This is a genomic window from Dactylosporangium thailandense (assembly GCF_059739745.1).
In genome coordinates this window covers 8,066,572-8,122,802 of record NZ_AP029195.1, presented here as the reverse complement: position 1 = coordinate 8,122,802, position 56,231 = coordinate 8,066,572, and the positions used below count along the sequence as shown (strand labels likewise).

Annotated in this window: 57 protein-coding genes (2 of these 57 only partly in view); 51 read left to right on the top strand and 6 right to left on the bottom strand. The window is 72.3% G+C overall.

Features of this window, described 5'->3' with window-relative positions:
* Together AC6JBM_RS36130 and AC6JBM_RS36125 are read left to right on the top strand one after the other, a co-directional pair.
* A protein-coding gene (locus tag AC6JBM_RS36130) for a GNAT family N-acetyltransferase (RefSeq protein WP_350621000.1) crosses the window boundary here: on the top strand, positions 1-42 show its final stretch. Its footprint begins 798 nt before the window's first position; only the last 42 of its 840 coding nucleotides appear in the window; its start codon lies beyond the left edge, outside the window; the stop codon is at positions 40-42.
* 40 nt (positions 43-82) lie between these two features.
* Complete coding sequence (locus AC6JBM_RS36125) at positions 83-721, top strand: hypothetical protein (RefSeq protein WP_497978429.1); 639 nt, start codon at positions 83-85, stop codon at positions 719-721.
* Here AC6JBM_RS36125 and AC6JBM_RS36120 read toward each other — a convergent pair.
* On the bottom strand, positions 605-1,489 hold the full coding sequence (locus tag AC6JBM_RS36120; RefSeq protein WP_497978428.1) for a helix-turn-helix transcriptional regulator: 885 nt from the start codon (positions 1,487-1,489) through the stop codon (positions 605-607). The genes AC6JBM_RS36125 and AC6JBM_RS36120 overlap by 117 nt on opposite strands.
* 252 nt (positions 1,490-1,741) lie before the next feature.
* Between AC6JBM_RS36120 and AC6JBM_RS36115 the strand changes: the two genes are divergently transcribed.
* Positions 1,742-2,440: an SDR family oxidoreductase gene (locus tag AC6JBM_RS36115; RefSeq protein ID WP_497978427.1), complete on the top strand. Its 699-nt coding sequence runs from the start codon at positions 1,742-1,744 to the stop codon at positions 2,438-2,440.
* Between the two features lie 794 nt (positions 2,441-3,234).
* Here the strand turns inward: AC6JBM_RS36115 and AC6JBM_RS36110 are convergent.
* Positions 3,235-4,104, bottom strand: coding sequence for a LysR family transcriptional regulator (locus AC6JBM_RS36110; RefSeq protein WP_497978426.1), 870 nt, complete (start codon positions 4,102-4,104; stop codon positions 3,235-3,237).
* Between the two features lie 69 nt (positions 4,105-4,173).
* Between AC6JBM_RS36110 and AC6JBM_RS36105 the strand changes: the two genes are divergently transcribed.
* From AC6JBM_RS36105 to AC6JBM_RS36055, 11 genes are all read left to right on the top strand, one after another.
* A complete protein-coding gene (locus AC6JBM_RS36105; RefSeq protein WP_497978425.1) occupies positions 4,174-4,512 on the top strand; it encodes a YybH family protein in 339 nt (112 codons plus the stop codon).
* Positions 4,513-5,032: 520 nt separating this feature from the next.
* The gene (locus tag AC6JBM_RS36100; RefSeq protein ID WP_497978424.1) at positions 5,033-6,040 is read left to right on the top strand and encodes a choline/ethanolamine kinase family protein; all 1,008 of its coding nucleotides are present in this window, start codon (positions 5,033-5,035) and stop codon (positions 6,038-6,040) included.
* Between the two features lie 12 nt (positions 6,041-6,052).
* A complete protein-coding gene (locus AC6JBM_RS36095; protein WP_497978423.1) occupies positions 6,053-7,615 on the top strand; it encodes an amino acid permease in 1,563 nt (520 codons plus the stop codon).
* A 91-nt stretch (positions 7,616-7,706) separates the two neighbouring features.
* The gene (locus tag AC6JBM_RS36090) at positions 7,707-8,444 is read left to right on the top strand and encodes a FadR/GntR family transcriptional regulator (protein WP_497978422.1); all 738 of its coding nucleotides are present in this window, start codon (positions 7,707-7,709) and stop codon (positions 8,442-8,444) included.
* 36 nt (positions 8,445-8,480) lie between these two features.
* Complete coding sequence (locus AC6JBM_RS36085) at positions 8,481-9,830, top strand: glutamine synthetase family protein (protein WP_497978421.1); 1,350 nt, start codon at positions 8,481-8,483, stop codon at positions 9,828-9,830.
* 225 nt (positions 9,831-10,055) lie between these two features.
* Positions 10,056-11,411 (top strand): aldehyde dehydrogenase family protein, encoded by a 1,356-nt coding sequence (locus AC6JBM_RS36080; RefSeq protein ID WP_497978420.1) that lies wholly within the window; start codon positions 10,056-10,058, stop codon positions 11,409-11,411.
* The gene (locus tag AC6JBM_RS36075; protein WP_497978419.1) at positions 11,412-12,179 is read left to right on the top strand and encodes a 3-oxoacyl-ACP reductase; all 768 of its coding nucleotides are present in this window, start codon (positions 11,412-11,414) and stop codon (positions 12,177-12,179) included.
* Between the two features lie 2 nt (positions 12,180-12,181).
* Positions 12,182-12,868 carry a gamma-glutamyl-gamma-aminobutyrate hydrolase family protein gene (locus tag AC6JBM_RS36070; protein WP_497978418.1) on the top strand — a complete coding sequence of 229 codons (687 nt, stop codon included), beginning with the start codon at positions 12,182-12,184 and terminating at the stop codon, positions 12,866-12,868.
* A gap of 71 nt (positions 12,869-12,939) precedes the next feature.
* Positions 12,940-13,842 (top strand): LLM class flavin-dependent oxidoreductase, encoded by a 903-nt coding sequence (locus tag AC6JBM_RS36065; RefSeq protein WP_497978417.1) that lies wholly within the window; start codon positions 12,940-12,942, stop codon positions 13,840-13,842.
* A 4-nt stretch (positions 13,843-13,846) separates the two neighbouring features.
* Positions 13,847-14,566: a gamma-glutamyl-gamma-aminobutyrate hydrolase family protein gene (locus AC6JBM_RS36060; protein WP_497978416.1), complete on the top strand. Its 720-nt coding sequence runs from the start codon at positions 13,847-13,849 to the stop codon at positions 14,564-14,566.
* 19 nt (positions 14,567-14,585) lie between these two features.
* Positions 14,586-15,113 (top strand): Uma2 family endonuclease, encoded by a 528-nt coding sequence (locus AC6JBM_RS36055; protein ID WP_497978415.1) that lies wholly within the window; start codon positions 14,586-14,588, stop codon positions 15,111-15,113.
* On the opposite strand, the gene AC6JBM_RS36050 is transcribed toward AC6JBM_RS36055, so the two are convergent.
* Positions 15,110-15,295 carry a hypothetical protein gene (locus AC6JBM_RS36050; protein ID WP_497978414.1) on the bottom strand — a complete coding sequence of 62 codons (186 nt, stop codon included), beginning with the start codon at positions 15,293-15,295 and terminating at the stop codon, positions 15,110-15,112. The genes AC6JBM_RS36055 and AC6JBM_RS36050 overlap by 4 nt on opposite strands.
* A gap of 53 nt (positions 15,296-15,348) precedes the next feature.
* On the opposite strand from AC6JBM_RS36050, the gene map reads away from it, so the two are divergent.
* Entirely contained in the window at positions 15,349-16,206 is an 858-nt protein-coding gene (gene map, locus AC6JBM_RS36045) for a type I methionyl aminopeptidase (protein WP_497978413.1), read from the top strand.
* 231 nt (positions 16,207-16,437) lie between these two features.
* On the opposite strand, the gene AC6JBM_RS36040 is transcribed toward map, so the two are convergent.
* Entirely contained in the window at positions 16,438-16,869 is a 432-nt protein-coding gene (locus tag AC6JBM_RS36040; RefSeq protein WP_497978412.1) for a ferritin-like domain-containing protein, read from the bottom strand.
* Positions 16,866-17,357 (bottom strand): hypothetical protein, encoded by a 492-nt coding sequence (locus AC6JBM_RS36035; RefSeq protein ID WP_497978411.1) that lies wholly within the window; start codon positions 17,355-17,357, stop codon positions 16,866-16,868. The genes AC6JBM_RS36040 and AC6JBM_RS36035 overlap by 4 nt, the downstream gene beginning before the upstream one ends.
* A 208-nt stretch (positions 17,358-17,565) precedes the next feature.
* Between AC6JBM_RS36035 and rimP the strand changes: the two genes are divergently transcribed.
* The 18 genes from rimP (at position 17,566) to dapB (ending at position 36,254) form a co-directional block, all read left to right on the top strand.
* Positions 17,566-18,111, top strand: a complete 546-nt coding sequence (gene rimP, locus AC6JBM_RS36030; RefSeq protein WP_497978410.1) for a ribosome maturation factor RimP — start codon at positions 17,566-17,568, stop codon at positions 18,109-18,111.
* Complete coding sequence (nusA, locus tag AC6JBM_RS36025) at positions 18,108-19,142, top strand: transcription termination factor NusA (RefSeq protein WP_497978409.1); 1,035 nt, start codon at positions 18,108-18,110, stop codon at positions 19,140-19,142. Before rimP ends, nusA begins: the two co-directional genes overlap by 4 nt.
* Positions 19,049-19,492, top strand: a complete 444-nt coding sequence (locus AC6JBM_RS36020) for a YlxR family protein (RefSeq protein ID WP_350620958.1) — start codon at positions 19,049-19,051, stop codon at positions 19,490-19,492. The genes nusA and AC6JBM_RS36020 overlap by 94 nt, the downstream gene beginning before the upstream one ends.
* A 157-nt stretch (positions 19,493-19,649) precedes the next feature.
* Positions 19,650-22,721, top strand: coding sequence for a translation initiation factor IF-2 (gene infB, locus AC6JBM_RS36015; RefSeq protein ID WP_497986587.1), 3,072 nt, complete (start codon positions 19,650-19,652; stop codon positions 22,719-22,721).
* An 83-nt stretch (positions 22,722-22,804) separates the two neighbouring features.
* Positions 22,805-23,227, top strand: coding sequence for a hypothetical protein (locus tag AC6JBM_RS36010; protein WP_497978408.1), 423 nt, complete (start codon positions 22,805-22,807; stop codon positions 23,225-23,227).
* Between the two features lie 562 nt (positions 23,228-23,789).
* Entirely contained in the window at positions 23,790-24,086 is a 297-nt protein-coding gene (locus AC6JBM_RS36005) for a DUF503 domain-containing protein (RefSeq protein ID WP_350620954.1), read from the top strand.
* A 127-nt stretch (positions 24,087-24,213) separates the two neighbouring features.
* Positions 24,214-24,693 (top strand): 30S ribosome-binding factor RbfA, encoded by a 480-nt coding sequence (gene rbfA, locus AC6JBM_RS36000; protein WP_497978407.1) that lies wholly within the window; start codon positions 24,214-24,216, stop codon positions 24,691-24,693.
* The gene (locus AC6JBM_RS35995) at positions 24,690-25,760 is read left to right on the top strand and encodes a DHH family phosphoesterase (RefSeq protein ID WP_497978406.1); all 1,071 of its coding nucleotides are present in this window, start codon (positions 24,690-24,692) and stop codon (positions 25,758-25,760) included. Before rbfA ends, AC6JBM_RS35995 begins: the two co-directional genes overlap by 4 nt.
* A 40-nt stretch (positions 25,761-25,800) precedes the next feature.
* Positions 25,801-26,202, top strand: coding sequence for a hypothetical protein (locus AC6JBM_RS35990; protein ID WP_350620948.1), 402 nt, complete (start codon positions 25,801-25,803; stop codon positions 26,200-26,202).
* Positions 26,203-26,213: 11 nt separating this feature from the next.
* Positions 26,214-26,417 (top strand): DUF6186 family protein, encoded by a 204-nt coding sequence (locus AC6JBM_RS35985; RefSeq protein WP_350621146.1) that lies wholly within the window; start codon positions 26,214-26,216, stop codon positions 26,415-26,417.
* A 586-nt stretch (positions 26,418-27,003) separates the two neighbouring features.
* On the top strand, positions 27,004-28,290 hold the full coding sequence (locus tag AC6JBM_RS35980; RefSeq protein ID WP_497986586.1) for an MATE family efflux transporter: 1,287 nt from the start codon (positions 27,004-27,006) through the stop codon (positions 28,288-28,290).
* Between the two features lie 4 nt (positions 28,291-28,294).
* Positions 28,295-29,200 carry a DUF3626 domain-containing protein gene (locus AC6JBM_RS35975; protein WP_497978405.1) on the top strand — a complete coding sequence of 302 codons (906 nt, stop codon included), beginning with the start codon at positions 28,295-28,297 and terminating at the stop codon, positions 29,198-29,200.
* Between the two features lie 17 nt (positions 29,201-29,217).
* Positions 29,218-30,108, top strand: coding sequence for a tRNA pseudouridine(55) synthase TruB (truB, locus tag AC6JBM_RS35970; RefSeq protein WP_497978404.1), 891 nt, complete (start codon positions 29,218-29,220; stop codon positions 30,106-30,108).
* A gap of 137 nt (positions 30,109-30,245) precedes the next feature.
* Positions 30,246-31,193 carry a bifunctional riboflavin kinase/FAD synthetase gene (locus tag AC6JBM_RS35965; protein ID WP_497978403.1) on the top strand — a complete coding sequence of 316 codons (948 nt, stop codon included), beginning with the start codon at positions 30,246-30,248 and terminating at the stop codon, positions 31,191-31,193.
* Positions 31,194-31,300: 107 nt separating this feature from the next.
* Positions 31,301-31,570: a 30S ribosomal protein S15 gene (gene rpsO / locus AC6JBM_RS35960; RefSeq protein WP_350620940.1), complete on the top strand. Its 270-nt coding sequence runs from the start codon at positions 31,301-31,303 to the stop codon at positions 31,568-31,570.
* Between the two features lie 212 nt (positions 31,571-31,782).
* Entirely contained in the window at positions 31,783-34,170 is a 2,388-nt protein-coding gene (locus AC6JBM_RS35955) for a polyribonucleotide nucleotidyltransferase (RefSeq protein ID WP_497978402.1), read from the top strand.
* Between the two features lie 3 nt (positions 34,171-34,173).
* Positions 34,174-35,493 (top strand): M16 family metallopeptidase, encoded by a 1,320-nt coding sequence (locus AC6JBM_RS35950; protein ID WP_497978401.1) that lies wholly within the window; start codon positions 34,174-34,176, stop codon positions 35,491-35,493.
* A gap of 26 nt (positions 35,494-35,519) precedes the next feature.
* Complete coding sequence (gene dapB, locus AC6JBM_RS35945) at positions 35,520-36,254, top strand: 4-hydroxy-tetrahydrodipicolinate reductase (RefSeq protein ID WP_350621142.1); 735 nt, start codon at positions 35,520-35,522, stop codon at positions 36,252-36,254.
* A gap of 47 nt (positions 36,255-36,301) precedes the next feature.
* On the opposite strand, the gene AC6JBM_RS35940 is transcribed toward dapB, so the two are convergent.
* Positions 36,302-36,913, bottom strand: coding sequence for a GNAT family N-acetyltransferase (locus AC6JBM_RS35940; RefSeq protein WP_497978400.1), 612 nt, complete (start codon positions 36,911-36,913; stop codon positions 36,302-36,304).
* Positions 36,914-37,082: 169 nt separating this feature from the next.
* On the opposite strand from AC6JBM_RS35940, the gene AC6JBM_RS35935 reads away from it, so the two are divergent.
* The 18 genes from AC6JBM_RS35935 to AC6JBM_RS35850 form a co-directional block, all read left to right on the top strand.
* Positions 37,083-38,438 (top strand): glycosyltransferase family 87 protein, encoded by a 1,356-nt coding sequence (locus AC6JBM_RS35935; protein WP_497978399.1) that lies wholly within the window; start codon positions 37,083-37,085, stop codon positions 38,436-38,438.
* A 496-nt stretch (positions 38,439-38,934) separates the two neighbouring features.
* Complete coding sequence (locus AC6JBM_RS35930) at positions 38,935-40,173, top strand: winged helix-turn-helix domain-containing protein (RefSeq protein ID WP_497978398.1); 1,239 nt, start codon at positions 38,935-38,937, stop codon at positions 40,171-40,173.
* A gap of 333 nt (positions 40,174-40,506) precedes the next feature.
* On the top strand, positions 40,507-41,079 hold the full coding sequence (locus AC6JBM_RS35925) for a DUF2752 domain-containing protein (RefSeq protein WP_497978397.1): 573 nt from the start codon (positions 40,507-40,509) through the stop codon (positions 41,077-41,079).
* A gap of 405 nt (positions 41,080-41,484) precedes the next feature.
* Positions 41,485-42,222 carry an FAD-dependent thymidylate synthase gene (gene thyX / locus AC6JBM_RS35920; protein ID WP_497978396.1) on the top strand — a complete coding sequence of 246 codons (738 nt, stop codon included), beginning with the start codon at positions 41,485-41,487 and terminating at the stop codon, positions 42,220-42,222.
* A 36-nt stretch (positions 42,223-42,258) separates the two neighbouring features.
* Positions 42,259-43,212 carry a 4-hydroxy-tetrahydrodipicolinate synthase gene (dapA, locus tag AC6JBM_RS35915; protein WP_497978395.1) on the top strand — a complete coding sequence of 318 codons (954 nt, stop codon included), beginning with the start codon at positions 42,259-42,261 and terminating at the stop codon, positions 43,210-43,212.
* The gene (locus tag AC6JBM_RS35910) at positions 43,209-44,897 is read left to right on the top strand and encodes a ribonuclease J (protein ID WP_497978394.1); all 1,689 of its coding nucleotides are present in this window, start codon (positions 43,209-43,211) and stop codon (positions 44,895-44,897) included. The genes dapA and AC6JBM_RS35910 overlap by 4 nt, the downstream gene beginning before the upstream one ends.
* Before the next feature lies 1 nt (position 44,898).
* Positions 44,899-45,270, top strand: a complete 372-nt coding sequence (locus AC6JBM_RS35905) for a DUF2784 domain-containing protein (RefSeq protein ID WP_497978393.1) — start codon at positions 44,899-44,901, stop codon at positions 45,268-45,270.
* A gap of 20 nt (positions 45,271-45,290) precedes the next feature.
* Positions 45,291-47,942 (top strand): FtsK/SpoIIIE family DNA translocase, encoded by a 2,652-nt coding sequence (locus AC6JBM_RS35900; protein ID WP_497978392.1) that lies wholly within the window; start codon positions 45,291-45,293, stop codon positions 47,940-47,942.
* Between the two features lie 263 nt (positions 47,943-48,205).
* Entirely contained in the window at positions 48,206-49,126 is a 921-nt protein-coding gene (locus tag AC6JBM_RS35895; protein ID WP_497978391.1) for an AEC family transporter, read from the top strand.
* A complete protein-coding gene (locus AC6JBM_RS35890) occupies positions 49,123-49,431 on the top strand; it encodes a hypothetical protein (RefSeq protein WP_497978390.1) in 309 nt (102 codons plus the stop codon). The genes AC6JBM_RS35895 and AC6JBM_RS35890 overlap by 4 nt, the downstream gene beginning before the upstream one ends.
* Positions 49,432-49,659: 228 nt before the next feature.
* Positions 49,660-50,523, top strand: a complete 864-nt coding sequence (locus AC6JBM_RS35885; protein WP_497978389.1) for a helix-turn-helix transcriptional regulator — start codon at positions 49,660-49,662, stop codon at positions 50,521-50,523.
* Positions 50,524-50,532: 9 nt separating this feature from the next.
* Complete coding sequence (locus tag AC6JBM_RS35880) at positions 50,533-50,976, top strand: DUF3291 domain-containing protein (RefSeq protein ID WP_497978388.1); 444 nt, start codon at positions 50,533-50,535, stop codon at positions 50,974-50,976.
* Between the two features lie 50 nt (positions 50,977-51,026).
* Positions 51,027-52,466: a 30S ribosomal protein S12 methylthiotransferase RimO gene (rimO, locus tag AC6JBM_RS35875; RefSeq protein WP_497978387.1), complete on the top strand. Its 1,440-nt coding sequence runs from the start codon at positions 51,027-51,029 to the stop codon at positions 52,464-52,466.
* Positions 52,463-53,107, top strand: a complete 645-nt coding sequence (gene pgsA, locus AC6JBM_RS35870) for a CDP-diacylglycerol--glycerol-3-phosphate 3-phosphatidyltransferase (RefSeq protein WP_497978386.1) — start codon at positions 52,463-52,465, stop codon at positions 53,105-53,107. The genes rimO and pgsA overlap by 4 nt, the downstream gene beginning before the upstream one ends.
* A gap of 37 nt (positions 53,108-53,144) precedes the next feature.
* Positions 53,145-53,642: a CinA family protein gene (locus AC6JBM_RS35865; RefSeq protein WP_497978385.1), complete on the top strand. Its 498-nt coding sequence runs from the start codon at positions 53,145-53,147 to the stop codon at positions 53,640-53,642.
* Between the two features lie 95 nt (positions 53,643-53,737).
* Positions 53,738-54,250 carry a helix-turn-helix domain-containing protein gene (locus tag AC6JBM_RS35860; RefSeq protein WP_497978384.1) on the top strand — a complete coding sequence of 171 codons (513 nt, stop codon included), beginning with the start codon at positions 53,738-53,740 and terminating at the stop codon, positions 54,248-54,250.
* Positions 54,251-54,377: 127 nt separating this feature from the next.
* A complete protein-coding gene (locus AC6JBM_RS35855) occupies positions 54,378-56,195 on the top strand; it encodes a vWA domain-containing protein (RefSeq protein ID WP_497978383.1) in 1,818 nt (605 codons plus the stop codon).
* Between the two features lie 30 nt (positions 56,196-56,225).
* On the top strand, positions 56,226-56,231 hold the 5' portion of the coding sequence (locus AC6JBM_RS35850) for a hypothetical protein (protein WP_497978382.1). It continues 819 nt past the right edge of the window; only the first 6 of its 825 coding nucleotides appear in the window; the start codon lies at positions 56,226-56,228; its stop codon lies beyond the right edge, outside the window.

Below are 56,231 nucleotides of genomic sequence, written 5' to 3'. Positions count from 1 at the left end.
GGTTTTCAGCAGGTCGGGACGTTTGCAACGGTACTGTTCTGACTATCGGGTTCGTCCGTTTCCCGGCTTTTGGAGCGCTCGCGTGGGTCAGATGATCCGGCAGGTCGGGCCGAACACGACCCGCTACTACTGGTACCCCGGCGACAAGAAGGAATGGCTGCGAGCCCTCGTCGCCGTGGGCTCGGGCGGGGCCGTGCTGGGGTTGTCGTACTTCCTGACCCACAGCTGGCTCACCTCCACCGTGCTCGGGCTCTCCGTCGCGTCCGGGGTCGCCGGCTTCAACTTCGGGCGGCGCGACCTGGCCGCGGCCGACGGGCTCGACGCCCGCACCCCGCGCCGCGAGGCCGCCTCCGCCGCGGGCCGGGCCGCCTGGCGGGGGATCGCGCAGGGCGGGGTCATCGCCTTCGCCGCGCTGATCATCGAGCACCTGCCGGCGACCGGGGTGTTCGCGGACTGGATCCTGCCCCTCGCACCCGGCATCGCGTTCGGGCTGGCCTGGCAGGCCGCCCTGATGGCCGGCCGGCTCAGTCACGAGTCGAGCAAGGCGACGGAGTTCGTGGGCGCCTCCGCCACGCGGCGCATCGACGTGACGGACGAGACGCTCTCACATCCCGGCCCGCTCGCGGAGGCCACCGAGGACGTCCGCGGGCCGCTCGCGGAGGCCACCGAGGACGTCCGCGGCCCGCTCGCGGAGGCCGCAGAGGACGTCCGCGGTTCGTGAGCCCGGGGCCGCGGTGTAGAAGACCACCCGCTGGCCGCTGTCGTCGGCGTGGAGCACCTGGCACTCGAGGTCGAGCTCGCCGTACACCGGATGGGTCAGCGTCTTGAGGGTGGTGCGGCGCACACAGACGCGGTGCTGGTTCCAGCGGCGGGTGAACTCGGCACTGCCCGCGTGCAGGCGCTCGATCAGCGCGCGGATGCCCTCGTCGTCCGGGTACCGCACGGACGCGGCCCGCAGGTCGGCCACCGACTCGTCGGCGAACGACTGGTACTCCGCGGACGAGTCCATCGCCACCGGCATCGGCCCGCAGAACGCGTTCCAGATCATGTTCCGCTCGGGCGGAGGATCGCCCATGAGCCGCACGGCCATGCGATTCCAGGCCAAGAGGTCGTACTTCGCGTCGATCACGAACGCCGGCGTGTCATCGAGCCGCTCGAGCAGGTGCAGGATGCCGGGCGGCACCGCCTGGGACGGCCCCGCCGGCCCGGGCTGCTCTCCGGCGAGCCGGAAGAGATGCCCCCGCTCGTCCTCGAACAGGCGCAACGCCCGCCCGAGCGCCGCGAGCACCTGGCGCGACGGGTTCGGCCCCCGCCCCTGCTCGAGCCGCGCGTAGTAGTCCACGGAGATCCCGGCGAGCCGCGCGACCTCCTCCCGCCGCAGCCCCGGCGTGCGCCGGCGCGTTCCCGCGGGCAGCCCCGCGTCGGCCGGGCTCACCCGCGCGCGACGGTCCTTGAGGAACTCGGCCAGCTGTACCCGGTTCACGCCCACGCGCTCATCCTGCGCGCCGGCCGGCCGCGTAACCAGGGATCGCCGATCCGATGTTGAGCGCTGTCGCTGCTCCGGGAGGTCCACCACGTCTCTCCCGCCGCGGTTCGCCGCATCTCTCTCCGCTGCCGTTTTCCGGGGACTGTCGGTCCGCGGTTCGCCGCGTCTCTCCTCGCCGCCGTTTTCCGGGGACTGTCGGTCCGCGGTTCACCGCGTCTCTCCCGCCGCCGCTCCCGGGCGTCCACGGTGGACCTCATGACGACGAAGACGGCCCTCGTGACCGGGGCCAACAAGGGCATCGGCCGGGAGATCGCCCGGGAACTGCGCGCCCTGGGGATGCACGTGCTGGTGGGCGCCCGCGACCCGGAACGCGGCAAGGAGGCGGCCGCGGCCCTGGGCGCCGACTTCCTGCCGCTGGACGTGACCGACCCGGCCTCGATCGAGGCGGCCGCCTCCCAGGTCGAGGTCCTGGACGTCCTGGTCAACAACGCCGGCGTGCTCCTGGAGCGCGGCGCCCCGCCGAGCGCGACCCCGCTGCAGATGCTGCGCGACACCTACGAGGTCAACGTCTTCGGCGTGATCGCCGTGACCAACGCCTTCCTCCCGGCCCTGCGCCGCGCGGAGGCGGCGCGGATCGTGAACCTGGGCAGCGGCCTGGGCTCGCTGCACTTCACCGCGGACCCGTCCCACGTGTACGCCCAGAACCCCCTGCTGTCCTACAACTCCTCGAAGTCGGCCCTGACGGCGATAACTGTGTCGTACGCCAACGAGCTGCGCGGCACCCCGATCAAGGTCAACGTCGCCGACCCCGGCTACTGCGCGACGGACCTGAACTTCCACTCGGGCCCGCGCACCCCGAGCCAGGGCGCAACGGCGGCGGTGCGGCTGGCGACACTGCCCGCGGACGGCCCGACGGGCGCCTTCTTCGACGAGGACGGCCCCGTGCCGTGGTGACGGCCGTGGCCGCCGCCCCGCGACGCGCTCGGCCTGCCGCGTGCCGTTGGCGACCTGTCATCGCCGCCGTTTCCCCGCGACGCGCTCGGCCGCGCCGGGTGCCGTTGGTGACCCCGTCACCGCTGCCGTTTCCCCGCGACGCGCTCGGCCGCGCCGGGTGCCGTTGGTGACCCCGTCACCGCTGCCGTTTCTCCGCGACGCGCTCGGCCGCGCCGGGTGCCGTTGGTGACCCCGTCACCGCTGCCGTTTCTCCGCGACGCGCTCGGCCGCGCCGGGTGCCGTTGGTGACCAGCCACCGCTGATGCCCACGCCCCGCGACGCGCTCGGCCGCGACCGGCCGGTCCGCACCCGCCCCGTGCCGCGCCCGCGCGCGGCACGGGCATGCGACGCATTTGCCCAGCTCGCACGCGTTTTGCAGCGCGCCGTCGCGTGGTGCTGCTCTCAGCGCAGATTGGTGCAGCTCGCGCGGGTTTGCGGCGCGTCCGTGCGGGGCGGGGCTCGCTGAGTAGCGCTGCACAGCGTTCCCGCGTTGCGCGGCGCGTCCGAGCGGGGCGGTGCTCAGCGCAGATTGGTGCAGCTCGCGCGCGTTTGCGGCGCGTCCGTGCGGGGCGGGGCTCGCTGGGCAGCGCTGCACAGCGTTCCCGCGTTGCGCGGCGCGTCCGTGCGGGGCGGTGCTCAGCGCAGATTGGTGCAGCTCGCGCGCGTTTGCGGCGCGTCCGTGCGGGCGGGGCTCGCTGCGCAGGGTTGTGCAGCTCGCGCGCGTTTCTCCGCGCGTCCGCGCGTTGGCGGGGCCGTCAGAGGTAGGACCGTGCGTGGCGCAGCCAGGCGGCCGCCGCCGGGCTGGTGGGGCCGCTTCGGCGCCAGGCGAGGCCCAGGCGGCCGCGCAGTTCGGGGTCCACGATGCGCAGCGGGTGGAGGTGGTCGCGGTGGCGGGCGATCGACTCCGGCAGGATCGCGATGCCCAGCCGGCGAGCCGCCAACTGCTCCACCACCTGCGGCGACCCCGCCTCGAACGCGATCCGCGGGGCGAAGCCCGCCTCCGCGCACGCGGCGTCGAGGATCGCGCGGATGCCGCCTCCGCGCGGGAGGCACACGAGCGGGCGGTCGCGGAGGTCCGCAAGCGGGATCGTCTCCCGGCCCGCCAGTTCGTGACCGTCCCACACGGCCGCGTTGATCGCCTCGTCGGTGACCGGGTGGACGTCGAGACCCTCGGGCATCCGGGAATAGGCGACGATCGCCGCGTCCAGGCGGGCCTCCCGCACGGCGTCGATCAGGCGTTCGTTCACGTCCTCGACGAGAGTGATCTCCACGTCCGGCCACCTCGTGTGGAAGTCGGCGAGGATGGTGGCCAGGTCGACGGTGTGCGAGGTGACGGTGCCGACCGCCACGCGCCCGCGCGTCAGGCCGGCGAGCTCGTCCACCGCCTGGCGCGCGCCGTCCACGGCCGCGAGGGCCGCCCGGGCGTAGGGCAGGACGGCCTCGCCCGCCGCGGTGACCCGCACCGAGCGCGTGGTCCGCTCGAACAGCGGCAGCCCGAGCTCGCGTTCGAGCTTGCGGATCTGCGCGCTGACGCCGGGCTGGGCGACCCGCAGCCGCGCGGCCGCGCGCGTGAAGCCGCCCTCGTCGACGACGGCCAGGAAGTACTCCAGCTGGTGCAGCTCCATAATCAATCATGCTAAATCCCGTCGAAGATGCGTCTTGGTCTTCTGGATCGAGCGCGTGACGGTGGAGGCATGAACGCGAAGACTCCGGAAGACCTGTCCCGCCTGTTCGTGGAGCGCGCCAACGCCGGCGACGCCGCGGGGATCGCCGCGCTGTACGAGCCCGACGCCGTCCTCGCCTACCCGCCCGGCAGCACCACCGTCGGCCGCGAGGCCATCCAGGCCGTGTGCGAGGCGATGCTCAAGCACGTGCCGCGCTTCGAGGTCGAGGAGGCGCTGCCCACGATCCGCCACGGCGATCTGGCCCTGACCTCCACGAAGCCGAAGGACGGCACGGGCGGCCGCGTCCAGGTCGTCCGCCGCCAGCCCGACGGCACCTGGCTTCGCGTGATCGACCGCCCCGAGCAGTAACACCGAGCCCGCGTCCGAGCCGCCCGCCGATGGAGGCACCGCCATCGGAGGCGCAAGCCCGGGCGCGGGCTTCACGCACAGCACCACCGAGCAAGGGCTCCGCGCAAAGCAAGGGCCGAGATCGGCGCGCGCGGATGCGTAGGCGCCGCCGAGGCGAGTGGCGGTGTGCGGCGAACCTGACGCGCGAACACCGAGACGAACGCCGCGTCCAGCCCCGGAACCAAGCACTCACCCGAACCCGAGGACGCCGGTGCTCCGGCAGCGAAGCGCAGCCGGTGGCCGCGAAGCGGCCATGGGGGCGCGGGGTGGGAACCCCCCGCCGCGGCGAAGCCGCAGAGAAAATGGTCTGAACGTGTGCCTACTGTTTCCGGGTTGTAAACGTGAGGAGTGCTCTTGACGAGCGGCTGAAGGGGGCGTTAACTCGCCTTACCATGACGTGGGTCACTACGGCGCGGCCGGGTTAAAGGCCTGGCTTCGCCCGAATTTGGCCGGCGGATCGCGGCGAAGGAGCCGGATGCCCATGAGTGCGGTGCCGTCGATCGCGGACCTGCTGGAGCGGGTCCCGTCGTGGATGGGCCGCGCGGTCGAGTGGCAGCGGCTCGCGGGCGGGCTCTCCCATCACGTGTACCGCATCGACGTGGACCGGGTGCCCTACGTCCTGCGGGTGCTGGAGCCGAGGGTCTCGGACGCGGGCCTGGGCATCGCCCCCGCGCGGGAGATCGCCAACACCGAGACGGCCGCCGCGTCGGTCGGTGCGCAGGTCTACGCCACGATGCCCGACGTCCCCGCGATCGTGCTCGAGTTCCTGCCCGGGCGCACGCTCGGGGCGGCCGAGGTGCGCCGGCCCGAGGTCATCCCGGCGCTGGCCCAGGCCTGCCGGAAGCTGCACGCCGGGCCGCGGTTCGGCAACGACTTCGACATCTTCGAGAAGCGGCAGGAGCTGCTCGAGATCTGCCGGCGCAACGATCTGCCGCTGCCCGAGGGATACCTGGACCGGGCATCCACAGTGGACTTGCTGCGGGAAGCGCTGCGGCAGCGGCCTTGCGCGACGGTACCGTGCCACAACGATCTGCTCGCGGAGAACTTCATCGCGACGTCCAGCGGCGTGCGGATCATCGACTATCAGCTCTCCGGCAACAACGACCCGGCGTTCGAGCTCGGCGACATCGCCGCCGAGGCGGACTACGACCCGGACCTGACCGGCCTGCTGGCCGAAGCCTACTTCGGTGCCGAGCTGAGCCCGGCGCTGCTGGCCCGGGTCCGGCTGTTCCACATCGCGTCCAACGTGACCTGGGCCCTGTGGTTCACCGTCCACCATGGACTCCTCGCGGCCTCCCCGGCCGACGATGACGCGGCCTCCTGGGCCGACGGAAACGCCGCCGCCCGCGGTGAGGAGACGGTGGGCTTCGACTACGCGGCGGAGGCGGCCGACAAGTGGGGGCAGGCGCTGCGCGCGCTCGACGACCCCGAGTTCGGCCGCCTGCTGGGCACGGTGACCGGAAGGAATCCCATCACCCCCAACCCCTAACAAGGAGGTGCCATGTCGGCATCGCCGACCCAGGCCGGCCTACCGATCGAAGACGACGACGAGAAGCGGCTCGCCGAACTGGGTTACAAGCAGGAGCTCAAGCGCAAGTGGAGCGGGTTCTCCAACTTTGCCATCTCGTTCTCCATCATCTCCATCCTCGCGGGCTGTTTCACCACGTTCGGCCAGGCCTGGATGAACGGCGGCCCGATCGCCATCTCGTGGGGCTGGCCGCTGATCTCGATCTTCATCCTCATCATCGGCTTCTGCATGTCGGAGCTGGTCTCGGCGTACCCGACGGCCGGCGGCATCTACTGGTGGGCGGCCCGGATGGGCAAGCCCGTGCACGGCTGGTTCACCGGCTGGCTCAACCTGGTCGGGCTCGTCGCGGTCACCGCGTCGGTCGACTACGGCTGCGCCACGTTCCTGAGCCTGGTGCTGGACGCGTACACCAGCTGGGACAGCGCCAACCTCAACCTGACGTTCCTGCTGTTCGTCGTGATCCTGGCCGCGCACGTGGCCATCAACATCTGGGGTCACAACATCATCGACGTGCTGCAGAACGTCTCGGTCTGGTGGCACGTCGCGGGCTCGGCCGTGATCGTGCTGATCCTCGTCTTCGTGCCCGAGAAGCACCAGAGCCTGTCGTTCGTGTTCACCGAGCGCTTCAACAACTCCGGGTACTCCGACGCCACCTACTGGTTCCTGGTGCTGCCGTTCGGGTTCCTGCTCACGCAGTACACGATCACGGGTTTTGATGCTTGTGCCCACGTGTCGGAGGAGACGAAGGGCGCGTCCAAGGCGGCCGCGCGCGGGCTGTGGCAGTCCATCTTCTACTCGGCGATCGGCGGCTGGATCCTGCTGCTGTCGTTCCTCTTCGCCGCGACCCACGTGGACGAGATCACGGCGGCGGCCGGGTTCTCCGGCGCCATCTTCGAGACCGCGCTGACCCCCGGCTTCTTCAAGGCCGTCATCCTCATCTCCACCATCGGGCAGTTCTTCTGCGGCATGAGCTGCGTGACGAGCATGTCCCGGATGACGTACGCGTTCAGCCGTGACCGCGCCGTGCCGGGCTGGCGGCTGTGGTCCAAAGTGGACCGCAACGGCACGCCGGTCAACGCCATCATTGGCGCGGCCGTCGCCGGCCTCGTGCTGACGCTGCCCGCGCTCTACAAGAGCCCGACCGGCGCGCCGACCGCGTTCTACGCCGTCGTCTCCGTCGCCGTCATCGGCCTCTACGTCGCGTTCCTCATCCCGATCTACCTGCGGCTGCGGATGGGCGACAAGTTCGTCCCCGGGCCGTGGACGCTGGGCAGCAAGTACAAGGTGCTCGGCTGGATCGCGGTGGTGGAGATCGTGATCGTGTCGATCTACTTCATCATGCCGTTCACGCCGACCGCGATCCCGGGCCACGAGGGCTTCACCTGGACCGCGGTCAACTATGCCCCGATCGCGATGATCATCGTGATCGGCGGGGCGGCACTGTGGTGGGTGCTCTCGGCTCGCACCTGGTTCCACGGCCCGATCCGGACCATCGATCAGGCCTTGGCCGAGGACACGGCCGCCGCGCAGGAGTAGGGGATGATGGTCTCCGGGCCGGTCGCCGCGATGGCCGGCCCGGAGACCTAGTCGGGGAGGTCGGATGCCGTCCCAAGGCGGACGCGGTGGCGTGGCGACGGAGCCGCTGTCGGGAGTGCCGATGTGGCGCCCGGTGCGGGGCGGCAACGCGTTCGAGATCACCGTCGCCCGGCTGGCCCAGGCGATCCGGCTCGGCCTCGTGCCGGTCGGCGAGCGGCTCCCGCCCGAGCGGGAGCTCGCCGAGCGGCTCCAGGTCAGCCGGGTCACGCTGCGGGAGGCGATCGCGGCGCTGCGCGAGGCGGGGTTCCTCGAGTCGCGCCGGGGCCGCTCCGGCGGCACGTTCGTGGTCCGGGCCACCGGCGATCCCGGCGACACCGGCCAGGTGCAGGACGCCGCGGCGCTGGCCCGGGAGATGGGCGACGCGCTGCACGACGCGCTGGACTTCCGCCGGGTGCTGGAGCCGGGCGCGGCCGCGCTGGCCGCCACCCGGGCGCTGTCCGCGCCCGACCGCGCGCACCTGGTGGCGTGTCTGGCCGCCGCGCGGACGCGGGACCCGCTCACCCGGCGGGTCAACGACTCGCGGCTGCACCTGGCGATCGCGGCGGCCAGCGGCTCGACCTCGGTGGCGGCGTCGATCGCGGACGTGCAGCTGCGCCTGGACCGGCTGCTGGCCGCGATCCCGGTGCTGCGGCGCAACCTCGACCACTCCGACGCCCAGCACGAGCGGGTGGTCGAGGCGATCCTGGCGGGCGACCCGGCGGTGGCCCGCGGCGAGATGGAAGAGCACTGCGACGCCACCGCGGCGTTGTTGCGCGGGCTGCTGGGTTGAGTTTATGGTTTATTTCTAGACCTTTAGGGGAAGCCGATGTTGACCGTCGAGCAGCTGCGCGTCGCCGTGACCGATGGCGAGATCGACACCGTCATCGTGGCCATCACGGACATGCAGGGGCGGCTGCAGGGCAAGCGCTTCCACGCCGGGCACTTCCTGGACGACGTCGTCGCGCACGGCACCGAGGGCTGCAACTACCTGCTCGCCGTCGACGTCGACATGAACACGGTCGACGGCTACGCGATGTCCTCGTGGGCCGGCGGCTACGGCGACTTCGCGATGATCCCGGACTTCACCACGATGCGGCGCATCCCGTGGCACCCCGGCACCGTGCTCGTGCTCGCCGACCTCAAGCTGCTGGACGGCGGCCCGGTCACCGCGTCGCCGCGCCAGGTGCTGCAGGCCCAGCTCGGCGCGCTGCGCGAGGCCGGATACTCCGCCTGGACCGGCACGGAGCTGGAGTTCATCGCGTTCCGGGAGTCCTATGAGGACGCATTCCGGCGGTCGTACCGCGAGCTGACGCCGGTGACCCTGTTCAACTCCGACTACTCGCTGCTGCAGACCGCGCGCGTGGAGCCGCTGCTGCGCCGCATCCGCAACGAGATGGCCGGCGCCGGGCTGACCCCGGAGAGCGCGAAGGGCGAATGCAACCTCGGCCAGCTCGAGATCGCGTTCCGCTACGACGCCGCGCTGCCCAATGCCGACGGGCACGTGCTGTACAAGAACGGCGCCAAGGAGATCGCCGCGCAGGAGGGCGTCTCCATCACGTTCATGGCCAAGCCGAACGCGCGGGAGGGCAACTCCTGCCACATCCACTTCTCGCTGCGCTCGGCCGACGGGCGCTCCGCGGTCGCGGGCGACGGCGAGCACGGGGTGTCGCCCATGTTCGCGAGCGCCATGGCGGGCATCCTCGCGACGCTGCGCGAGTTCACGCTCTTCTACGCGCCGAACATCAACTCGTACAAGCGCTTCCAGGCCGGCTCGTTCGCGCCGACCGCGGTGCGCTGGGGCCTGGACAACCGCACGTGCGCGCTGCGCCTCGTCGGGCACGGCGCGTCGATGCGCGTGGAGAACCGGGTGCCGGGCGCCGACGTGAACCCGTACCTCGCCATCGCCGCCCTGTGCGCGGGCGCGCTGCACGGGATCCGCAACTCCCTCGAGCTCGAGGACGTCTACACCGGCAACGCCTACGAGGACGCGGACGCGCCGCGCGTCCCGGCCACGCTGCGGGAGGCCCTGCACCTGTGGGAGGGCAGCGAGCTCGCGCGGGAGGCGTTCGGCGACGACGTCGTCGCGCATTACGCCAACATGGCGCGCATCGAGCTGGCAGCGTTTGACGCGGCGGTCACGGACTGGGAGCTCATGCGGGGCTTCGAGCGCCTGTAGGGCCACCGCGCGGGCGCCGGGCCCGTGCGGAGGCCTCCGAGGGGCCGCTGGGCCGCGCGGAAGGCTCTGAGGAGGCGCTGGGGCCGCTTGAGGAGGCGCGGGGCCGCGCGGAAGGCTCTGAGGAGGCGCGGGGCCGTGCGGACGACCTCCGGTCGCGGGTGCTTTCGCGGCCGGTCGGGGCACATGGGGTACAACTGCGGAATTTTGCTTTTCTGAGAGGTTGGCATGCACGACGTCATCTCGCCGGTCGACGAGCAGGTCGTGGCGACGGTCCCGTCGCTGAGCGAGGCGGAGACCGACGCCGCGATCGAGCGCGCCCACGCGGCCTTCGCCGGGTGGCGCGCGGTCTCGCCGGGCGACCGGGCGCGGCTGCTGCGCCGCTTCGCCGCCGTGGTCGACGCGCACAACGAGGAGCTCGCGCAGCTCGAGGTCCGCAACGCCGGGCACACCATCGGCAACGCCCGCTGGGAGGCCGGCAACGTCCGCGACGTCCTCGACTACTACGCGGGCGCGCCCGAGCGGCTCAGCGGCCGCCAGATCCCGGTCGCGGGCGGGCTGGACGTCACCTTCTACGAGCCGCTGGGCGTCGTCGGCGTCATCGTGCCCTGGAACTTCCCGATGCCGATCGCCGGCTGGGGCTTCGCGCCCGCGCTGGCCGCCGGCAACACCGTGGTGCTCAAGCCCGCCGAGCTCACCCCGCTCACCGCGATCCGCCTGGGCGAGCTGGCCCTGGAGGCGGGCCTGCCCGAGGGAGTCTTCACGGTACTGCCGGGCAAGGGCTCCATCGTGGGTCAGCGCTTCGTCACCCATCCGCTCGTGCGCAAGGTGTGCTTCACCGGGTCCACCGAGGTCGGCAAGCGCATCATGGCCGGCTGCGCCGAGCAGGTGAAGCGGGTGACGCTGGAGCTGGGCGGCAAGAGCGCCAACATCGTGTTCGCCGACGCCGACCTGGACAAGGCCGCCGCGTCCGCGCCCGGCTCCGTGTTCGACAACGCCGGCCAGGACTGCTGCGCGCGGTCGCGGCTGCTGGTGCAGGCGAGCGTGTACGACGAGTTCATGGCCCGGCTCGAGGAGTCCGTGCGGGCCTTCCGCTGCGAGGACCCGGCCCTGGAGTCGGCGCAGATGGGCCCGCTCATCTCCGCCGGGCAGCTGGCGAGCGTGCGCTCCTATGTGGACGACGCCGCCGTCGCCTTCCGTGGCAGCGCCCCGGACGGCCCCGGCTACTGGATGGCGCCGACCGTCCTCACCGCCGAGTCCAGCCAGGACCGGCACTGGCGCGAGGAGATCTTCGGCCCCGTGCTGTCCGTGCTGCGCTTCGAGGACGAGGACGAGGCGGTCCGGCTGGCCAACGACACCGAGTACGGCCTGTCCGGCTCGATCTGGACCCGCGACCTCGGCCGCGGCATCCGCGTCGCCCGTGGCGTGGAGACCGGCGCCCTCAGCGTCAACTCGCACTCGTCGGTGCGCTACTGGACCCCGTTCGGCGGGGTCAAGCAGAGCGGCCTCGGCCGCGAGCTCGGCCCGGACGCGGTCGCCGCGTTCTGTGAAGTCAAGAACGTCTTCTTCAGCACGGAGGTATAGGTGCAGCCACGTCTGCAGGACCGCGTCGCGGTCATCACCGGTGCCGGCAGCGGCATCGGCCTGGCGACCGCGCGCCGGTTCGCGTCCGAGGGCGCGAAGGTGATCGCGGTCGACCTGAACGCCGACGCCGGCCAGGCGGCCGCGGAGGAGGTCGGCGGCGAGTTCGTGGCCGTCGACGTCGCCGACGAGGCCGCGGTCAAGGCCCTCTTCGACGGTGTCGTCGAGCGCCACGGGCGGCTGGACATCGCCTTCAACAACGCCGGCATCTCGCCGCCCGACGACGACTCCATCCTCGACACCGGCATCGAGGCGTGGGAGCGCGTGCTGAAGGTGAACACCACCAGCGTGTACTTCTGCTGCAAGTACGCGATCCCGCACATGCTGGCCCAGGGCAAGGGCTCGATCATCAACACGGCCAGCTTCGTGGCCCTGCTCGGCGCGGCGACGTCGCAGATCGCCTACACCGCCTCGAAGGGCGCCGTGCTGTCGATGACCCGCGAGCTCGGCGTGCAGTTCGCGCGCCAGGGGATCCGCGTCAACGCGCTCTGCCCCGGCCCGATCGCGACGCCGCTGCTCATGGAGCTCTTCGCGAAGGACCCGGAGCGCGCGCAGCGGCGCCTCGTGCACGTGCCGATGGGCCGGTTCGGCACGCCCGAGGAGATCGCGGGCGCCGTGGCCTTCCTGGCCAGCGACGACGCCTCGTTCATCACCGCGTCGACGTTCCTGGTCGACGGCGGCATCACCGGCGCCTACGTCACGCCGCTGTAGCGATGTCACGACCGCTCATCGGCATCACCGCGTACGCCGAGGTCGCGCGGTGGGGTGTCTGGGACACCCGGGCCGTGCTGGTGCCCGAGGCGTACGTGCGGATGGTGCGGCAGGCGGGGGCGCGCGCGGTCGTGCTCCCGCCGGACGACGCCGACGACGCCAAGGAGCTCATCGGCCGCCTCGACGCCCTGGTGCTGGCCGGCGGCGCGGACATCGAGCCCGCGCACTACGGCGCCTCGCCGCACCCCACGACGCGCACGCGCCCGGACCGCGACGCGGGCGAGCTGGCCGTGCTGACGGCGGCGCTCGAGGCCGATCTGCCCGTGCTGGGTGTCTGCCGGGGGATGGAGCTGCTGGCCGTCGCCTACGGCGGGTCGCTGCACCAGCACCTGCCCGACCTGCTCGGCAACTCGCGGCATCAGCCGGCTCCCGGGGTCTACGGCGCGCACCCGGCCCGCTTCGCGCCGGGCTCGTGCGCGGCGCGGGTGTTCGGGGACGCCGGTGAGGTCAACTCGTACCACCACCAGGCCGTCGACTCCCCGGGCGCGCTCACGGTGACCGGGTGGGCCGACGACGGCGTGATCGAGGCGATCGAGGACCCGGCCGGGCGCTTCGTGCTCGGGGTGCAGTGGCATCCGGAGGAGGCCGGCGACATGCGGCCCTTCGCCGCGCTGGTCGCCGCGGTCTGACCCGCGCTTGGACGCGGCCCCGACCCGCTCCCGGGCGGGTCAGGGCCGCGTGTTCTGGGTAGGTGAGGGGTATGCGAATCGGGTTTGGGCTGCCGGTGTCGGGCACGTGGGCCACACCGGAGCGGTTGGCGCGCATCGCGGAGGCGGCGGAGCATCGGGAGTACGACTCCCTCTGGTCCTTCCAGCGGCTCTTCGTCGGCGCCGAGCAGGACGTCGACCCCGTCTATGAAAGCGTGCTGGACCCGCTGGTCGCGCTCGCGTTCGCCGCGGCGCGCACCGAGCGGATCAGGCTCGGGGTGGCGGTCGTCAATCTGCCGTTCGTCAGCCCGGTCCACCTCGCCAAGCAGGTCGGCACCCTCGACGTGCTCAGCGGCGGGCGGGTCGACCTGGGGCTCGGGACCGGGTGGTCGGAGGCCGAGTTCGTCGCCACCGGGGCGAGCGGGCAGCGGCGGGCCGCGCGGACGCGGGAGTTCGTGGCGGTCCTGCGCACGCTGTGGCGCGACGAGGTCAGCGCGTTCGACGGGGAGCTGTACACGCTCCCGGCCGGGCGTATGGCGCCCAAGCCGGCGCAGGAGGGCGGCGTGCCGATCCTGCTCGGCGGGTCCGTGCCGGCGGCGCTGCGCCGGGCCGGGGAGATCGCCGACGGGTGGGTGTCGCGCTCCGCGCACGACCTCACGCGGATCGGCCGGGACGTCGAACTGGTGCGCGCGGGCGCGGAGGCGGCCGGGCGCGATCCGGACGCGCTGCGCATCGTGTGCCGCGGCGTGCTGTTCCGGCCCGGGAGCGAGCTGCTCGACGGCTCGTGGGAGAAGATCCGCGAGGACGTCGCCTGGCTGGGCACGCAGGGGGTCACCGAGGTCTTCTACGACCTCAACTTCGACCCCGCGATCGCGGGGCCGGACGTCGACCCGGACGCGGCCGAGGAGCGGGCCCTGGACATCCTGCACAACCTCAACCCGCGGGGGCTAAGTTGAGGGCATGTCGCGACCGGTCATCGGCCTGACCACGTACGCCGAGGAAACCCGCTTCGGCCTCAACGACACCTTCTCCGCGGTCCTGCCGCTCTCGTACGTGCACGCGGTGCACGCCTCGGGCGGCCGGGCGGTCCTGGTCACCCCCGACGACCCGGACGCCGACGTGCTCGACGGGCTGCACGGCATCATGTTCACCGGCGGCTCGGACGTGAACCCGGACCTCTACGGCGAGGCCCCGCACGCCACCACCAAGGTCAAGCCCGAGCGGGACGCCGCCGAGCTGCTGCTGATGCGGGCCGCGCTCGAGGCCGACCTGCCGCTGTTCGGCATCTGCCGCGGCATGCAGCTCATGTGCGTCGCCTACGGCGGGCGGCTCCACCAGCACCTGCCCGACGTGCTCGGCCACCACAACCACCGGCCCGTGAGCGGCCCGAAGTTCGGCGAGCACCCGGTCCGGCTGGCGGGCGGCTCGCGGGCGGCGGCGATCCTCGGCGAGGCGGTCATCGTCAACTCGTTCCACCATCAGGGCTGCGCCGACCCGGGGCGGCTCGTGCCGACCGGCTGGTGCCCCGAGGACGACCTCATCGAGGTGGTCGAGGACCCGTCGAAGACGTTCGCGGTCGGGGTGCAGTGGCACCCGGAGGACACCACGGACTTCCGCCTGTTCGAGGCCTTCGTCGCAGCCGCCGGGGTCCGTCGAGACCAAGTGGCCACAAGGCCATAATCCCTGTTACCCTCGGCTCATGAGGAAGGTCGCCGTGCTCGACAAAGACGAGTCCCGTGTGGAAGGCATGACGGTCCACGAGGCCATCTGGGACATCGACCACATCGAGGGTTACCGCTACGAGCTGCACGAGGGAGCGCTTCGAGTGTCGCCGTCGCCGGGCTTCAACCATCAGAGACTCGCCCGGCGCCTGATGGAGCACTTCAAGGCGCAGGGTCGTGAGTCGGTGCAGGAGCTCAGCGTCATATTCGACAGTCACAACTACCGCAACCCCGATGTGCTGCGGCTTCGGCCGGAGACCGAGCCGCCCGGCGAAGGCCTGGTGCCGCCGCACTATTTCGACCTCTTCGTCGAGATCGTGTCGCGGACGACACGGGACGAGGACCGCATCATCAAGCCGAAGGTCTACGCGCAGGCGGGCGTCCCCGAGTACTGGCGCGTCGAGCCGGAGGCGGACGGCTACGTCGTCTACATGCACCGGCTCGAGGGCGGTCGCTACGTGCAGACCCGCGTCGTGCCGATCGAGGAGTTGCTCGCGGAGGGCTAGGAGGCGGCCTCGTCCGAGGTGCGGTGCTCGATGCGCAGGTCGGGAGCCGTCTCGCGGTAGGACTCGCGGTCGTCGGAGTCCTTGAGCACGGCCTCGGCCTGGGCCTTCGGGTCGTCGCTGCCCGCCGCCAATTCCTCCGGCAGCAGATCGGCCCGTTCGCGGATGCGTTCGTCATCGATCATGCCTGGGTGGTTACCCGGACAGGCCCGAGTTGATGCGCGTTAGGCTTCTGGCCATGAAGGTTCGCGCTCCGCTCGCCCCCGGCACGCAGACTCCGTGGCGTCAGGTCCCCGCCGGCATCGCGCGGCCCGAATACGTCGGCAAGCGGGCGCCCGCCAAGCACCGCGGCTCCGACGTGCAGACGCCCGAGATCATCGAGCGGATGCGGGTCGCGTCCAGGCTGGCCGCGCAGGCGACCGAGCTCGCCGGGAAGCACGCGCAGCCGGGCGTCACCACGGACGAGGTCGACCGGGTCGTGCACGAGTTCCTGTGCGACAACGGCGCCTACCCCTCGACGCTGGGGTACAAGAGCTTCCCGAAGTCGTGCTGCACCTCGCTGAACGAGGTCATCTGCCACGGCATCCCCGACTCGACGGTGATCGAGGACGGCGACATCCTCAACGTCGACGTGACCGCGTTCATCGGCGGCGTGCACGGCGACACCAACCAGACCTTCTGCGTCGGCGACGTCGACGAGGAGGCGCGGCTGCTGGTCGAGCGCACACGCGAGGCGATGATGCGCGGCATCCGCGCCGTGGCGCCCGGGCGCCCGCTCAACGCGATCGGCCGGGTGATCGAGGCGTACGCCAAGCGCTTCCACTACGGCGTCGTGCGCGACTTCACCGGGCACGGCATCAACGAGGTCTTCCACACCGGGCTCTACGTGCCCCACTACGACAACCCGCGGCTCACCACGATCATGGAGCCCGGCATGACGTTCACCATCGAGCCCATGATCACGCTGGGGACCCACGAGTACGACATCTGGAAGGACGGCTGGACGGTCGTCACGAAGGACCGTAAGTGGACGGCCCAGTTCGAGCACACGATCGTCGTCACCGAGGACGGCTACGAAATTCTGACGCTGCCGTAATGCGGCCTAGGCCGTCTCGGGGCCGGTGATGCCCCGAGACGACAGGCTCACGAGACGGCGTACTCGTTTAACGACGCGGCTGCATCGTCGGACCGGCCCACGCGGTGCGGCGCATGTCTGGCCCTCCTCTCGTCTAGACGCTCGTGGCGTGATGCATCAATCGTCGCGGAGCGGACAGCGCGGTGGAGGGACGCGGCCTTGCTGTGGCACAAGTTCGGGAGTATCGGCGACTCAGTCGGTTTTGCCCGGGAATGCGGCCACCAGCGGGGTCAGGCTGCCCGCCTTGCGGAACCCGACCGCGCGCGTCGTGCAGTCGATCAGCGCGTCGAGGACGATCTTGCGCACGTCGCCGTCGGTGGCCGGCAGGGCCAGGCGCCACTGGGCCGCGGTGCGCTCCTCCAGCTGGACGGCGAGCTTGAGCGCCGTCGCGCGGTCGGTCACCGCGAACGGCAGCTGATAGGAGGGTGCGGTCGGCGGCGGGGTCACCCCGCTGCTGGTGAGCCGCACCAGCAGCGCGTCGCGGCGCGTGCGGTGGGCGTTGTCGGCGGCGCGGGCGAGGGCGATCGTGTTCGCGTCGAGCTTGGGGCCCAGCACGCCGTACCCGTAGATGGCCGCGTGCTCGGCCTGCAGCACGGCGACGAGCCGCTCATCCGCCGCCGTCATGCCAGCACCTCCCCGTGGCCCGCCCGGCAGGCGGCGATCGAGCCCAGCAGGGCCGCCCGGTAGGAGGGCGCGGCCAGGCACGCCGCCTCCGCGTCCTGGCGGCCGTCCTTCTCCAGCTTCGCGAGGTCGGCCAGGACCGCCGCCTGGTCGCCCGGCAGCGGGCCGGCCGAGGGGGCCGCGGCCGCCGAACCGCTCGCCGCCGGGAACGGGCCCCGCTCCGGCAGGCCGATCTCCCGGGCGAGCGCGACGATGTGCTGCTCGTGGTCGTCCTTGAGCGGGCCGAGCCGGTCCTGCAACGCCGGGAAGGCGCTCAGCGCCTCGCCGTAGCGGTCGCGGAGCGCGACCGTGCGCGTCAGCAGCGGCATGAGCGCGTCGCCCGTCGGGTCGAACGGCGGGTCCTTCGGATCGCCGCCGAGATCGCAGCCCGTCAGCGACGCGGTCGTGGCCGCCGCGGCGGCGGCGAGCAGGGCGCGTCGGCGGAGATGCACGCGCATTAGTGAACACCATCAGCGCCCCTCGCCGTGTACCCGCCCTCTGAAGGTGCTGGTGGGTGCCGCTGGCGGGTGGCGTTCGGAGCGCCGCCGGGACGTCCCGAGTCACGTCGCGTTACGCTCTGCACGAGCCGCCCGCGCGTTTCGGCGCAGGCGGCGATGAGCCGTGCGCCCGTGCGGGCGCCGACAGGAGGGGTGTCGATCTATGGCGCAGCAGCATCGACAGCGTCTCCTGGACGTGGTCGAACCGGTCGTCACGGCCGGTGGTTTCGACCTCGAGGACCTCACCGTCACCCGGGTCGGGCGACGGCACCTGGTGCGCATCGCGGTCGACAGTGACAACGGCGTCGACCTCGACGCGGTCGCCGAGCTCTCCCGGGGCATCTCCACGGCGCTGGACAAGGCCGAGGCCGAGGGCGACGAGCTGATCGCGGGGGAGTACGAGCTGGAGGTCGGCTCGCCCGGTGTCGAGCGGCCGCTGAGCCTGCCCCGGCACTGGCGGCGCAACCGCAGCCGGCTGGTGAAGGTGAAGATCGCCGGGCGTGAGGTGACCGGCCGCGTATTGGCCGCCGACGACGACGGGGTGACCCTCGACGTCGACGGGGCGAAGAGCACGCATCCGTATTCGGACCTCGGCCCCGGCCGCGTCCAGGTGGAGCTCAAGCGGCTCGCGGAGCTGCCGGACCCCGAGGACGAAGAGATCGACGAAGACGAAGACGACGACGATGAGGAAGGGGAGGACGGGGCGTGAACATCGACCTTGCGGCCCTCCGCGCACTGGAGCGCGAGCGCGAGATCCCGTTCGAGACCATCCTCGCGGCGATCGAGACGGCGCTGCTGACCGCCTACCGGCACACCGACGGGGCCAACCCGCACGCCCGGGTCGAGATCGACCGGCGCAGCGGCGCGGCCTCCGTGCTCGCGCAGGACCTCGACGAGGACGGGACGATCGTGCGCGAGTACGACGACACCCCCCACGACTTCGGGCGCATCGCGGCGATGACCGCGAAGCAGGTGATCCTGCAGCGGCTGCGCGAGGCCACGGACGAGGCGCACTTCGGCGAGTACGTCGGGCGCGACGGCGACCTGATCACCGGCGTGATCCAGGCGCACGAGGCGCGGGCCGAGAAGGGCATCGTCACCATCGACCTCGGCAAGATCGAGGGGATGCTGCCGGCCGCCGAGCAGGTGCCGGGGGAGCGCTACGAGCACGGGCAGCGGATCAAGGCCATCGTGGTGCACGTGGCCAAGGGCTTCCGCGGTCCCCAGGTGACCCTGTCGCGATCTCACCCGAACCTCGTGAAGCGCCTGTTCGCGCTGGAGGTGCCGGAGATCGCCGACGGTACCGTCGAGATCGCCGCCATCGCCCGGGAGGCGGGTCACCGCACCAAGATCGCGGTCCGCTCGACGGTCGCGGGGGTGAACGCGAAGGGGGCCTGCATCGGCCCGATGGGCCAGCGGGTCCGCGCGGTCATGAGCGAGCTGCACGGTGAGAAGATCGACATTATCGACTGGTCCGAGGACCCTGCGCAGTTCGTCGGAAATGCCCTTTCTCCCGCGAAAGCGCTCAACGTGGAGGTCGTCGACGCGGCCAACCGGGCCGCCCGGGTGACCGTTCCCGACTTCCAGCTTTCCCTGGCCATCGGCAGAGAGGGCCAGAACGCACGGCTCGCCGCGCGGCTCACCGGATGGCGGATCGATATCAGACCGGACAACGCTGCGGACGGCAACGTCGATCACGTCACCGGACCGGGCGCGGCGCGCGCCGAAAGTGCAGGGTAGACTTCTTGACGGTACGTCGCACGCCCCCGGCTGGCATGCCCGCGAACCCCCTGCTCACTGGGCGGCCGGTTCGCACATGTATCGGATGCCGGAAGCGTGCGTCATCCTCCGAGTTGCTGCGATTTGTCGCGATCGAGATCGGCCCTGACCAGTTCAGGGCTGTCCCCGATCCGGCTCGCAGACGGCCGGGCCGGGGCGCGCACCTGCATCCCGATCCGGCTTGCCTCGCGCTAGCGGAGCGTCGGCGCGCCTTCGGGCGGGCTCTGCGCATCGCCGGTGTCCTGGACACCGGTCCGCTGGCCGAAGCCGTCGCCTCGGCGGCGGTGACGGAGCCGGAGCATACGCAGTGACCGGAACCGCCGGTGGTGGGAGCGCGACGCCCCACCCGGACACGCAAGGTAGGACGACGGACATGAGCACACGATGAAGTCCCTGAGATGACCAGGCTTCAAGTGCACGAGTGAGGTCGGAGCGGACTTGCCGCCCGGCCTCGAGGTGAGGAGTGTAGTGGCAGGCAAGGCCCGCGTACACGAGCTGGCGAAAGAGCTCGGGGTCGAAAGCAAGACCGTACTTGCGAAGCTGCAGGAGCTTGGCGAGTACGTGAAGTCCGCATCCAGCACGGTCGAGGCGCCCGTGGCGCGCCGGCTGCGAGCGAGCTTCGAGAATGGTGGAGGGTCCGCTCCGGCGCCCTCCGCGCCTCCTGCGCCGTCTGCGTCGGCCCCGTCGTCGACGCCAGTTCCGACGGCCCCCCGTCCGACGCCGTCCCCGGCGGCAAAGCCCTTTGCGCCCCCGAAGCGGCCGCAGCCGCCCGCGGGTGGCGGATCGAGCGGTTCGGGAGGCGGGGGCGGCCGTGGCCCCGTGCCCGGTCCGCCGCGTCCCGCCCCGCCGGCCGTCAAGCCGACGAGTGCGCACGACATCGAGGTTCAGGCCGCCGAGCAGCGTGCGGCCGCGCTGAAGGCCGAGCAGGAAGCGACCATGAAGGCCGCCCAGCAGGCCCGTCAGCGGGAGAACACCCGGCGGGACACCCCGGCGCCGCCCAGCGGTGGCTCCGGCGCGCCCACGCCCGGCCCGCGTCCCGGTCCCGCCCCCGGCTCGTCCGGCGGCGGTGCGCCGAGCCCGGGCGGCCCGCGTCCCGGTCAGGGTCCGCGTCCCGGTCAGGGCAACCGCCCGCCGGCCCGGTCCCCGGGCAACAACCCGTTCGGCGTGTCGGGTGGCGCCTCGCCGCGCCCGCCGACACCCGGCAACATCCCGCGGCCCAACCCCTCGTCCATGCCCCCGCGGCCCAACCCGGCCTCGATGGGCGGCCCCCGGCCGAACCCGTCGCAGATGCCGAGCCAGCGGCCCGGTCGCCCCGGCGGCCCCGGCGGTGACCGTCCCGGTCGCCCCGGCGGCGGTGGTGGCGGCTTCCGCGGCGGCCCCGGTGGCGGCGGCGGTGCCGGTCGTCCCGGTGGTCCGGGCGGCGGCGGTGGTGGCGGCTTCCGTGGCGGTCCCGGTGGGGGCGGCGGCGGTGGTGGCGGCTTCCGTGGCGGTCCCGGTGGGGGCGGCGGCGGTGGCGGTGGCTACCGCGGCGGTCCCGGCGGTGGCGGCGGCGCGCCCGCGGGTGCCGGCGGTGCCGGTCGCCCCGGTGGTGGCGCCGGCGGTCGTGGCCGTGGCGGCGGTGCGGCGGGTGCCTTCGGGCGTCCCGGCGGCCGTCCGACCCGTGGCCGGAAGTCGAAGAAGCAGCGCAGACAGGAGTTCGACAACCTCTCCGCGCCCACCATGGGCTCGGGTGCCCCGCGGGGTCAGGGTCAGGCGATCCGTCTCCCGCAGGGTGCGTCGCTGTCGGACTTCGCCGACCGGATCAACGCGAACCCGGGCTCGCTCGTGCAGGAGATGTTCAACCTGGGCGAGATGGTGACGGCGACCCAGTCGTGCACCAACGAGACGCTGCAGCTGCTCGGCGAGCACCTCGGCTTCGACGTGCAGATCGTCAGCCCCGAGGACGAGGACCGCGAGCTGCTGGCCCGCTTCGACATCGACCTCGACGCCGACGTCGACGAGGAGCGCCTGGTCGTCCGGCCGCCGGTCGTGACCGTCATGGGCCACGTCGACCACGGTAAGACGAAGCTGCTCGACGCGATCCGCCAGACGAACGTCGCGGCGGGCGAGGCGGGCGGCATCACCCAGCACATCGGTGCCTACCAGGTCCACGTCGAGCACGAGGACGAGGACCGCGCGATCACCTTCATCGACACCCCGGGTCACGAGGCGTTCACCGCCATGCGTGCCCGTGGTGCCCAGGCCACGGACATCGTGGTCCTGGTGGTCGCGGCCGACGACGGCGTGATGCCTCAGACCATCGAGGCGCTCAACCACGCCCAGGCGGCCGAGGTGCCGATCGTGGTCGCGGTGAACAAGATCGACAAGCCCGAGGCCAACCCGGCCAAGGTGCGGCAGGAGCTCACGCAGTACGGGCTGGTCGCCGAGGAGTACGGCGGCGAGACGATGTTCGTCGACATCTCGGCGAAGAGCCGGATCAACATCGACGGGCTCCTCGAGGCCGTCCTGCTGACCGCCGACGCCGCGCTCGACCTGCGCGCGCCCATCGACGGCCCGGCCCAGGGCATCGCGATCGAGTCGCACCTCGACCGCGGCCGTGGCCCGGTCGCCACCGTCCTGGTGGAGAAGGGCACGCTCAACGTCGGTGACTCGATCGTCGCCGGCCGCGCCTACGGACGCGTCCGCGCGATGCTCGACGAGAACGGCAAGCCCGTGCCGCACGCGGGTCCGGCCCGTCCGGTCCTCGTGCTCGGCCTGACCTCGGTGCCCGGCGCCGGCGACACGTTCCTCGCCGCCGACGACGACCGCACCGCGCGCCAGATCGCCGAGCAGCGGCAGGCTCGCCGCCGCGCGGCCGAGATGGCCGCACGCACCGGCCGGGTCACGCTCGAGACGCTGTTCGACCAGCTCAAGCAGGGCGAGAAGACCACGCTCAACCTCATCCTCAAGGGTGACGGCTCGGGCTCGGTCGAGGCGCTCGAGGACGCGCTGGTCAAGATCGTCGTCTCGGACGAGGTCCAGCTGCGGATCATCCACCGCGGTGTCGGTGCGGTCACGCAGGACGACGTCAACCTGGCCAGCGCCTCGGACGCGATCATCATCGGGTTCAACGTGCGGGCCGAGGGCCGCACGCGCGACCTGGCCGACCGCGAGGGCGTGGAGATCCGGTACTACACCGTCATCTACCAGGCGATCGAGGACATCGAGTCCTCCCTCAAGGGCCTGCTCAAGCCGGTCTACGAGGAGGTCGAGCTCGGCTCGGCGGAGATCCGCGAGGTCTTCCGCTCGTCGCGCTTCGGCAACATCGCGGGTTGCATCGTCCGCACCGGCCTGATCCGGCGCAACAGCAAGGCGCGCCTGCTCCGCGACGGTGCGGTGGTCAACGACAACCTCACGATCGCCGGCCTGCGCCGCTTCAAGGACGACGCGACCGAGGTCCGCGAGGGCTTCGAGTGCGGTATCACGCTCGGGACGTTCAACGACATCCAGGTCGGCGACGTCATCGAGACGTGGGAGCTTCGCGAGAAGCCCCGCACCTGATCGAGGGCACGACCTGAAGGGGGCCGCGGTTCGCCGCGGCCCCCTTTGGCATCTCCGGATGGGGGAGTAATCTCGGTCACATTATGGATCTGTCGTGGTGGTCGATCGAGGTCCGCGACGGGGAGTTCCCGGCGCGGCAGTGGCGTGACGCCCACAGCGCGGCCCTCATCGAGGCCGCGGTGACGCACGGGGCCCAGGACTGGGCCTGGCGATCCGAGGACTTCGGGGTCGTCTTCGAGATCGGCTTCGCCGACGCGTCCGACTGGCAGCGGTTCCGGCAGTTGCCGGCGGTCGTGGCGGCGCTGGATGCCGTGGCGCCCGATTCGCTCTACGTCTACCGCGGGCGGGGAGGCAACGCCGGGGCCGTGCAGCCGCGGCGGCCGGGGCCCGTGCCGGCGGCGGGGGCGGCCGCGTTGCCGATCGAGCCGGAGCCGCCGATCTTGGCTCGGCCGCCGTTCGAGTCGCCGGTGACGCCTACGGGCGAGGACCCGCTGCTGGTGGCGTGATTGCCGCTTTGGCGGAATATCGGAAATGTCCGGCTTGTGGTGGCGGCGGCGGCTCGGGAGTCGCGCAGACGGGCTGAAGTGGCCCTGCGGGGGCGCCGGAGTGAGCGGCCGCCGCAGTTGACTCGCGGACGCGGTCTCTGGGGGCGCTGGAGTGGGTCGCAGAGGTGGCGCGTGAAGGTGCCGCGGTGACTCGCCGAGGTGGTGCGTGAGGCGCTGGAGTGAGCTGCGGACGTGGCGTGTGAGGGCGTCGTGGTGAGTCGCGGACACGGCGTGTGAGAGCGCTGGAGTGAGCTGCGGAGGTGGCGTGTGAGGGCGCCGTGGTGAGTCGCGGCGCGGAGAGCCCGGTCCGCAATGAGCGAGCACCGAACTAGGCGGAGAAATGGCTCGGCGGGGCGGAAGGGAGTGGGCCGAGCAGGTGGCGAAGAGCGCTGCTCGCTGAGTCCTTGCCACCACGGAGGCCGGGATTCCTGGCGGGAGCGACGGTCCGCAGGTGACGCGGACCCGAGCAGGGAAGCTTTTAACCCGGCGCGAAATCCCGCTCCGGCGGTTAGGATCTTGCGCCGTGTATACGGGAACCGCGGTCTTCGACCTCCTTCTGCCCGGTGACTCGCGTTCGCTCAAGGCCAAGCGCTCCTACGTGCGGCCCCTGATCGCTCACCTGCGCAAGTTCGAGATCTCCGTCGCCGAGGTCGGCGCGCTCGATCTCACCGGGCGGGCCGAGATCGGCATCGCCGTCGTGGCCGCCGAGGCGGGGCACGTGCGGGAAGTGCTCGACACGTGCGAGCGGGCCGTCGCCGGGCGGCCCGAGTTTGAACTGCTCTCCGTGCGCCGTCGGTTGCACGGTGACGACGACGAGTAAACGTGGCTTCCGGACGCGGCTCCACGGGCGAGGCGCGGGTACTGTCAAGGCGTTGGTCAGATCTTCAGGTCCGGCGGGCCGGCCTTGGGGCCGGCCGGCGGGCCGTTTGGCTGCGGAGGTGTTCGAGATGACGGATCCGGCGAAGGTGCGGCGGCACGCGGAGCGCGTGCGAGAACTGGTCGCATCGGTGGTGCGGACGCAGATCAAGGACCCGCGGCTGGGCATGATCACGATCACCGACGCGCGGATCACGGCCGATCTGCGCGAGGCGACCGTGTTCTACACCGTGCTCGGCGACGCGGCCGCCCAGGCGGGCACCGCGGCCGCCCTGGAGAGCGCGAAGGGCCTGCTGCGCTCGACCGTCGGCAAGGCGCTCGGGCTGCGGCACTCGCCGAGCCTGGCGTTCGTGCACGACGACGTGTCCGACCAGGTCAAGCACATCGACGAGCTGCTGGCCAGCGCGCGCAGCGCCGACGCCGAGGTCCAGCGCCTCGCGGCCGGCGCGCACTACGCGGGCGACCCGCAGCCCTACAAGGTCGACGACGAGGCCGAGGCGGACGAGATGGACGCCGAGGACGAGGTCGTCGTGGGCCAGGACCGGCGGTGAACGCCGCGACGGCCGCCGTGCACCCGTCGCAGGATGCGTGGGCGGCGGCCGTCGCGGCGTTGCGCGGGCTGCCGCCCGGCGCGCGGGTGCTGCTCGCCTGCCATGTGAACCCCGACGGCGACGCGCTCGGCAGCATGCTCGGCGTCGCGCTCGGGCTGCGCTCGGTCGCGGGCGAGCTCGGCATCGGGCACCTCGCGGCCACGTTCCCCGGGCCGATGCGCCTTCCCGCGCCGTTCGACACGCTGCCCGGCACCGACCTGCTCGTCGCCGAGGAGGACGCCGACCCGGCGCCGGACGCGATGCTCGTGTTCGACGTGGCGAGCATCGAGCGGCTCGGCGGCCTGGCCGACCGGCTGCGCGCCGCGCCCGTCGGCATCGTGCTCGACCACCACGCCTCCAACCCGGGCTTCGGGCGGATCAATCTCGTGGACCCCGCGGCGGCCGCCACGTCGGTGCTCTCCGACGGGCTGCTCTCCCGCCTGGGCATATCGCTGGATCCCGCCATCGCCGAGTGCCTCTACGTGGCCCTGGCCACCGACACCGGCTCGTTCAAGTTCGCCTCCACCACCCCGGCCGTGCACGAGCTCGCGGCGCGGCTGATCGCGACCGGCATCGACGTCGGGGAGATCTCGCGGCGCCTGTTCGACACGCGGCCGATCGGGGCGCTGCGGCTCTTCGGCGTCGCCCTCGCCCGCACGGTCCTCGAGCCCGAGGCGGCGGGCGGGCTGGGGCTCGCGTGGACGTATCTCACCGTCGACGACCTCGCCGCCCACGACCAGCCGCCGCCGGCCGTCGAGGCGCTCATCGACACCGTGCGCACGGTCGCCGAGGCCGACGTCGCGTGCGTGGTCAAGCCGGTGCGCGCGGGGGAGTGGTCGGTCTCGTTGCGCAGCAAGGGCGCCGTCGACGTGAGCGCCGTGGCCGTGGCCCTGGGCGGCGGTGGGCACCGCTTCGCCGCCGGGTTCAGCGCGTCCGGGCGCGTCGAGGACGTGCTCGACGCCGTCCGCGGGCTGCTGCCGGCCCCGGCCGGGCTCAGGGTGAACTCCGGGAGAATCTCCGGGACATAACGGCTGGCCCGGACACATCCGTTGCGGTGACAATCGATACATGGACCGACCCGAGCTTGCCGCGGAGGTCGACCGGGCCTGGGCCCGGCCGGTAGTGCTGACACCCGTCTTCGCCCTCATCTCGCTCGTCGGGGGCGCCTCGCCGTCGTTCGGGCTGCGGGCCAACCTGCTCGTCCTCGCCACCGGCGGGGTGCTGTTCTGGCTCGGCATGTCGGCCGCGGTGCCGCGCCGGGCGTCGCCGGCCCGGCTGCCGCGCGGGGCGGCCTGGTGGCTGGTGCCGCTGCTGCTCTTCGGCATCGTCGAGGGCGCGACGTTCCTCAACGGGTCGCACTCGTACCCGACCCTCTCCCGCCTCGCCGACCCGGTGCTCGAGCACTACTGGGCCCGCGCGGCCGCCTACTTCGGCTGGCTGTGGGCGTTCTGGGCGATGGTGCGCCGGTGAGCGCCGGGCAGGTGCTCGTCGCGGCGCTGTTCACCGTGGCGCTCGGGCTCTTCGCGGCGGTCGAGATCGCCTCCCGGCGCGAGGGCTCGCGGGTGCCGGGCATCGGCGACGTGTGCGGGGTCGTCATGCGCTACCGCGTGGGTCCGCTGCCCGTCGGCCGCATCGCCATGTTCGGCTTCTGGTGGTGGCTCGGCTGGCATTTCCTGGCCCGCTGAGCTGGGAAATTGATCTTCCGTGACCGCGACACGCCGTTCCAGATCGCGGGATAACGTCGCACATACTGGACCTGAACGATAACTTAGGGATATGCGCACAGTACGAATTCTTCGCTGCCCGTCCCGGGCGCGCCGCTCCTAGGCGGCGGACCGGCGGCGGGTGACACGGCCCGATCAACTCTGCCGGAAGCGAGTCAATACGTGCGCAGCCACCACTGTCAGCAGGCCGACACCACCCACGTCGGTCTCCTTGGCGTGTGCGGCGCGTGTCCACCGGTGACCCCGGCGCGACCGAGTACGCACCGACCATCAGCACCATGCTCCAGAGGAGACCAGCGTCATGCCTGAGCAGCAGAAGCCCCAGCCGAAGCCGCAGGAGCCGGCCGCCGACACCCGCGAGCGCGCCCGCGCCGCGCTGCAGATGTCCATGGACCGCCGCGGCTGAGCACCCGATCCGACGCAAGCTCCGGGAAGCCGGGACGCCCTGTGCGACGTCAAGGTTTCCCGGAGGTTGTGCCGCCCGGTAACTGCCGAGAGCACTACCAGACCTTACGATGACCGGGTGACGGTCATTCAGGCTCCCACGATGCGCCGGGTGGCCGCGCTGGCCATCCCGGCGCTCGTGGTACTCGCCGCCGAACCCCTCTACGTCCTCGTGGACACCGCCGTCGTCGGCCATCTCGGGCGCACCCAGCTCGCCGGGCTGGCCATCGGCGGCTCCGTCATGTCGTTCGCGGTGTGGCTGGGCACCGTGCTCGCCTACGGCACCACCGGCCGCGCCGCCCGCCGCTTCGGGGCCGGGCAGCGCGCGGAGGCGGTGGAGGAGGGCGTCCAGGCCTCCTGGCTCGCGCTCGGCGGCGGCGTCGTCATCCTGCTCGTGCTCGAGGCCGCGGCCGGCCCGCTCACCCGCGTCCTCGCGGGCGGGACGGGCGAGGTCGCGTCCACCGCCGAGGGCTGGCTGCGCATCGCCGCGCTCGGCGCGCCCGGGCTCATGCTCGGCACCGCCGGCAACGGCTGGATGCGCGGCGTGCAGGACACCCGCCGCCCGCTCTACTACGTCCTCGCCGCCAACGCGCTCTCCGCCGCGCTGTGCCCGCTGCTGGTGTACCCGGCCGGCCTCGGCCTCACCGGCTCCGCCGTCGCCAACATCACCGCCCAGACCGTCGTCGGGCTGCTGTTCGTGCGGGCGCTCGTGTCCGAGCGCGTCGCGCTGCGCCCGCACCTCGCGGTCATCGGCCGCCAGCTCGCGCTCGGGCGCGACCTGCTGCTGCGCGGCGCCGCGTTCCAGGCGTGCTTCCTGTCCGCGTCCGCGGTCGCGGCCCGCTTCGGCGACGCCGCGCTCGCCGCGCACCAGATCGCCATCCAGTTGTTCTTCTTCACCGCCCTAGCCCTCGACGCGCTGGCCATCGCGGCCCAGTCGCTCGTCGGGGCCGCGCTCGGGGGCGATCGCGTCGCCGAGGCGCGCCACCTCGCCCGGCGGATCACGGTCGCCGGGCTCATCGCCGGCGCCGGGTTCGCCGTGCTCGTCGCGGCCGCGCTGCTCGCCGTGCGGCCGTGGTTCGGGGCCGACCCGGAGGTGTACGCCCAGGCCCGCCACGCCTGGTGGTTCTTCGTGGCGATGATGCCGGCCGCGGGCGTCGTGTTCGCCCTCGACGGGGTCTTCCTCGGCGCCGGGGACGTCGGCTACCTGCGCAACCTCACGCTCGTCAGCGCGCTGGGCGGGTTCCTGCCGGGGATCTGGCTGGCGTACCTGCTCGGCGCCGGCCTGCGCGGCGTGTGGGCGGCGCTCACGCTGTTCATCGCGCTGCGCCTCGCCGGGCTGCTGTGGCGGCTCGCGGGGGACCGCTGGGCGGTGGCCGGCGCCGTACGATGACGCCGTGCTGACCGAGGCGCAGGTCGAAGCCGTCGCCTACGTGCGCGGTCGCGGTGGCGGCCCGGCCCTCGGCATCGACGCGCCGATCACGATCAACTTCCACCCGGACCGCAGCGTCGGCGGCGGCACCGTCATCGGCGGCCTCCTCGCCGACGGGCGCTTCCGCAGCCAGTTCGAGACCGGCATCTCCAACGGCGGCCTGACCGCGTTCCCGGGCGGCGACCGCGACCGCTGGGAGGAGCGGATGTTCGGCGGCGCCTACCAACGGCCCGGCGTCCGCGCGCCCGACCGCCCGAAGTACGGCGCGCTCAACCTCCTGCACCACGACGACGGCGCCGCGCCCCGCTTCGGCTCGGCCCACCTGCGGCTGCGCCCGCACGTGCGGCAGTGGGCGACGTTCACCTTCGGCGACAGCGCCCGGCACCCGACCGAGGCCGGGACCGCGGACACGTTCGGCGCCGTGCTCGCCGCGCTGCACGCCCACCACGGCGCGGACGCGCTGAGCCGGCCGCGGCCGGGCGGGCCGGGGCGCGCGCTGGACGACTACGTCGAGGCCCAGATCCACGGCCCCGTGCGCCTGGCCGACGACGTCGAGGCGCTGGTGCTGGACAGCTGTTTCAAGGACTCCGGATGCGGTACCGCCGAAGCCTCGGCCGAGCTCACCGCGCGCTACGGGCTGGCGGTCGAGTGGCGCCCCGGATTCCGTCTCGCCCCGGCCGACATCCCGGCCGAGTTCCGCGGGCCCGAGATCCCGGTGCTCGCCCGCTCGCTGTGCGCGCACTACGGGGTGCCGATCGTGGACCCGGCGCTCATCGGGGCCGCCGCCCGCGACCCGGGGCCCTGGGGCTCCCCGCCCGAGGTACTGCAGTCGCTCAAGTACTTGTGGCACTGCCTCGTGCAGTTCGGCTGACCGTTAGGGTGTCGCGCATGGCTCAGAAGGCGGCGACCCCGGGCGGCCTTGTCGTCGTCGACAAGCCCGGCGGCATGACCTCGCACGACGTCGTGTCGCGCATGCGCCGCATCGCGCGGACGCGGCGGGTCGGGCACGGCGGCACCCTCGACCCGATGGCCACCGGCGTGCTCATCGTGGGCGTGGAGAAGGCGACGCGGCTGCTCACGTACGTGATCGGGAGCACGAAGGAGTACACGGCCACGATCCGCCTCGGCGAGTCCACGGTCACCGACGACGCCGAGGGCGAGGTCGTCGCGCGCACGGACGCCTCGACGGTCACCGACGCGGACCTCGACACCGCCCTGGCCCCGCTGCGAGGCGACATTCTGCAGGTCCCGAGCGCCGTGTCGGCCATCAAGGTCGGCGGCGTGCGCTCCTACCACCGCGTCCGCTCCGGCGAGGAGGTCGCGCTCGCCGCCCGCCCCGTGACCGTCTCCCGCCTCGACGCGCTCGCCGTGCGCCGCGTGGGCGCGCACGTGGACCTCGACGTGGACGTGGCCTGCTCGTCGGGCACGTACATCCGCGCCCTCGCGCGCGACCTGGGCGCGGCCCTCGGCGTGGGCGGGCACCTGACGGCGCTGCGGCGCACCGCGGTGGGCGCCTTCACGCTGGCCGAGGCCGCGACCCTGGACGAGCTCGCCGCGCTCGAGGACCCCGTGACCATGCCGCTGCCCGCCGCCGCGGACCGCTGCTTCCCGCGCCGCGACGCCTCGCCGGACGAGGCCCGGGTGCTGTCGCACGGCGGGCCGCTCGCGCCGATCGGGATCGCGGAGCCCTACGCGGTCTTCGCCCCGGACGGCACCGTGCTCGCGATCGTCCAGGAGCGCGACGGCAAGGCCCGCCCGGAGATCGTGCTGGTGCCCTAGCGGGCCGCGGCGAAATGTCGGGCGCTGGCGCGCCACGACATTTCGGATTTATACCCCGCCGGGTCATAAGACATGATCTAGTGCGACCCGCCGCGCCGCCGGGAAGGGCGGCGGGGCGGCCAAGTAGGCTCAGCGGCATGCAGCGGTGGCGGGGGACCCAGGCGGCGCCCGGGGGATGGGGTCGCGCGGTCACGACGATCGGGGTCTTCGACGGCGTCCACCGCGGCCACCAGCAGATCATCGGCCACGCCGTGAAGCGGGCCGGCGAGCTCGGCGTGCGTTCGGTCGTCGTCACGTTCGACCCGCACCCGGCCGAGGTCGTGCGCCCCGGCTCGCACCCGGCGGTGCTGACCGAGCCCGCGCGCAAGGCGGAGCTCATCGAGGCGCTCGGCGTCGACGTGCTGTGCGTGATCCCGTTCACGGCGGAGTATTCGCGGCTGGAGCCGGAGGAGTTCGTCCACGACGCGCTCGTCGAGCACCTGCACACGGCCCTGGTCGTGGTCGGCGAGAACTTCCGCTTCGGCCACCGGCAGGCCGGCGACGTGGAGCTGCTCACGCGGCTCGGGCGCACGTTCGGGTTCGCGGTCGAGGGAGCGCCGCTCGTCGCGGACGAGGGGACGGTGTTCTCCTCGACGTACATCCGAAGCTGCGTCGACGCGGGTGACGTCGTGGCGGCGGCGCGCGCGCTCGGACGGCCGCACCGGCTCGAGGGTGTCGTGGTGCGGGGTGACCAGCGGGGTCGTGAGCTGGGCTTTCCCACCGCCAACCTGCTCGTCCCGGCCCGCTCGGCGGTGCCCGCGGACGGCATCTACGCGGCGTGGCTCAACCGGGACCGCGACGGTGCCCGGCTGCCGGCGGCGGTGTCGATCGGCACCAACCCGACCTTCTCCGGCAAGGAGCGGCGCGTCGAGGCGTTCGTGCTCGACTTCGAGGGTGACCTCTACGGCGAGCGGGTGAGCCTCGACTTCGCCGACCGCCTGCGCGAGCAGCGCGTCTACCAGGGCATCGAGCCGCTCATCGCGCAGATCGCGGAGGACGTCGAGCAGACTCGCGACGTGCTGCGCAACGGTCCGATGCGGGCGTGAACCGGCCGGTCTGTTAGCCTTGGATTGACGCCGGGTGACCGGCGGGGGTCAGGCTGCCTGCACGACGCCGCGGGAGCCGGCCGACGAATCCACGGCAAAGGGAGATCATGGCGCTCGACTCTGCGCAGAAGACCGAGATCATGGGCAAGTACGCGACCGCCGAGGGCGACACCGGTTCGCCGGAGGTCCAGGTGGCGATGCTGACCAAGCGGATCGCGGACCTCACTGAGCACCTCAAGCAGCACAAGCACGACCACCACAGCCGCCGCGGCCTGCTCCTGCTGGTCGGCCGGCGCCGCCGCCTGCTGAACTACCTGCAGCGCAGCGACATCGCCCGCTACCGCTCGCTGATCGAGCGGCTCGGCCTGCGGCGATAACGACTCGCAAACGGGGGAGTGGCGGAGATCCGCCGCTCCCCCGTCGAGTAGTGACACACTGAAATGGCAGCGCCCCGCCGAGCGGGTCGGCGCACCGGTCCTCGGTAGTGGCTTCCGGGTGAAGGACTCACCCCGTGAGCTTCGATCGAAGACCGGCCGCAGACAGCTCCGCCGAGGGCGAACCAACGACCCAAAAGGGAGCTACACCACACATGACCGAGCAGAGCACTCTCGGTACCCACAGCAGCAAGGCCGTCATCGACAACGGCTCGTTCGGCACCCGGGAGATCACCTTCTCCACCGGGCGCCTCGCCCGTCAGGCGGCCGGCTCGGCCCTGGCCCAGCTCGGCGAGACCGTCGTGATGTCCGCGACGACCGCCGGCAAGCAGCCCAAGGACCAGTTCGACTTCTTCCCGCTCACGGTGGACGTCGAGGAGCGCATGTACGCGGCCGGGCGCATCCCCGGCTCCTTCTTCCGCCGCGAGGGCCGGCCCAGCGAGGACGCGATCCTCACCTGCCGGCTCATCGACCGCCCGCTGCGCCCGTCCTTCGTCAAGGGCCTGCGCAACGAGGTCCAGGTCGTCGAGACCGTTCTCGCGCTCGACCCGGCCCACCCGTACGACGTCGTGGCGATCAACGCCGCCTCGCTGTCGACCAAGCTCTCGGGCCTGCCGTTCTCCGGCCCGATCGGCGCGACCCGCATGGCCCACATCGACGGGCAGTGGGTGGCGTTCCCGACCGTCGAGGAGCTCGGCCGGGCCACCTTCGACATGGTCGTGGCCGGCCGGGTCCTGCCCGACGGCGACGTCGCGATCATGATGGTCGAGGCCGAGGCCACCGAGCACACCGTCGCCCTCGTCGCCGGTGGCGCGCCCGCGCCGACCGAGGAGGTCGTCGCCGGCGGTCTCGAGGCGTCCAAGCCCGCGATCCGCGAGCTGTGCCGGGCCCAGGCCGAGCTGGCCGACGTGGCCGCGAAGCCGGTGCAGGAGTTCCCGACCTTCCTCGACTACCAGCCCGACGCCTACGAGGCCGTCGCCGGCGCGGTGAAGGACGAGGTCGCCGAGGCCCTGCGCATCGCCGGCAAGGCGGAGCGCGAGGAGGCCCTCGACCGGGTCAAGGAGGCCGCCTTCGAGCGCGTCGCCGGCCAGCTCGAGGGGCGCGAGAAGGAGATCGGCGCCGCGCTGCGCTCGCTGACCAAGAACGAGGTCCGCGCCCGCGTGCTGCGCGAGCAGGTCCGCATCGACGGCCGCGGCCCGCGCGACATCCGGCCGCTGACCGCCGAGGTGCAGGTCCTGCCCCGCGTGCACGGCTCGGCGCTGTTCGAGCGCGGCGAGACGCAGATCCTGGGCGTCACCACGCTGAACATGCTGCGCATGGAGCAGACGCTGGACACCCTGGCGCCGGAGAAGTCCAAGCGCTACATGCACAACTACAACTTCCCGCCGTACAGCACCGGTGAGACCGGCCGCGTGGGCGCCCCGAAGCGTCGCGAGATCGGCCACGGCGCGCTCGCCGAGCGGGCCCTGATCCCGGTCCTGCCGACGCGCGAGGAGTTCCCGTACGCGATCCGGCAGGTCTCCGAGGCGCTGGGCTCCAACGGCTCGACCAGCATGGGCTCGGTCTGCGCCTCCACCATGGCGCTGCTGTCGGCCGGCGTGCCGCTCAAGGCGCCGGTCGCGGGCATCGCGATGGGCCTGATCTCCGACGAGGTCGACGGCAAGACGTCGTACGTCACGCTGACCGACATCCTCGGCGCCGAGGACGCGTTCGGCGACATGGACTTCAAGGTCGCCGGCACCCGTGAGTTCGTCACCGCGCTGCAGCTGGACACCAAGCTCGACGGCATCCCGTCGGACGTGCTGGCCGGCGCCCTGCAGCAGGCCCACGACGCGCGGCACGTCATCCTCGACGTGATGGCCGAGGCGATCGAGTCGCCGGCGGGCATGAGCCAGTACGCGCCGCGGGTCACCACGGTGCGCATCCCGGTCGACAAGATCGGCATGGTGATCGGTCCCAAGGGCCAGACCATCAACGCGATCCAGGACGAGACCGGCGCCGAGATCAGCATCGAGGACGACGGCACGATCTACGTCGGCGCGACCGACGGCCCGTCGGCCGAGGCCGCGGTCGAGCGGATCAACGCGATCGCCAACCCGACCATGCCGAAGGTCGGCGACAAGTTCCTCGGCACCGTGGTGAAGACGGCCGCGTTCGGCGCGTTCATCTCGCTGCTGCCCGGCCGTGACGGCCTGCTGCACATCTCCAAGGTGGGCAACGGCAAGCGCGTCGAGAAGGTCGAGGACTTCCTCAACGTCGGCGACAAGGTCGAGGTGCAGATCGCGGACATCGACAACCGCGGCAAGATCTACCTCGACAAGGTGCTGGCCGAGGGCGAGCAGCCGCCGGCGCCGGCCGAGGGCGGCGAGCGCCCGGCCCGCAGCGGCGGCGACCGTGGCGACCGCGGTGACCGTGGTCCGCGGCGCGACCGTGGCGACCGGGCTCCCCGCCAGTCCGCCGAGGGTGGCGAGGGCGGTGCCCCGGCCGGCGAAGAAGGCGGCGAGGGCGGCGAGTTCCGTCGTCGGCGCAGCCGGCGCGACTGACCTATGGCGAGTCGAGCAACGACCCAGACGTTGTCCGACGACCCGCTGGGCGGCACGGTACGCCGTACCGTGCTGCCCAACGGGCTGCGGATCCTGACCGAGTCGATTCCCGCGATGCGGAGCGTCTCGTTCGGGGTCTGGGTCGGCATCGGCTCGCGGGACGAGACGCCCACGCTGTCGGGCGTCTCGCACTTCCTCGAGCACCTGCTGTTCAAGGGCACCAAGCGGCGCACCGCGCTGGACATCTCCGCGCAGATCGAGGCGGTCGGCGGGGAGACCAACGCGTTCACCGCGAAGGAGTACACGTGCTACTACGCGCGGGTGCTCGACGCGGACCTGCCGCTGGCCATCGACGTCGTCTGTGACCTCGTGACCGACTCGGTGCTGACCGAGGCGGACGTCGAGGTCGAGCGTGGGGTGATCCTCGAGGAGATCGCCATGCACGACGACGAGCCCGGCGACGAGGTGCACGACGTCTTCACCGAGGCCGTGTACGGCACGCACCCGCTCGGCCGCCAGATCTCCGGCACCGTGGCGAGCATCTCGGCGTTGACGCGCAAGCAGATCGACGGCTTCTACCGCCGCCGGTACCGCCCCGAGACCATGGTCATCGCCGCCGCGGGCAACCTCGACCACGCCAAGGTGGTCCGGGCCGTCCGCGCGGCGTTCGACCGGGCGGGCTGGGGCGACGCGGCCGTGCCCGCGCCCCGGCGCTCGCGCACCGCCAAGGTGCCGACCCGCTCCGGGCAGATCGTCGTGCGCAACAAGGACACCGAGCAGGCGCACCTGGTGCTGGGCTGCTCGGGCTACCCGCGCCAGCACGAGGACCGCTGGGCGCTCGGCGCGCTCAACAACGTGCTCGGCGGCGGCATGTCGAGCCGGCTGTTCCAGGTGATCCGGGAACAGCGCGGCCTCGCCTACTCGGTGTACTCCTTCACGTCGCAGTACAGCGACGCCGGGCTTTTCGGCGTGTACGCCGGGTGCGCGCCCGGCAAGGTGGAGGAGGTCCTCGCCATCACCCGCGAGGAGCTCACCCGGATCGCGGCCGAGGGCCTCACCGACGCCGAGGTCGAGCGGGGCAAGGGCATGCTCAAGGGCGCCGTGGTGCTCGGGCTCGAGGACACCGGCTCCCGCATGAGCCGGTTGGGCAAGGGCGAGCTGCTGTACGACGAGCTGCTCTCCGTCGACGAGGTGCTGCGCCGCGTCGACGAGGTCACCCCCGAGCAGGTCCGCAAGGTCACCGAGGAGCTGCTGGCGCGCCCGATGTCGCTGGCCGTCATCGGTGACTTCGAGCAAGGGGCGTTCGCGGACGCCCTGAGCTGACCCGCTAGTTTGGTCGCGTGACTGAGATGATCCGGGTCGGGGTGCTGGGTGCGCGGGGCCGCATGGGCACCGAGGTGGTCAACGCTGTCAGCGGCGCCGACGACATGGTCCTCGTGGCCGCGGCCGACGCGGGCGACGTGCTCGAGGACGTGCGGGGCGTCCAGGTGATGGTGGACTTCACCACGCCCGACGCCGTGTTCGCCAACATCGACTTCTGCCTCGAGCACGGCATCAGCATGGTGATCGGCACCTCCGGGTTCACCGCCGAGCGGATCGAGCTCGTGCGGGACAAGGTCGCCGCCCACCCGGAGCTCGGGGTGGTGATCGCGCCGAACTTCGCCATCGGGGCGGTGCTGCTGATGGAGTTCGCCGCCAAGGCCGCCCGGCACTTCGAGTCGGTCGAGATCGTCGAGATGCACCACCCCAAGAAGATCGACGCCCCGAGCGGCACCGCCCTGCGCACCGCGCAGATCATCGCCGAGGCGCGCGCCGAGGCCGGCCTGGGGCCGGTCCCCGACGCGACCAAGGAGGAGATGGCCGGCGCCCGCGGCAGCGACGTTGAGGGCGTTCGCGTGCACGCGCTGCGCGCCACCGGCCTGGTCGCCCACCAGGAGGTGCTCTTCGGCACCGCGGGGGAGACCCTGACCCTGCGGCACGACTCCTACGATCGGGTCTCGTTCATGCCGGGTGTACTGCTGGCGGTGCGCTCCGTCATCACCCGCCCGGGCCTCACGGTCGGGCTCGGCGAGCTGCTCGGCTGATCGTCCACATCCTGGGAACGGCGGGCCTCCATTGGGCCGCAACACCGTCACGCGCCGATAACGGGCGGTTCCTCGAGTGACGTGTGCCACCGTACCTGCGGCACCAGCAGATCATCGATGTCCAGCGAGCGCCCGACCCCGTCGGGCGCCCAGCCGGCCCCTTCGAGAAATCGACGCGTAACACCGTCGTCAGCGAACGTCCACGCAAGCGCTGTCGTGAATCCGTCAGACCGCCACAAATCCACACTTGCCGCCAGCAAACGGCTGCCGTGGCCGCGGCGCCCCCAACGGGGCTCGACCAGCACGTCCGTGATCGCCGCGGCGGACGCAAATGCCTTGTCAAGGACGGTGTGATCTTCGTCCGGGGCGAGCACGCTGTCGTCTGCCGGACCTGACGCGGCAAAACCCACGACGTATGCTGACTCTGGCGTGGAGCCGGGCGAATCGACCTGTTCCACCGCCACGAGCACCCGGTGCTTCGGACTCGGCGGCTCCGCGATTGCGTCTCGCCACCTGCGGGTAATCCAGTCCTCGTCCAGACGGTCGAGGATGTGTTTGGGCAGCAGTCGCCGATACGCGACCCGCCAGGTCGAGAGTTGGACACGCGCGATCTCGACGACGTCGTCGAGCCGCGCCGGACGGACGAACCCGAGCGTCATGAAGCAGCAGCCTACGGATTTTGTGTGAAGCACGACTCGGCGGGGTAGCGCCCGCACGTCACAGTTCGGCCTGCGAGACCGTTGGGTCTTCTGTGACGGGACTCTGAGGCTTTGATGGCAGTCTCGGCCTAGTTGGATGTCGGCAGCGGTGAGCAGGAGGGCAGATCAGGTGGCGGAGCGGGGACGGGACGCCGAAGCGAGCGCCGTCCGGCCCAGGCTGCGGCCCGGCGTCCGGAAGGCGCTCATCGTGGTGGCCGTCTGGGCCGTCGTGTGGGGCTTCCTTGTGGTGGCCGCGGCGCACAACGGGTTCTTCGACCTCAAGGTCTACTACGGCGCGATGGACTACTGGGTCAACCGCGGCGGAGACATCTACGACTACCTGACGCCCGGCACGCCGTACGGCTTCACGTATCCGCCGTTCGCCGCCGCGCTCATGACGCCGATGTCGCTGATCAGCTGGAACACCGCCATCGCGATCAGCGTGACCATGAACGTGGTGGCCATGCTCGCGATCTTCACCTGGCTGCTCGGCCCGGTGTTCAAGCGGCAGGGCTGGTCGTACTGGTACGCGATGGGCATCGCCATGGCGCTCGCCGCGGCCTTCGAGCCGGTGCGCGAGACCGTGAACTTCGGCCAGGTCAACATCCTCGTGCTGTTCCTCGTGGTCGCCGACGTGATGCTGCTGGTGCGCAACGGGCACAAGCTCGGCGGCATCGGCATCGGCCTGGCCACCGCGATCAAGCTCACCCCGGGCGTCTTCATCGTCTACCTGGTGATCACCCGCCGCTGGCGCGCCGCCGCCGTCTCGGCCGCGACCGCCACGGCCGCGACCTGGCTCGCGGCGACGTTCGCCCCCGACGCCTCCCGCGTCTTCTGGACCGACGCGGTGTGGAACACCGACCGCGTGGGCTCGCCGACGTTCGTGTCGAACCAGGCGCTCACCGGCCTCGTCGGGCGGATCTTCAACCCGGAGCCGATGAAGCCGCTGTGGCTGCTGCTCGTGCTGATCACGCTCGCGGTCTGGTACTGGCGCGCCCGCCGCGCCGTCAAGCACCGCGACGAGGTCGCTGGGCTGGCGCTGACCGGGCTCGTGGGGTGCATGGTCAGCCCGATCACCTGGATTCACCACCTCGTGTGGACGATCCCCGCGATCGTGGTGCTCTTCGACTACGCGACCGACCGCTCCCTCGACCCCCGGCGCCGGCGCAACCTCGCGATCCTCTTCGGGTTCTCGTTCGCGCTGCTGTGCAGCCGCACGCCGTGGGCCTTCCACGCGAAGTTCGACGGGCTCGGCCTGATCGGCAGCAACGCGTACATCCTGCTGATGATCGGCCTCCTGTTCGGCCTGCCGATCCGGGAGCCCGCGGACACCGGGGCGAGCCAGCGGCCTTCGGGCGAGCCGGGGGAGGCGGGCGGCCCGAGCGTCGAGGACGTGCCCGATCCCGATCTCGTGGAGATCGACCGCAAGGTCACCGAGGCGTTTCACGCGCGGGAGGAGCCGCGGCGGCCGTTGGTCGGCGCTTGACCGCTGCTCTGCTCTGCTCGGCCTGGCGACTCCCTGCTGCTGCGGGGGCGCCGGGCCGCTCTGTTTGGCTCTAGGTCGGGCGCTCTGCTTGGCGCTGCTTCCGCACTCCGCGCCGCGCTGCTTCCCTTGTGAGCCGCGCTGTTCCGCGCTCCGCTCGGCGCCGCGCTGCTCGCCGGGCCGTTCGACGGTGCTGGCCGCGCCGGCCGTGCTGCGCGCCAAGCCGCGCCGGGCCGAGCCAAGCCGCGCCGGGCCGCGTTGGGCCGGCCGTGCCGCGCTGGTCTGCGCTGGTCTGCGTGCCACGTCGGGCCGCGTTGGGCCGGGCCGTGCTGCGCTGGGCCGTGCTGCGCTGGTCTGCGTGCCGCGCCGGGCCGCTCTCGGATGCGCACTGCGGTGCTTTTCGATAAGTCGGGCGCTCCGCGCCACGACTTATCGGATTTATACCCCGACAGGCGAAATGCCGGAATCCAAATTCTGTCGTACCCTCGCGCTAGCCTCCTTGGCGATGAGCGAGTACCTGACGCTGACCCAGGCCCGCCGGATCGCCCTCGCCGCCTCGGGCTTCGCCGACCGGGTGCCCGGGGCCGTCCCCGAGCGCCGCCACCTTCGCCGCGTGCTGGAGCGCACGGGGCTGCTGCAGATCGACTCGGTCAACATCGTCCAGCGCGCGCATTACCTGCCCGCCTACAGCCGCCTCGGCCCCTACGACCCGGCGCTCCTGGACCGGCTGGCCTATCGCCGGCCGCGGGAGCTGTTCGAGTACTGGGCGCATGAGGCCTCCCTCGTGCCCGTCCGGCTCCAGCCGATGCTGCGCTGGCGCATGCGCTCCGGTGCCGCCTGGGGCCGCATGCAGCGCATCGCCCGCGAGCAGCCCGAACTCGTCCGCTGGGTGCTCGAGGAGATCCGCGCCAAGGGGCCGATCAGCGCCGCCGAGGTCGAGGGCGACCTGGTGCAGCCGCGGCGCAAGGACCACTGGGGCTGGAACTGGTCCGACACCAAGACCGCGATCGAGTGGCTCTTCTACACCGGCGAGGTGAGCGTCGCCCGCCGCAACTCCGCCTTCGCCCGCGTCTACGACGTGCCGGAGCGCATCCTGCCGCCCGAGATCGTGAACGCACCCACGCCGAGTGATGAGGAGTCGTACCGGGAGTTGGTCCGCGTCGCCGCCCGCGGCCTGGGCGTGGCCGCCGAGCCGGAGCTGCGCGACTACTTCCGGCTCCCGCTGGCCGGGGCCCGCCAGGCGATCGCCGACCTGGTGGAGGCGGGCGAGCTCGTGCCCGTCGAGGTCGAGGGCTGGACGCCGCGCGCCTACCTGCACGCCGAGGCCCGCGCCCCGCGCCGCATCACCGCCGCGACCCTGGTGAGCCCCTTCGACCCGCTGATGTGGGAGCGCGCCCGGGTCGAGCGCCTGTTCGGGTTCAACTATCGCATCGAGATCTACGTGCCTCCGCTGCAGCGGTTGTACGGGTACTACGTCCTGCCCTTCCTCCTCGGCGACCGCCTGGTGGCCCGCGTCGACCTCAAGGCGGACCGCAAGGCCGGCGTGCTGCAGGTCCCGGCGGCGTGGATCGAGCCCCTGAAGGGCCGCGGCGCGCCGGCTCCGGGCGAGGTCGCCGAGGCGCTGGCGGCGGAGCTGCGGCGGTTCGCGGGCTGGCTGGGCCTGTCGGAGGTGGACCTGCCCCAGCGCGGCGACTTCGCCGAGCCCCTGGCCAAGGCGTTGTCCTCGTCGCTGCCCTAGGCCCCACCGCTTCGGCCTTGGCCACGGGCTCGCTTCGCGCCTTCGGGCCGGGCGCTTGTGCCTCGGCCGTGGGTTGGCTCCGCGTGTGGGTCGTGCGCTCGGGCTTCGGCTACGACGGTTACGCCCCGCGCTTTCGGGCCCGGCCGTGAGCTCGTCTGTGTGGGCGGAGGCGCCTCTTGTGGCTGCGGCGGCCAGGTCTCCTCGCGGCCGCGGCGGGTCCGTCGTACCCCGGGCACGTTGGAGCCGCGAAGAGCCCGGGTTGTCGTCCTTCGGATTGATCTCACGGGACTTCCGGATGGTCGATGGCTGGCCGGGCCGGTGTAGCTTGGTTTTGTGACGTCACCGATCTCGGCCCCCGTGCCCGGGTCACTCGAGGGAGTGCTGCCCGACGTGCCCGAGCTGGGCGCGCCCACCACGCCCACGAGCGTGTCGCTGCCGCCGGTGTACCACTATGCCTACCAGCCCCCCAAGGGCCGCTTCCAGCGCCTGATCGAGCGCCTGCCGGCCTGGGCCGGCCCGGCCGGGGTGGGCGCACTGATCTCGGGCGGCGTGGCGTACACGCTGCTCATGAAGCCCACGAGCGCCGGCGCCTCCGACCCGCCGACGTGCCTGGTCAAGCTGCTGACCGGCTTCGACTGCCCGGGCTGCGGCGGGACCCGTGCCGCGTGGTACATGCTGCACGGCGACATCCCCGCGGCCGCCCACCACCACGCCATGCTGGTCTTCGCCGCCCCGTTCCTGGCGTACCTCTACGTGGCCTGGACCGTGAACAAGCTGAACCTGCGCTTCAAGCTGCCCATGCTGCGCATCTCGAACGGCGCGCTGATCGGCTTCCTGGTTGCCTGGCTGGTCTTCAGCATCCTGCGCAACCTGCCGTGGGCCCCGTTCACCTACTTCTTCGTCTAGCCACCCCGCGCGCCCGTCGCGGCCCGGCCACGTGAGCGCGCTTCGTCCGATGACCCCGTGCGAGAGGGGCCAGGCGCCGCTGGATGCGTTCGCGCGATCGGCCTGAGCCTTCCGCGACTTCGCCGCCGCCTGGCTGGGACAACGCGCCGCCCCGCGCCCGCGCGCCTCGCCCCCGCGCCCGCGCGCCTCGCCCCCGCGCCTCGCCCCCGCGCCCGCGCGCCTCGCCCCCGCGCCTCGCCCCCGCGCCCGCGCGCCCCGCCCCCGCGCCCGCGCGCCTCCGCCCGCGCGGCCGTCCGCGAGGGTGCCGTGTCCGCGTCCGTGTGCGGTGGCGCGTGGGTGTGATCGACGACTCCGCGCTCGGCAGGGCTTGACAGCCGAAATCGTCAGGGCTAGTACGCTCTGCAAATGCTCTCCGTCAAAGCCATCGCCTGGACGCACTTCGAGCCGCCCTCCGAGGTGCCCTGGGAAACCGACGCCGAAGGCGGGGAGGCGCTCGCCGAGTTCGCCGGCCGCGCGTGCTACCAGTCGTGGAGCAAGCCGAACCCTGCGACGGCCACGAACGCCGGGTACCTCAAGCACATCCTCGAGGTCGGCCACCTGAGCGTGCTCGAGCACGGCACCGTGACGTTCTACCTGACCGGCGTCTCGCGGTCGTTCACGCACGAGCTCGTGCGGCACCGGCACTTCTCCTACTCGCAGCTGTCCCAGCGGTACGTGCCCGGGCGCGAGCAGGTCATGGTCGAGCCGGCCGTGATCGCCGAGGACCCCGCGTTGCACAAGACGTTCGTCGAGGCGGGTGAGGCGGCGCTCAAGGCGTACAACGAGCTGCTCGAAGGGCTCGAGGCCAAGTTCGCCGACGTCGAGAACAAGACCTCGCGGCGCAAGCAGGCGCGGCAGGCGGCGCGGGCGGTGCTGCCGAACGCGGCCGAGACGCGGATCGTGGTGACCGGGAACTACCGGGCCTGGCGGCACTTCGTGACCATGCGCGCGAGCGAGGGCGCCGACGTGGAGATCCGCGAGGTGGCGGTCGCCTGCCTGCGGGAACTGCAGCGGGTCGCGCCCAGCGTGTTCGGGGATTTCACGATCAGCGAGCTCGCCGACGGCACCGAGGTGGCGTCGCCGCAGTACACCTGGGAATCTTGAGAAATGCTCCGCTTGGGCTTCCGCTAGGTTGTGCGTATGACACGCACCGGTTCCGTCCCCGGCCGGCCGTTCGGCCGGTTGCTCAGCGCGATGGTCACGCCGTTCGGGCCTGACGGTTCGCTCGACGTCGACGGCGCCGCTCGGCTCGCCGCCTACCTGGTCGACGAGCAGGAGCACGACGGCCTGGTGGTCAACGGCACGACCGGCGAGTCGGCCACCACGAGCGACGCGGAGAAGGACCGGGTGCTCCGCGCGGTCGTGGAGGCCGTCGGCGACCGGGCGCACGTGATCGCCGGCGTCGGTACCAACGACACCGCACACTCCGCCGAGCTCGCCCGGGCCGCCGAGAAGGCCGGCGCCGACGGGCTGCTCGTGGTGACGCCGTACTACAACAAGCCGCCCCAGGCCGGCCTCGTGCACCATTTCCGGGCCGTCGCCGACGCGGCGGATCTGCCGGTCATGCTGTACGACATCCCCGGTCGCTCCGGTGTGGCGATCGAGACCGAGACGATGTGCAAGCTCGCCGAGCACGAGCGCATCGTCGCGGTGAAGGACGCCAAGGGCGACCTCGGCGAGACCGCCTGGGTGATCAAGCGGACCGGCCTGGCGTACTACTCCGGCGAGGACAAGCTCACCCTGCCGCTGCTCTCGGTCGGGGCGGTCGGCGTGGTGGGCGTCCCCACGCACGTCTTCGGGCCGCAGACCAAGGCCATGATCACGGCGTACGAGGCGGGCGACGTCGCGCGGGCGCGGGACCTGCACCTGCAGCTGCTGCCGGCGTTCTGCGGATTCTTCCGCACCCAGGGTGTCATCCTGACCAAGGCGGCCCTGACGCTGCTCGGCCTGCCCGCCGGGCCGGTCCGCCCGCCTCTCGTGGGCGCGAATGCGGCGGAACTCGGCCGTTTGCGGGAAGATTGCGCGGAGGCGGGCCGCACCATCGGCTCGGCCGACCAGATGGCGCACCACAACGACCTCGGAGTGGCCTTATGACGGTGGCGCACGTCGAGCTCGATCCGCCACCCCCTCCGGGGCCCGGCACGCTGCGGGTGACCCCGCTGGGCGGCCTTGGCGCGATCGGCCGCAACATGACGCTGCTGGAGTTCGACGGCAAGCTGCTTGTCATCGACTGCGGCGTGCTGTTTCCCGACGTGGAGCAGCCCGGCGTCGATCTCATCCTGCCCGACTTCTCCTCGATCCTCGACCGCCTGGACCAGGTTCAGGCGATCGTGCTCACGCACGGGCACGAGGACCACATCGGCGCGGTGCCGTACCTGCTCGCCCACAAGCCCGACATCCCGCTCGTCGGCTCGAAGTTCACGCTCGCCCTGGTCGAGGCCAAGCTGGCCGAGCGGCGCATCGAGCCCTACTCGCTGACCGTCCGCGAGGGGCAGGTCGAGCGCCTGGGGCCGTTCGAGTGTGAGTTCTTCGCGGTCAACCACTCGATCCCGGACGCGCTCGCGGTGGCCGTGACCACCGGCGCCGGCACGGTGCTGCACACCGGCGACTTCAAGATGGACCAGCTGCCCCTCGACGGGCGGATCACCGACCTGGCCGGGTTCGCGCGGCTCGGCGCCGAGGGCGTCGACCTGCTGCTGTCGGACTCGACCAACGCCGAGATCCCCGGGTTCGTGAACCCGGAGCGCGAGATCGGCCCGGTGCTGGAGCGGATCTTCGGCCGCGCGACCGGGCGCATCATCGTCGCCTCGTTCGCCTCCCACGTGCACCGGGTGCAGCAGGTCTTCGACGCCGCGCACGCGCACGGGCGCAAGGTGGCCCTCATCGGCCGCTCGATGGTGCGCAACATGGGCATCGCCCGCGACCTGGGCCTGCTGCGCATCCCGCACGGGCTGGTCGTCGCGATCGACGAGGCGATGAGCCTGCCGCCCGATCGGGTGGTGCTCATGTCGACCGGGTCGCAGGGCGAGCCGATGAGCGCGCTGGGCCGCATGGCCAACGGCGACCACCGGCACATCGTCATCGGCGAGGGCGACACCGTGGTGCTCGCGTCGTCGCTGGTCCCCGGGAACGAGACCGCGGTGTACCGCGTGATCAACCAGCTCTCGCGAGCCGGCGCGATCGTGGTGCACAAGGACGTCGCCAAGGTGCACGTCTCCGGGCACGCGCCCGCGGGCGAGCTGCTGTACCTGCTCAACGTCGTGAAGCCGCGCAACTTCATGCCGGTGCACGGCGAGTGGCGGCACCTGCGGGCGCACGCGCAGCTGGCCCGAGAGGCCGGCGTGCCCGACGAGCGCGTCGTGCTCTGCGAGGACGGTGACGTGGTCGACCTCGTCGATGGCGAGGCGCGCCTCGTGGGCCACATCCGTTCGCGGTACGTCTACGTCGACGGCCTCGCCATCGGCGACGTGGGGGAGTCGCTGCTGACCGAGCGGCGTATCCTGGGCGACGGCGGGTTCATCGCGGCCACGGTCGTGATCGACTCCGTCACCGGCAAGGTGGTGGCCGGTCCGACGGTCTCGGCGAAGGGCTTCTCCGACGACCCGGCGGTCTTCAACGCCGTGCTGCCGCTGGTCACCGAGGCCCTCAACAGGGCGGCGACCGACGGCATCACCGACCCGCACCAGCTGCAGCAGATCGTGCGGCGCACGGTCGGCCGCTGGGTCAACGAGGCGTACCGGCGCCGCCCGATGATCGTGCCGACGGTGGTCGAGGTCTGAGATGTACGCGGCGCTGGCGACGACGGTCCTGGTGCTGCACTTCTGCTTCCTCGCCTACGTGGTGCTCGGCGGGTTCCTCGTCTGGCGGTGGCCCAGGGCCTTCTGGCCCCATCTGGCCGCCGCCGCCTGGGGACTCGCCGTCGTGTCGATCCCGCTGACCTGCCCGCTCACCGTCGCCGAGCACTGGGCTCGCCGCAAGGCCGGGCAGGCGGTCGGGGACAAGGGCTTCATCGACACGTACATCGAGAATGTCCTCTACCCCGAGCGGTACACGCACCTGCTGCAGGTCCTGGTCGGCGTCATCGTGCTCTTCTCCTACGCGGTCGCCCTCGCGAAGCTTCGTCACCGGCGTGCCGAGAGAAGATTGTCGTAGCCGACCGATACGGTGTGTCCATGGCGGGCCGCACCTCCCAGGCCGGCCGCGGCGGAGGCACGTCCAACGCGCGCGGCGGTTCGAACACGCGTGCTACCCCCCAGAAGCGTGCGGCGACGCCCCGTGCCCGGGCCACGCCCGCGGCCAAGGCGACCCCCGCGAAGGCGACCCGCGGCCGGGCGACCCCGCGAGCGAGCACCCGCGCCGCGACACCCGTGCGCCGGCGCCGGACCGGGACCATGGTCGCCACGCCGCTGGGCCTGTTCGGCCGGGGCATGATCGCGGTCTGGATGGGGCTCGCGCACAGCGTCGGCTGGGGCGCCCGCGCGATCGGGCGCCAGGCGGCGACCGCCCGCGACCTCGATCCCGAGCACCGCCGCGACGGCGCCGGGCTGGGCGTGATCGGGCTCGCGGTGCTGCTCACGGCGGCCCTGTGGTTCCAGGCGGCCGGGCCGGTGGGCCGATGGCTCGCCGACATCTGCCACACGTTCATCGGGGGTGCCTCAGCGGTACTGCCGGTGCTCCTCGTCATCGGCGGCGTCCGGATCATGCGCTCGACCGGGGACCCCGACGAGCGCCGCGGACGTGGACTGATCGGCTGGGGCGCCCTCTTCATCGGCGGCACCGGGCTGATGCACCTGGCCGCGGGCAGCCCCACGCTCCCGGCACGGATGGACCGGGCCGGCGGCCTGCTCGGCCGCGGCGGGGGCGGGCTGCTGCAGATGGCGGTCACGTCCTGGGTGGCGGTACCCCTCCTGCTGCTGCTCTCCGCGTTCGGCCTGCTGGTCGTGACGTCCACGCCGATCAGCCGCATCCCCCAGCGCTGGCGCCAGCTGCGCGACCTCGCGCTCGGGCGGGTCGAGGACCCGACGCTCATCGACGACGAGGAAGAGTTCGAGGAGCTCTACGACGAGCCCGAGGAGCGGCCCGCCCGCCGGGCTCCGGCCCGCCGCCGCCAGGCCGCCCGTGCCGACGGCGAGCCCGAGCCGCTGCCGCACCCGCTCGGCCTCGACCCCGACGAGTTCGACGCGGCCGCGCCCGACCTCGACCCCGAGCTCGTCCACGACACCGTGGTGCTGCAGCGGATGCCCGCCGCGGGGCGCAAGAAGAAGGAGAAGGCCCAGGCGCCCGAGAAGGAGCCGCCGGAGCACTCGCCGATGCCGACGCGGGCCGAGCAGCTCGCGCTCACCGACGCCGACTACAAGCTGCCGCCCCCGGACCTGCTCGGCACCGGCGACGCCCCGCGCGGGCGCACCCGGGCCAACGACGAGGTCATGAACGCGCTGCAGGGCGTGTTCGAGCAGTTCGGCGTGGACGCGCTGGTCACCGGCTTCACCCGGGGCCCGACGGTCACCCGCTACGAGGTCGAGATCGGCCACGGCGTCAAGGTCGAGCGGATCACGGCGCTGTCGAAGAACATCGCCTATGCGGTGAAGTCGGCCGACGTGCGCATCCAGAGCCCGATCCCGGGCAAGAGCGCGGTCGGCGTCGAGATCCCCAACCCCGACCGCGAGAACGTGGCGCTCGGCGACGTGCTGCGCTCCCGGGCCGCGACCGGCGACCACCACCCGCTGGTCGTCGCGCTCGGCAAGGACATCGAGGGCGGCTACGTCGTGGCCAACCTGGCCAAGATGCCGCACATCCTCATCGCCGGCGCGACCGGCGCGGGCAAGTCCAGCTGCCTCAACAGCCTGCTCGTGTCGCTGCTGACCCGGTCGACGCCGGACGAGGTGCGGCTGTTGCTCGTGGACCCGAAGCGGGTGGAGCTCACCAGCTACGAGGGCATCCCGCACCTGGTCACGCCGATCGTGACGAACCCGAAGAAGGCGGCCGACGCCCTCGACTGGGTCGTCGGCGAGATGGACATGCGCTACGACGACCTCGCCGCGGCCGGGGTCCGGCACATCGACGACTACAACCGCAAGGTGCGGGCGGGACAGATCACCGCGCCGCCGGGCAGCGAGCGGGAGATCCGGCCGTACCCGTACCTCCTCGTCGTCGTCGACGAGCTCGCCGACCTCATGATGGTCGCCCCGCGCGACGTCGAGGACTCGGTGGTGCGCATCACCCAGCTGGCCCGCGCGGCCGGCATCCACCTGGTGCTCGCCACCCAGCGGCCCAGCGTCGACGTCGTCACCGGCCTGATCAAGGCCAACGTGCCGTCGCGCCTCGCCTTCGCCACGTCGTCGCTGGCCGACTCGCGGGTCATCCTCGACCAGCCCGGCGCCGAGAAGCTGATCGGCCGCGGCGACGCGCTGTTCCTGCCGATGGGCGCGTCGAAGCCGATCCGCATCCAGGGCGCCTGGGTCTCCGAGACCGAGATCAACGACGTCGTGAAGTTCTGCAAGGACCAGCGCGAGCCGGAGTTCCGGCCCGACGTGACGACCAAGCGGGACGAGGGCAAGAAGAAGATCGACGAGGAGATCGGCGACGACCTCGAGCTGCTCGTCCAGGCCATCGAGCTCGTGGTGACGAGCCAGTTCGGCTCGACGAGCATGCTGCAGCGCAAGCTGCGGGTCGGCTTCGCCAAGGCGGGCCGCCTCATGGACCTCATGGAGACCCGCGGCATCGTGGGCCCGTCGGAGGGCTCGAAGGCCCGCGACGTGCTCATCAAGCCCGACTCGCTCGGCGAGGTGCTGGGCGCGCTGCAGGCCTCCGAAGACGACGACTGACGGCGGGCGGCTCGGACCGGTCCGCCTGGTGACGCCCGCGCCCGCTGTGTGTGCCTGGCGACGTCCCGGGTCGGTTGTGCCTTGCGACGTTCTCGCCCGCTGCGCCTGGCCCGCCCTCGTCGGCGGGTGCGTGCGGTCCTTTGCGCGGCGGCGACCTGGTGCGACGCGGGTTCGGAGTCGATCACGCGCGGTGGCCCGTGGGGTGACGGTCGGCGCTGGCCTAGGGTGACTCGGGTGAGGCTCAGGCGGGGGAGCGCGTAGGAGTGCTGGCCGCGTTCGTGCCGATCTGGGCGCTCACCGCCGTCGGGTTCATCGCCGGGCGCAGCGGGGTGCTCGGGGCGCCCGCCGTTGATGTGCTCGGGCGGTTCGTGTTCTACGTGGCGATGCCGGCGGCGCTGCTCAACACGCTCACCCGGCAGCCGATCGGGGGCCCCGCGGGCCGCGCGGTCGCGGCGTTCTCGATCGCCACGCTGGTCATCGGGGCGGTCGGCTTCTGCGCGGCGCGGTGGCTGTTCCGCCGGCCGCTGGCCGAGCAGACGATCGCGGGGATGGCCTGCGCGTACGTGAATGCGGGCAACCTCGGCATCCCCGTCATGATGCAGGTGGTGGGCGATGCGAGCTTCATCGCCGTGGTACTGCTGATCCAGACCACCATCCTCACGCCGGTGATTCTCGGCACGCTCGACATCGCGCAGAGCGAGCACGCCACCGGGCGCTGGCGGCGGCTCCTGACGGTGCCGTTGCGCAGTCCGGTGATGCTCGCGTGCCTGGCCGGCGTGGTGCTCGGCGCCGCGCACGTACACCTGCCGCGGCTCGTGAGCGACGCGGTCGCGCTGCTGGGCAACGCCGCGGTGCCCTCGGCCCTCGTCGCGCTCGGGCTCTCGCTCGTGCCGCGGGGAAACGGCGCCGGGGAGGCGCGCAGGCCCGTGGAGGTGACACTGGCGGTACTGCTGAAATCGCTTGTGCAGCCCCTGCTGTGCTTCCTGCTCGCGCGCGTCGTGTTCGGGCTCACCGGGGAGGCGCTGCTCGCGGTCGTGCTGTGTTCGGCGCTGCCGACGGCACAGAACACGTTCGTCTTCGCGCGCGCGTACGGCGTGGACGGCACCTTCTCGCGCGACGTCATCGTGGCGTCGACGGGGCTGTCGATGGCGACGCTCACGGTGGCCGCGACGTTGCTGCAATGAGCCGCCACGGCCGCGCGCCACGGCCGCGCGGCGCGGTCGCGCGACGCGGTCGTCTGGCGCGGAAGCGCGACGTAGGCCGCGCTTCCGCGCGACGCTTCCGCGCGACGCTTCCGCGCGACGCTTCCGCGCGACGCTTCCGCGCGACGCTTCCGCGCGACGCTTCCGCGCGACGCTTCCGCGCGACGCTTCCGCGCGACGCTTCCGCGCGACGCTTCCGCGCGACGTGTTCGCGCGACGTGGGCCGCGGCGTGGTCGTGCGGCGCGAACGCGCGACGTGGTGGCGTGACGCGGCGGTGGTGCTGTGATGCGGCGGCGGGTGCCGTGACGACCGCGTGGCGGCGGCCGGGCGGGTGGCGGCGCGGCGATGTCGCGACGGTGAGGGTGGCGGCGGTGTGCGACGTCGCCGGCAGCGGGGCGCGGGGGCCGCTTCGAGGCCGCCGCAGGGTGGCCGGGGCGTGCGACCTCGCGGGGTTGCGGTGGTGCTTCGAGGCGGCCGCGCGGTGGCGGGCGGTGCTGCTGCGATAGTTGAACGCGTGCCGGACGAGGAGATCGACGCGCTGGCGGCGCTGGCCGACCCGCGGCGGCGGGCGGTGTACGAGCATGTCGCGGCGGCCGGGGACGCGGTCAGCCGGGATCAGGTTGCCGAGGCGCTCGGGATCGGGCGCACGCTCGCCGCACATCATCTCGACAAGCTCGCCGAGGCGGGGCTGCTCGATGTGGCGTTCGCGCGGCTCGGCGGGCGTAGCGGGCCCGGGGCCGGGAGGCCCTCCAAGTTGTACCGGCGCTCCGCGGCCGAGCATTCGGTGAGTCTCCCGCCGCGGGGGTATCGCGTGCTGGCCGAGGTCTTCGCCGAGGCGGTCTCCGAGGCTGGGGTCGAGCCGGCCCTGTACGCGGCGGCGGAGCGCACCGGGGCCCGGCTCAAGGGCCAGGACGCCGAGGCGACGCTGCGGGGTCTCGGATACGAGCCGTACGCCGAGGGCGACGTGTGGCGGTTGCGCAACTGCCCCTTCGACGCGGTGGCGCGCACGCATCCGGGCGTCGTGTGCGGTGCCAACCTGGCGCTGCTGCGGGGCGCGCTCGGAAGCGGGGCGCGCATCGACCCCCGGCCGGACGGGTGCTGCGTCGTCGTGGACCGGTTCGGCGCGGGCGCGGGCGCGCGGGACGACGAGCGGGGCGATCGGCTCGGCGCGGAGGCACACGGCGGCCAGCTGGGCGCGGGCGCGCTGAACGATGCGCAGGCGCAGGGAGGCCAGCTCGGCGCGGGTGCGCGGGACGACGTGCAAGGCGAGCAGCTGCGCGCGGAGGCGCGGGCCGTCATGCAGAACGAACCGTCCGGCGCGGGCGGGGTACACGATCGGCATGCGACCGGTACTAAAAACAATGAGAGTTTGTCTTAGACTGCCGCCATGACCGCTCACCTGGCTCAGCTCAACGTCGGCGTGCCCGTCGGACCGCGCGGCGATCCCCGCATGGCGGGCTTTTACGCTGATATCGACCGGATCAACGCGGTCGCGGACGAGTACCCGGGCTTCGTGTGGCGGCTCGTGGACGACGGCGGTGCCGATGCCACCTCGTTGCGGCCGTTCGGCGGGGACCTCATGGTGAACATGTCGGTCTGGGCGTCGCTGGAGGATTTGCGACAGTACACCTTCCGTAGTGGTCACCTCGACGTTCTGCGACGACGGCGGGAGTGGTTTGTGCCGCTCGGGGAGGCTCACGCGGTGCTCTGGTGGGTCCCGTCCGGCCACCGGCCGGGCCTCACGGAGGCGCGCGAGCGGCTTGAGCTGCTCCGCAGGTCCGGGCCGACGCCGGAGGCCTTCACGTTCCGAGACATATTCCCGGCTCCCTGAGGCCGGATCCGCTCCGCAAATTGTCAGTCCCGGTCGGTACCCTCGACAGCATGTCCACCAACACTGACCGCCGCGTAGCCCTGCTCACCCTGGGCTGTGCCCGCAATGAGGTGGACTCCGAGGAGCTCGCCGCCCGGCTGGCCGACGGCGGCTGGTCGGTGACCACCGACGGGACCGACGCCGATGTGGTGCTCGTGAATACCTGCGGCTTCGTGGCCAAGGCCAAGCAGGACTCGATCGACACCCTGCTGGCCGCGGCCGACACCGGGGCCAAGGTCGTCGCGACCGGGTGTCTCGCCGAGCGCTACGGGGAGCAGCTGGCGGGGGAGCTGCCCGAGGCCGACGCGGTGCTGGGCTTCGATCATTACCCGGACATGGCCGCCCGCCTGGACTCGATCCTGGCGGGCGAGTCCATCCCGTCGCACGCCCCGCGCGACCGGCGCACGCTGCTGCCGCTGACGCCGGTCGCGCGCCGGGAGGCGACGGTCGTCACGCCCGGGCACCTGCCGGCCCACCTGCGCGGGGTGATGCGCCACCGGCTCGACCACGGGCCCGTCGCGCCGCTCAAGCTGGCCAGCGGGTGTGACCGGCGGTGCGCGTTCTGCGCGATCCCGGCTTTCCGCGGGGCGTTCGTCTCCCGCACGCCGGAGGAGATCCTGGCCGAGGCCGAGTGGCTCGGCGCCAACGGGGTGCGCGAGCTGGTCCTGGTGAGCGAGAACTCGACCTCCTACGGCAAGGACCTCGGCGACCCGCGGCTGCTGGAGAAGCTCCTGCCCCAGCTCGCCAGGACGGCCGGCATCGTGCGGGTGCGCGTGTCCTACCTGCAGCCGGCCGAGACGCGGCCCGGGCTGATCGAGGCGATCGCCACCACGCCGGGCGTCGCCCCGTATTTCGACCTGTCGTTCCAGCACTCCAGCGAGCCCGTCCTGCGCCGCATGCGCCGTTTCGGGTCCACCGAGCGCTTCCTGGACCTGCTCGCGACCGTGCGCAAGCTCGACCCGGAGGCGGGCGCCCGCAGCAACGTGATCGTCGGGTTCCCGGGGGAGACCCGCGAGGACGTCGACGAGCTCGCGCGCTTCCTCACCGAGGCCCGGCTGGACGCGATCGGCGTGTTCGACTACAGCGACGAGGACGGCACCGAGGCGGCCGGGCTGCCGGACAAGGTCTCGGCGGCGACGGTCAAGAAGCGGTACGACTGGATGAGCGCCCTCGCCGAGGAGCTCTGCGCCCAGCGCGCCGGCGACCGGGTCGGGTCGATGGTCGACGTGCTCGTCGACACGGTCGAGCGCCACCCCGACGGCGTGGACGTCGAGGGCCGCGGCGCCCACCAGGCCCCCGAGGTCGACGGCTCCACGACCCTCGTGGCGGGCGGCAACCTCGACCCGGCGTCGCTGCGCCCGGGCGATCTCGTGCGGGCCAAGGTCACGGAGAGTATCGGCGTCGACCTCGTCGCGACCCCGACTGAGCTGATCAGCCCGGCGGCGACATGACCCAGGTCAAGCCCGTGCCGCTGCTCAACGCGGCCAACGTCCTCACGGTCGTGCGCATGGTGCTCGTGCCGGTCTTCGTGCTGTGCGTCGTGGCCAGCCGGATGACCCACGACGCCTGGCAGCTCGCCGCGGGCCTGACCTTCATCGTGGCGTCCGCCACCGACTACGTCGACGGCTGGATCGCCCGCACCCACAACCTCGTCACCTCCTTCGGCAAGGTCGCCGACCCGATCGCGGACAAGGCCCTGACCGGCGCCGCCCTGGTGCTGCTGTCCGCCTACAACCAGCTGCCCTGGTGGGTGACGGTGGTCATCCTGGTCCGCGAGTGGGGCGTCACCGCGCTGCGCTTCTGGGTCATCCGGCACGGCGTCATGCCCGCGAGCCGGGGTGGCAAGGCGAAGACGGCCCTGCAGATCCTGGCCATCGGGTGGTATCTCACGCCGCTGCCGCACGGCCTGGCGCAGATCGGCCCGTGGCTGATGGCCGCGGCGGTCGTGGTGACGGTCGTCACCGGCGCCGACTATGTGATGCGGGCGATCCGGATCCGGCGCGAGTCGCTGGCCCGGGGCGGGGGCGCGGTGCTGCCCGGCCCGGGCGCGGCGCCGGCGGTGGCCCCGCAGGCGGACGAGCCGGTCGCCTAGAGAGAAGCGAGCCGGTCGCCTAGAGAGAGGGGCTCGGGTGTCAACGGATCGGGCGGGCGCGATTCTGGCGGCCCTCAAGGAGCGTGGCGAGACCCTCGCCGTGGCCGAGTCGCTGACCGGCGGGCTGCTCGCGGCGGCCTTCGTCGAGGTGCCGGGGGCGAGCCGGGTGTTCCGGGGCGGGATCGTGGCGTACGCGACCGAGCTGAAGGCCAGGCTCCTCGGGGTGCCGCCGCCGCTGCTGTCCTCGCACGGGCCCGTCGACCCCTCGGTGGCCGCGGCGCTCGCGGCCGGCGCCCGGGAGCGGTGCGGCGCGGACTGGGCGGCCGCCACGACCGGGGTCGCCGGACCGGACCCGCAGGGTGGCCAGCCGGTCGGGCGGGTCTACGTCGCCGTCGTCGGGCCGCCCCCCGGGCCGGGCGAGCCGGACCGCGTCGAGGTGCGGGAATTCACCCTTGAGGGGGACCGGGCCGCGGTGCGGGGCGGCGCGGTCGAGGCCGCCGTCGGGTTGCTGGCCGAGACCCTCGCTGTCTCATAACGGCGGGGCAGGGTGTCGATCGGCGTCTCACCAGGTACCGTGACGAGTACCAGTTTCTTCGCGGTCTTGCCAGCTGCGTCAGAGGGGGTGCCACCGTGCTGCTTCGTCGGGTGATCGGTGACGCGCTGCGAGCGCGACGGCAGGCCCAGCACCGGACCCTCCGTGAGGTGTCCACCGCGGCCAACGTGAGCCTCGGCTACCTCTCGGAGATCGAGCGCGGCCAGAAGGAGGCGTCCAGCGAGCTGCTGGCCGCCATCTGCGAGGCCCTGGGCGCCGCGTTGTCCGAGGTGCTGCGGGATGTGAGCGACACCCTGGCCCTGGCCGAGGATCTGCCGCCGGTGCTCGTGCCGGTCGGTGCCCCCGAGCCGGTGCCGGATTCCACGTCGGGCGCCAACGAGGCGCCGGCGGGTCAGCCCGAGCCGGTGCCCGCGGCGACTGCGGCCGGCGATGCGCCCCAGGCTCGGCTCGTGCGCGGCGCGCCCAAGGCGAAGATCGCCGCGGATGCCAAGCTCTCTGTGGCCGTACGTCATGATGGGCCGCTGCGGACCACGCTGCGTGCGACGCGGGGCCCGGTGGACCGCGAACGCGACGTCGTCTACGCCGCCTGAGCGTCTCGGCCGGCATCGAACCGTGCCGCCTGAGGGTGCGGGGATCGGCGCCGGCCGCCGTGTGTGAGCGCGCCGGGGTCCGGCGGGGATTGATCGGGATTCGACGCGACCTGCCACACTTGGGGCCGTGAGCTACCCGAACCGGCGGCGTAACCCGCTCCCGATCATCCTCGCCGCCGTGATCGGCGTGTTCGCGATCTGCGGCGTGTACCTCTTCCTTGCCAACCGCGGCGACGACAAGGGCGGCGACAACAAGGCCGACAACCCCCGTCGCGAGGGCTGCATCACGCTGAACATCACCGCGTCCAGCGAGAAGGCCGCGCTGATGACGGAGTTCGCGAAGAGCTACATCAAGTCCGACCGGCGCTTCGACGGCAAGTGCGCCGACCCCGTGGTGCAGACCAAGGCCTCCGGCGCGGCGCTCGACGCGCTCGCGGCCGGCTGGGACACCAAGAAGGACGGCGCGCAGCCGGCGGTCTGGACCCCCGCGTCGGCGTCGTGGGTCGCGCTGCTCAAGCAGCGCCTGGCCAGCGGCGACAAGGGCGGCCTGGTCCCGGACGGCAAGCTGCCCATGATCGCGCAGTCGCCGTTGGTACTGGCCATGCCCAAGCCGATGGCCGAAGCGCTCGGGTGGCCGGACAAGCAGATCGGCTGGGGCGACGTCTTCGGGCTGATCAACGACCCGAACGGCTGGGGCTCCAAGGGCCACCCCGAGTGGGGCAAGTTCCGGCTCGGCAAGACCAACCCGCACTTCTCCACGTCGGGGCTCAACGCCACGGTCGGCGCGTACTTCGCCGCCACCGGGCGCTCGACCGACCTCACCGACAAGGATCTCGCCGACCCGAAGGTGCTGCAGTACGTCAAGTCGGTGGAGTCCAGCGTCGTGCACTACGGCGACACCACCCTGACGTTCCTGTCCAACCAGCTCGCCGCGGACCAGGGCGGGCGCGGGCTCAACTACGTCAGCGCGGTCGCGGTCGAGGAGAAGTCGGTCTACGACTACAACACCGGCAACCCGACCGGCGACCCGGCGCTGGCCGGCAAGGGGGCCAAGCCGCGGGTGCCGCTCGTCGCGATCTACCCCAAGGAAGGCACGCTGGTCAGCGACCACCCGTACGTGGTGCTGAGCAACGCCAGCGACGAGCAGAAGGCCGCGGCCGCCGACTTCCTCGCTTACGTGCGCGACGCGGGCCAGCAGAAGCGCTTCACCGACCTGGCCTTCCGCACCTTCGAGGGCAAGGCCGGCTCGGCGGTCACGCGCGAGAACGGGCTGCTGCCGGACGCGAAGTACACGGTGATCGACCCGCCGTCGCCGCAGGTGCTCGAGAAGGCGCTGACCACGTGGGACGCCCAGCGCAAGCGGGCCAAGGTGCTGCTGGTCCTCGACGTGTCCGGCTCGATGAACAACGACGCCGGCAACGGCCAGACCCGCATGGAGCTGGCCAAGCAGGCGGCGCTGCAGTCGCTGACGCTGCTCGCGCCGGACGACGAGGTCGGGCTGTGGACGTTCTCGACCGAGGTGGCCGGGGCCAGCACGCCGTACAGCGAGCAGGTGCCGGTCGCCGCGCTGTCGGCCAACAAGGCGAAGCTGGAGCAGGTGATAAGGGGTATCAGCGCCGAGGGCGGAACGGCCCTGTACGCCACCACGCGGGCCGCGCAGCGCAAGATGGTCGAGCTGTCCGACCCGAGCCGGATCAACGCGGTCGTGGTGCTCACGGACGGCAAGAACGAGTACCCGAAGGACAGCGACCTCGACGCGCTCGTGCGCGACGTGGACACGTCGGACAAGGAGATCCCGGTCCGCGTGTTCACCATCGCCTACGGCGGGCAGGCCGACCTCGGCACGCTGCAGAAGATCTCCTCGGCCTCGCGCGCGGCGGCGTACGACGCGAGCGACCCGACGACGATCAACAACGTGCTCGTCAACGTCCTCAGCAACTTCTGATCCTCAGGTCGAAGGGGCACACTTACCGTCGTGGGC

What these genes read in the sequence shown, in the direction of transcription:
- AC6JBM_RS35890 (WP_497978390.1), top strand. Translation starts at nt 49,123, where the DNA reads ATGAGCCGCCACGGCCGCGCGCCACGGCCGCGCGGCGCGGTCGCGCGA.
- AC6JBM_RS36020 (WP_350620958.1), top strand. Translation starts at nt 19,049, where the DNA reads ATGGCGGATCGATATCAGACCGGACAACGCTGCGGACGGCAACGTCGA.
- AC6JBM_RS35950 (WP_497978401.1), top strand. Translation starts at nt 34,174, where the DNA reads ATGGCGAGTCGAGCAACGACCCAGACGTTGTCCGACGACCCGCTGGGC.
- dapB (WP_350621142.1), top strand. Translation starts at nt 35,520, where the DNA reads ATGATCCGGGTCGGGGTGCTGGGTGCGCGGGGCCGCATGGGCACCGAG.
- AC6JBM_RS35940 (WP_497978400.1), bottom strand. Translation starts at nt 36,913, where the DNA reads ATGACGCTCGGGTTCGTCCGTCCGGCGCGGCTCGACGACGTCGTCGAG.
- rimO (WP_497978387.1), top strand. Translation starts at nt 51,027, where the DNA reads ATGTCCACCAACACTGACCGCCGCGTAGCCCTGCTCACCCTGGGCTGT.
- AC6JBM_RS35880 (WP_497978388.1), top strand. Translation starts at nt 50,533, where the DNA reads ATGACCGCTCACCTGGCTCAGCTCAACGTCGGCGTGCCCGTCGGACCG.
- AC6JBM_RS35910 (WP_497978394.1), top strand. Translation starts at nt 43,209, where the DNA reads ATGACGGTGGCGCACGTCGAGCTCGATCCGCCACCCCCTCCGGGGCCC.
- AC6JBM_RS35905 (WP_497978393.1), top strand. Translation starts at nt 44,899, where the DNA reads ATGTACGCGGCGCTGGCGACGACGGTCCTGGTGCTGCACTTCTGCTTC.
- AC6JBM_RS36115 (WP_497978427.1), top strand. Translation starts at nt 1,742, where the DNA reads ATGACGACGAAGACGGCCCTCGTGACCGGGGCCAACAAGGGCATCGGC.
- AC6JBM_RS36065 (WP_497978417.1), top strand. Translation starts at nt 12,940, where the DNA reads ATGCGAATCGGGTTTGGGCTGCCGGTGTCGGGCACGTGGGCCACACCG.
- pgsA (WP_497978386.1), top strand. Translation starts at nt 52,463, where the DNA reads ATGACCCAGGTCAAGCCCGTGCCGCTGCTCAACGCGGCCAACGTCCTC.
- truB (WP_497978404.1), top strand. Translation starts at nt 29,218, where the DNA reads ATGGCTCAGAAGGCGGCGACCCCGGGCGGCCTTGTCGTCGTCGACAAG.
- AC6JBM_RS35955 (WP_497978402.1), top strand. Translation starts at nt 31,783, where the DNA reads ATGACCGAGCAGAGCACTCTCGGTACCCACAGCAGCAAGGCCGTCATC.
- rimP (WP_497978410.1), top strand. Translation starts at nt 17,566, where the DNA reads ATGGCGCAGCAGCATCGACAGCGTCTCCTGGACGTGGTCGAACCGGTC.
- AC6JBM_RS35965 (WP_497978403.1), top strand. Translation starts at nt 30,246, where the DNA reads ATGCAGCGGTGGCGGGGGACCCAGGCGGCGCCCGGGGGATGGGGTCGC.
- AC6JBM_RS36080 (WP_497978420.1), top strand. Translation starts at nt 10,056, where the DNA reads ATGCACGACGTCATCTCGCCGGTCGACGAGCAGGTCGTGGCGACGGTC.
- rbfA (WP_497978407.1), top strand. Translation starts at nt 24,214, where the DNA reads ATGACGGATCCGGCGAAGGTGCGGCGGCACGCGGAGCGCGTGCGAGAA.
- dapA (WP_497978395.1), top strand. Translation starts at nt 42,259, where the DNA reads ATGACACGCACCGGTTCCGTCCCCGGCCGGCCGTTCGGCCGGTTGCTC.
- AC6JBM_RS35900 (WP_497978392.1), top strand. Translation starts at nt 45,291, where the DNA reads ATGGCGGGCCGCACCTCCCAGGCCGGCCGCGGCGGAGGCACGTCCAAC.
- AC6JBM_RS35980 (WP_497986586.1), top strand. Translation starts at nt 27,004, where the DNA reads ATGCGCCGGGTGGCCGCGCTGGCCATCCCGGCGCTCGTGGTACTCGCC.
- AC6JBM_RS36055 (WP_497978415.1), top strand. Translation starts at nt 14,586, where the DNA reads ATGAGGAAGGTCGCCGTGCTCGACAAAGACGAGTCCCGTGTGGAAGGC.
- AC6JBM_RS36105 (WP_497978425.1), top strand. Translation starts at nt 4,174, where the DNA reads ATGAACGCGAAGACTCCGGAAGACCTGTCCCGCCTGTTCGTGGAGCGC.
- AC6JBM_RS36095 (WP_497978423.1), top strand. Translation starts at nt 6,053, where the DNA reads ATGTCGGCATCGCCGACCCAGGCCGGCCTACCGATCGAAGACGACGAC.
- AC6JBM_RS36070 (WP_497978418.1), top strand. Translation starts at nt 12,182, where the DNA reads ATGTCACGACCGCTCATCGGCATCACCGCGTACGCCGAGGTCGCGCGG.
- AC6JBM_RS36110 (WP_497978426.1), bottom strand. Translation starts at nt 4,104, where the DNA reads ATGGAGCTGCACCAGCTGGAGTACTTCCTGGCCGTCGTCGACGAGGGC.
- AC6JBM_RS36085 (WP_497978421.1), top strand. Translation starts at nt 8,481, where the DNA reads ATGTTGACCGTCGAGCAGCTGCGCGTCGCCGTGACCGATGGCGAGATC.
- AC6JBM_RS36050 (WP_497978414.1), bottom strand. Translation starts at nt 15,295, where the DNA reads ATGATCGATGACGAACGCATCCGCGAACGGGCCGATCTGCTGCCGGAG.
- AC6JBM_RS36010 (WP_497978408.1), top strand. Translation starts at nt 22,805, where the DNA reads ATGGATCTGTCGTGGTGGTCGATCGAGGTCCGCGACGGGGAGTTCCCG.
- AC6JBM_RS36100 (WP_497978424.1), top strand. Translation starts at nt 5,033, where the DNA reads ATGAGTGCGGTGCCGTCGATCGCGGACCTGCTGGAGCGGGTCCCGTCG.
- AC6JBM_RS36040 (WP_497978412.1), bottom strand. Translation starts at nt 16,869, where the DNA reads ATGACGGCGGCGGATGAGCGGCTCGTCGCCGTGCTGCAGGCCGAGCAC.
- rpsO (WP_350620940.1), top strand. Translation starts at nt 31,301, where the DNA reads ATGGCGCTCGACTCTGCGCAGAAGACCGAGATCATGGGCAAGTACGCG.
- AC6JBM_RS36060 (WP_497978416.1), top strand. Translation starts at nt 13,847, where the DNA reads ATGTCGCGACCGGTCATCGGCCTGACCACGTACGCCGAGGAAACCCGC.
- thyX (WP_497978396.1), top strand. Translation starts at nt 41,485, where the DNA reads ATGCTCTCCGTCAAAGCCATCGCCTGGACGCACTTCGAGCCGCCCTCC.
- map (WP_497978413.1), top strand. Translation starts at nt 15,349, where the DNA reads ATGAAGGTTCGCGCTCCGCTCGCCCCCGGCACGCAGACTCCGTGGCGT.
- AC6JBM_RS35990 (WP_350620948.1), top strand. Translation starts at nt 25,801, where the DNA reads ATGGACCGACCCGAGCTTGCCGCGGAGGTCGACCGGGCCTGGGCCCGG.